The sequence below is a fragment of the Shimia sp. R9_1 genome (assembly GCF_017743775.1).
In the GTDB taxonomy this organism is placed as follows: Bacteria; Pseudomonadota; Alphaproteobacteria; order Rhodobacterales; family Rhodobacteraceae; genus Shimia.
In genome coordinates this window covers 1305138-1349575 of sequence record NZ_JAGHRN010000001.1, presented here as the reverse complement: position 1 = coordinate 1349575, position 44438 = coordinate 1305138, and the positions used below count along the sequence as shown (strand labels likewise).

Below are 44438 nucleotides of genomic sequence, written 5' to 3'. Positions count from 1 at the left end.
TGAAGGGCGACAGATCTCAAAGCCAAAAATGGCCCAAGATCAAAAGCGTCGCGGGATGGAGCAGCCCGGTAGCTCGTCAGGCTCATAACCTGAAGGTCGTAGGTTCAAATCCTACTCCCGCAACCAACAAATATCACAGTAGATCAATATGTTAAATGCGGCCTGCGGGCGGCTTCTTGCGTTGCTGTTCCGCGTGTGGAGGCGCTGTGGAAGCAATTGGGCAAAGCTAAGGGTGTGGCGAAAGAGAAACGAAAGGTTGGCATTGAGTCTGTTTAGATCAATCAGAGTTTTTGTCGTTCTCGTCCGCGTTTAAGCTGCTCGTAAATTTCGCGCTTTCCGGGAATGGAGTAGGCATAAGAATGCGGAACAAAAGAAATGATTGGCTAGTTTTGGTCATTTTTTTGGGGTCAATTGCTCTCATTTGGAGCATTGAAAAGGTACTGTATCAGCAGATTTCCAGATCAAGTTTTGAACGGTTTTATGATGTATTACTCATAGGAAATCGTTTTGAGTATCTCGCCGAATCTTCCAGCGGTGCGGTGTATTCTTTTGCTGCGTTCTTGGCCGCTGCACCCATCACTCTCTCTGTTTACTTCATCTATTTCGTGTTTATCGGTTTCGACGACGCCGCGATTGAAGAGAAATTGGGAGCCGAGAATGGCGGTTTGAAGATGAGTGTTTCCGTCGCTTGTGGGGGGGGCTCTAGTTTGTTGGGGCGCATTTTTTTCTTCGCTCACAGACTATAAGGGCGGCAAATCGAAAGTGGCATTTTTTCTCACAACTGAAGCAGCGCCTGTATTCTATGGAGGCTTAATTTTCGGCATTTGTTTGGTCGGATATGCTTGCGTTGTTTTGATCCGGAGGACGCTGAAGAAACATGTCTAACGATTTTGGGGTAGACGGGAATTCCGTGGCAGATAGCAAACGGTGCACCGACCGAAATGCGCCAAATCTTTTATTCTCGAAGAATACTAGCAGACGCAGGAAATGCCTTTGCTGACGGCGGTTAATGCTCGGATTGGGGAAAGCGACCCGTGATTGTGCCCCGGATCTAGGCTATCGGGCCGAGAGCTTCTGCGTCGGGTTCCCACGAAACGCCGACCAGAGTGACTTTCCGCTCCTATGCCGGTAATGGGGGCGAGAGGCTTCTTTCGAGCTCCATTATCTGACGACGCCTCTCGCGCCTTGGAGTGACATTGCTAAGGGCATAGTACAGAGTGAGCTTGGAAGGAGTTCCCTAACTACCAGTGTTGAGCATCATTCCCACACACGTAAACAGCGACAACCCGAGCGGCACAGTTTCCCTGTTTGAGACTACTGAACTCCGCTCTAACTATCAACAGAGGCGCCAAAAGGCTCTCAACCCCGCGGTTCACTCGCCCTCTTCCAGAAGGTGTTGCAGCCGGCCGCGCCAGTCTTGTCGGGAAGAGCCGGATTTGCCGATTGATTGAAACCCGAAATAAAGATGCAGGATCACATCTGCCAGCTCTTCTCTATAGGCTTCGGTCTGGCCCACACCCTTGGCGTCCAGAACTGACAAGATACCACCGCGCAGTCGGTCTGCCATGTCTTGTGTCTTGCGGGCGACATCGGGGTTTTCGGGGGCGACCTCGACCATGGCGTTGCAAATAAAACAGCCAAAGCTCGATTTGTCAGAGGGTGTAAACATCGGCATAAGGCAGTCTGTAGCGGAGCTCTCTTCGCATCTACGCAGGATGCCAAGAGTGGTGGTCACGACTGTCTGATCATAGCGTTCCAGTGCCGCCTGATAGACGCTCTCCTTATCCTCAAACGCCTTGTAGAAGCTCCCGCGGGTCAGACCCATCGCGGCAAGCAGATCCGGTAGGTTGGTCGCTTTGTAGCCCTGGCGCCAAAATATCTCCATGGCGCCATCCATCGCCTGGTCGATGTCAAATTCCCTAGGTCTCGCCATTTGCCTCTCGTCTTTCCAAATGTGTCTGCGTGCTCACATCGATGTGATTTGTACCATTCGGTTCCCAATGTTACATCATTCCCCATAAGGAACCAAGCAGTTCCTAACGAGATCCAAAACGCTAAGGAGTTTCCAAATGCAAATCTTCAAGACACTGGTTACCGGCGCAGCTCTGTCTGTTGCTCTCGCAACGTCTTCCATCGCCGCAGGCGTTGAACTGAACGCAAGCTCCACCGGTCTGGCGCTGCAGGGCTACGACCCAGTTGCATATTTCACCCAAGGTGAGCCAACCAAAGGCGACTACCGCATCTCTTCCATCTACAACGACGCAACCTATCGCTTCGCTAACGAAGAGCACAAAGCTGCTTTTGAAGCAGATCCAGAAGCTTACCTGCCTCAGTACGGCGGCTACTGCGCCTTTGGTGCGGCCATGGGCTTCAAATTCGACGGTGACCCAGAGTACTGGAAAATCGTTGACGGCGAACTGTTCCTGAACCTGTCCCAAGACATTCAAGTGCGCTGGGAAGAAGACGTCCCTGGCTTCATCGAGCGCGCAGATACCAACTGGACTGACATCGCTGACAAAGCACCGGAAGCCCTTCAATAACCCCTGACGACTTCCGTCTTCCCCCCCGAGCCCCTGCCTTCCCCGGCAGGGGCTTTTTTGCGCCTGAGGAAGTTCGTTGATGTGTGTGTGGCGGGGGAATGTGGCGACCCCGGCAGGATTCGAACCTGCAACCTGCCCCTTAGGAGGGGGCTGCTCTATCCAGTTGAGCCACGGGGCCGTGGTGTATGTGTTCTAGCGGCGATGTTTTGGAATGTCATGGGCGATGTTTGGTACTTGTTACGCGACCTCGGTCGCTTCAGACCTTCTCAGAAAATTCCGCCACCACTTGGGCATAGACTTCACGTTTGAACGGCACGATGTTGTCGACCAAATCCTCGACCGGCAGCCAGCGCCATTCGGAAAACTCCGGATGATCCACCGCGATATTCACATCGCGATCGGTGCCGTGGAAGCGCAGAAGAAACCACTTTTGTTTCTGTCCACGAAAGCGGCCTTTCCAGATGCGCGGCACGATGTCATGCGGCAGATCATAGGCGATCCAGTCTGCGGTTTCCGCTTCGACCGTCACCAGATCTGCAGAGACGCCGGTTTCCTCTTCGAGCTCACGTAGGGCGGCGTCTTTGGCGCTTTCGCCTTTGTCGATCCCGCCTTGTGGCATCTGCCAGGCAGGGACCTCGCTGTCGAGGCGCTGGCCGACGAACACATGGCCGTCCCCATTCACCAGCATCACACCCACGTTTTCACGGTAGGGCAGTTTTGCGATCTCTTCTGGTGTCATAACGGGCTCCCTGACTTGATGGTGCCTCACTGGTATCGCCCCTGAAAGAGGGTCGCAAATGAAAACAGCCCCGCGCGGGCAGGGCTGTTTCGACTTCCAGAGGGCGGGCCTTATTCGCCGTAAGGCACCCAGATGTTTTTGACCTCGGTTGCAGCCTGCAGGAAGGCACGCCCTTCGCCATCAGTACTCTGCCAATCACGGGCGGCGCCGTTGTTGACCCAAGTGCGCTTCAGGTTGCCGGCGCTTGCGGCCTCAATCTCCTGCGCCAAGTCGGTGCCGGAGAACGACCAAACCGCATCAACGTCCAGATGCCCGGCCAGAGAGCCTGCGAGTTCCGCGTGAGAGCCTGTGAGGATGTTCACCACACCGGCTGGCACATCAGAGGTTTCCAGCACCTGATAGAAATCAGTCGCTGCCAACGGGAAAGCCTCGGAGGCCACCAGCACGGCGCGGTTGCCCATTGCGATGGCTGGAGCCATGGCAGAGATCAGGCCAAGAAGCGGAGCTTCGTCAGCACAGAGCGCGCCAATCACACCGACTGGCTCCTTCATGGCGAGGGCGACGCCACGAATGGGCACGCCATGGGCCTGACCGTCGTATTTGTCGGCCCAGGCCGCATAGGTGAAGAGACGGCTGATCGCGACGTCGACTTCGCTTGCGCCATCTTTGCCACCGGTCAGAGCATCGATGCGGCGCGCGAACTCTTCGCGGCGAGCCGAGAGGTTTTCGGCGATGTAGTAAAGGATTTGCGCCCGCAGGTGGCCTGTGGTGCCAGACCAGCCTTTGGCCGCATGTGCAGCCTCGACAGCGTTGCGCACATCTTTGCGGTTGGCGATCGGGGCCTGACCAAGCAGTGCGCCGTTCTTGCCATAGATATTCTGGCTGTAGCCGCCATCCGGGCGTGCTTGTTTGCCACCGACATAGAGTTTGGGTGTGCGGTCCAGCGGATCCACCGGGCCTTTGTCACCGGTGAAGGCTTCAACCGGTTTGAGCGCTTTGGCGGTGCCTTTGGGCTTGGTGTAGGCGGCGAGCCCTTCCCAGCCCCCCTCGCGGCCGTAGCCACTTTCACGCACGCCGCCAAAGCCGGCGGCGGCATCAAAGAGGTTGGTGGCGTTCACCCAAACCACACCGGCGGTGAGTTTGGGCGCGATGTCGAGCGCAAGGTTGACGTTCTCTGTCCACAATGTCGCGGCGAGGCCATAACGTGTGTTGTTGGCCAGTTGCACCGCCTCAGTCGGGGTACGGAAGGTGGTGGACACGAGCACCGGGCCAAAAATTTCTTCCTGCATCAGTTTGGAAGATGGGGCGAGACCGGTGATCAGGGTGGGTGGGTAGAAGCAGCCTTCCACAGGCATGTCGATGGCGGCCTTGTAGGTTTCGCCTTCGGTGTTGCTTGCAACCATCTCGGTGATGGTTTGCAGCTGCACCGGATCCACCACAGCGCCCACATCAATGCATTTGTCGAGCGGGTTGCCAATGCGCAGCCCGTCCATGCGCGCCTTCAGCTTGGCGTGGAAGCGCTCGGCAATGCCTTCTTGCACCAGCAGGCGGGACCCTGCGCAGCAGACTTGACCTTGGTTGAACCAGATCGCATCCACCAGCCCCTCGATGGCGCTGTCGATGTCTGCGTCTTCAAATACGATGTAAGGCGATTTGCCGCCGAGCTCCAGCGTGAGGGATTTGCCCGACCCTGCAGTGGCTTCGCGGATGCGCTTGCCCACCTCGGTGGAGCCGGTGAAGGCCACTTTGTTGACGTCCTCATGCGTGGTGATCATTTCACCGACCGCACCGTCGCCGGTGACGATGTTCACCACGCCCGCAGGCAGGCCTGCCTGTTGGCAAATGTCAGCAAAGAGCAGCGCGGTAAGAGAGGTATATTCCGCCGGTTTCAGCACCACAGTGTTGCCCATGGCAAGCGCAGGGGCCACTTTCCATGCCAGCATCAGCAGCGGGAAGTTCCAAGGAATGATCTGGCCGCAAACACCCAGCGCTTGAGCGTCGGGCAGTTCTGCTTCCATCAGCTGCGCCATGCCCGCGTGATAGTAGAAATGGCGCTGCACCAGCGGGATGTCTATGTCCCGGCTTTCGCGGATCGGCTTGCCATTATCCAGCGTTTCCAGAACAGCAAACAGACGCGCGTGTTTCTGCAGCAGCCGCGCAATGGCATAAAGGTATTTGGCGCGGCCATGGCCGCCAAGGCCTTCCCATTTGCTCTGTGCCTTACGCGCGGCTTTGACAGCGGCGTCCACCTCTTCTTCGGAGGCTTGCGTCAGGTCTGCCAGTGTTTCGCCATTGGCGGGGTTCTTGGATTGGAAATCCTTGCGCGGTGAGGTCCAAGTACCGTCGATGAAGTGACCAAAGGCCGCGCCTTGATCGACGATCCAAGCCAGTGCATCCGCAGCGCTTTCCGGGGCAGGGCCATAATCCATGGTCTCAAAAATCTCTTTTACGGTCATCGTGTCAGCCTTTCTCGGATCAAGCCATCGCGTGGCGGTAGGAGGCCGAGTATTGGCCGGTGACGTGGTGTTCGAGCTGGCGTTCGATGTCGCTGAGCAGGGAAGATGCGCCAAAGCGGAAGAGGTCAGGCTGCAACCAGCGGTCTCCCAACTCGTCCTTGATCAGCGACAGATACACCAGTGCGTCTTTGGCTTTGGAAATGCCGCCCGCAGGTTTGTAGCCCACGCGGAAACCGGTGCGCTCATAATAGTCACGGATCGCGCGGACCATCACGAGGGTGACGGGCAGGGTGGCATTCACGCTTTCCTTGCCGGTGGAGGTCTTGATGAAATCAGCGCCTGCCATCATGCAGACAAGCGAAGCCTTTGCCACATTGCGCAGTGTGCCCAGCTCGCCAGTCGCCAGAATGGCTTTCACATGCGCATCGCCGCAGGCTTCGCGCATGTCTTTCATCTCATCATACAAAGCCTGCCAGTTGCCCTGCAGCACGTGACGGCGGGTGATGACGATGTCAATTTCTTCTGCGCCCGCTTTTACGCTCTCGCCAATTTCGGCAATGCGCAGATGGTATGGGGAGAGGGCCGCAGGAAAACCGGTGGACACCGCAGCCACAGGAATGCCGGTGCCTTTGAGGGCGTTCACAGCGGTCTCGACCATATCGTGATACACGCAGACAGCACCGGTGGTCAGACCTTCCATGCCAAGTGCGGCCAGCAGGTCGGCGCGGACAGGCTGGGCGGCCTTGGCTGCAAGGCGTTCAACGCGGCCTTCGGTGTCATCCCCGGAGAGCGTCGTCAGGTCGATCAGCGAAATTGCCTTGCACAACCAGGCCGCCTGATAGTCTTTTTTGACAGACCGGCGGCCCGGCAGCGTCTTGGCGCGGCGTTCAATAGCTGAGGTGTTGGCCTGCGCACTGCGCACCCAGTCCAGATCCAGCGCCATGCCGGGGTTGCGCGGCTCCAATGCGGTGGGCAGCTGATGCCCTTCGGAGGTCAGTGTTGACGTAGCCATCGGCCTATCCTGTTGCGAAAAACAGGCTTCAAAATGCCCTACAATATGAGTGCTTGGCAAGGCATGGTGGGGCGCATTCGCTCATTTTTTGACCATATGGTCAGGTAAAAGATGCGAATAAGTCGCAATAGCGTTGACATACTTGAGAATGGTTCTCATATTCAATCTGAACTGGTGAATGAGGGCAGAATGCGATTCTCTCGGCGTGACTTTATTTTGACAACCACAGCGGCAAGTTTGGGTGGCGCAATGCCCGCATTCGCTGCGGGTAAGCTGCAGGTTGTGGCCACCACCGGGATGATTGCCGACACGGCACGCCGCATTGGCGGAGATCTGGTCGCGGTGAAAGGGCTGATGGGGCCGGGTGTTGACCCCCATGCTTACCGCCAGACCCGCACCGATATCGTCGCGTTGACGAAAGCGGATCTTGTGTTGTGGCATGGTCTTTATCTCGAAGCGCAGATGGAAGAGTTTTTCCACAAGCTGGAGAAGCGCGGCACCGTTGTTGCGGTGACAGACACATTGCCTAAGGCGCTTCTGCGTGGCCATGATGACTATGAGGACAAATTTGATCCTCATGTCTGGATGGATCCGAAGCTTTGGGTGTTCGTCGCAGAGCGTATCCGCGACGCACTTACAGAGAAGATGCCGGAAGCCGCTGCGCAGTTTGAGGCCAATACCGTAGAGTTTCTGGCGGAGCTTAATGCGCTGAGTGACTATGCGGCCAACGCGTTGACCTCCGTACCGCAAGAGGCGCGCATTTTGCTGACAGCCCATGATGCCTTTGGGTATTTTGGCCAGGCCTATGGGTTTGAGGTTATGGGCATCCAAGGCATTTCAACCGAGTCAGAGGCCGGTTTGAACCGGATTGGTGAGCTGGTTGATATGCTGGTCGCGCGCCAAATCGGTGCCGTGTTTGTCGAAAGCTCCGTCTCAGACCGTTCCATCCGCGCCCTTGTTGAAGGCGCTGCGGTCAAGGGCCATGATGTTGCGATTGGCGGCGAGCTTTACTCGGATGCCATGGGGGCGGAAGGCACCTATGAAGGCACCTATGTCGGTATGATTGACCACAACATCACCGTGATTTCACGGGCGCTCGGCGGACAGGCACCGGTGCGTGGGATGTCTGGTGATCTGACGGTTGGGTCATAAGGAGAAAGAGATGAGCGTTTCCCTGGCAGCAAACGAGGGTGTAGCGCCCTCATCTTCTTCTGTTTCTGACAGCCCGCTGGCGATCCGTGGCATGACCGTATCTTACGGTCAGAAACCCGTTGTGTTTTCCGTCGATATGACCGTGACCGAAGGCTCCATGACCGCGATCATCGGGCCAAATGGCGCGGGTAAATCGACCCTGCTGAAGGCGGCGCTCGGGATTGTGTCGCCTCTCGCGGGGCAGGCGACCGTCTTTGGTAAGTCACTCAAGTCTGCGCGACACCGCATCGCGTATGTGCCACAGCGCGCCAGTGTGGATTGGGATTTCCCAACCCGAGTGATTGATGTGGTGCTTATGGGGCTGTCCCGAGAGCTGGGCCTACTGCGCCGCATTCGCCCGCACCATATGGACAAAGCACGCGCCTGTCTGGAGCGCGTGGGCATGACCGAATTTGCAGAACGCCAGATTGGCCAGCTTTCTGGTGGTCAGCAACAGCGCGTGTTTCTTGCCCGTGCCTTGGCCCAAAATGCCGATCTCTATCTGCTGGATGAGCCTTTCGCGGGCGTAGATGCCGCCACCGAAAAAGCCATCATCGACGTTCTCAAAGCGCTGCGTTCTGAGGGAAAAACCGTGGTGGCTGTGCATCACGACCTGACCACTGTACCCACCTATTTTGACCGTGTGTTCCTGATCAACACCCGCAAAGTTGCCGAAGGCACTGTAGCGGAGGCCTTTACACCAGACACCCTCCACAAGACCTACGGCGGACGTCTGGCAACCGGGCAAATCGATCAGCTGGAACTTGCGGCAGGCTAACCCATGTTGCTTGACGCTCTGACTTTGCAGCTTGGCTACAACGCCACGCTGGTGACTGTGGGTGCCACTTTGCTGGGTTTCGCATCCGGCGTTACCGGAACCTTTCTCTATCTGCGCAAACGTGCCTTGGTCAGCGATGCGATCAGCCACGCGACCCTGCCCGGTGTCGGGCTGGCCTTTATTGTGATGGTGCTGCTTGGCGGCGACGGGCGATCGTTGCCCGGCCTGCTGATGGGAGCCGCCCTTTCGTCGTGGATCGGGTTGCTGTGTGTCAACCTGCTGACCCAGCGCACGCGGCTTTCTGAAGACGCCGCCATTGGCGCAGTGCTTTCGGTGTTTTTCGGGTTTGGCGTTGTCTTGCTGACGGTCATTCAGACCATGGGAAGTGGCCGCGCCGCGGGACTTGAGAGCTTCCTGCTCGGCGCCACAGCGGGCATGTTGTTTAACGATGCGATGGTCATCGCCATAGGCGGCGCGCTGACGCTCCTGGCGGTTGTGATCCTGCGCCGTCCGATGACGCTGCTGGCGTTTGATCCTGAATATGCGGCCGCGCGCGGGTTGAATGTGCAACGCATGGATCTGGCGATCATGGCGCTGGCCATGGCCGTTACGGTAATTGGTTTGAAAATTGTCGGGCTGATCCTGATTGTCGCGATGTTGATTATCCCGCCGGTCACGGCCCGTTTCTGGACTGATCGGACCGACCATATGACGCTGATCGCTGGTCTTGCCGGCGGTGCTGCCGCGTGGATCGGGGCCAGCCTTTCGGCCATTGCGCCTGCGCTGCCGACCGGTCCGATTATCGTTTTGGTCAGTTTTGCGCTCTTTGCCTTGTCGCTTCTGCTCGCGCCCAATCGCGGTCTGCTTGCTGTCGGGGTCCGCCACAATCGGTTCCAGCGTCGGGTCCATTTGCGGCAGGGCCTTCTGGCCTTGGCGCAGGGTCAGCCGATCTATGAGGCCTACACGCTACGTCTTTTGCGTCGCGCGGGATTGGCGCACGCGGATGGTGTCGCCACCGACACAGGTCGGGCGCGTGCCGCCAAGGCGCTTCGGGATGAAAAACGCTGGGAAACCGTGCGTCAGGATCAGGCCTTTGAAAGTGCCGCCGCGCTTTATGACGGGTTGCGCGACATTGAAACCGTGCTGACCGCTGATCAGATCGCCGAGATTGACCACCGGATTGGTGGCCCCAAAGAGGTGCAGTCATGAGCGGTGCAGAATTTGTCCCTCTGTCGCTAACCCCGATGTTGATCGGTGTGCTGTCAGCCATCGCTTGTGCGCTCCCCGGCAACTTTCTTTTGCTGCGCAAACAGGCCCTGATCGGGGATGCCATCTCCCATGTCGTTTTGCCGGGTATTGTCACCGCCTTCCTGCTCACAGGCATCGTCGCGGCCGTGCCGATGATGCTTGGCGCTGCCGGTGCGGCCGTTGTCGCTGTGGTGATGATCGAGGCCATCCGCCGTTTGGGCAACATCGAGCCCGGGGCCGCCATGGGGCTCACTTTCACCACGCTTTTTGCGGCTGGTGTTTTGTTGCTGGAACAAAGCGACACCTCGGGCGTGCACCTGGATGTAGAGCACGCGCTTTATGGCAATCTGGAAAGCCTGATCTGGTTGGATGCGATTGGCTGGGAAAGCCTGTTGGATCCAGCGGCGCTTGCAGGTTTACCACCAGAGCTGGCCCGCGTTGCCATCGCTCTTTTCGGGGTGGTCGTGTTCCTTTGGCTGTTTTGGCGGCCCTTGGTGCTTTCCACATTTGATGAGAGCTTTGCGCAATCCATGGGCGTGCCAACCACCGCGCTTGGCATCGCTGTGGTGATGGTCTCGGCGCTGGCTGCTGTGGCGGCCTTTGATGCGGTGGGGTCGATCATCGTTATCGCGATGTTCATCTGCCCGCCCGCCGCCGCGCGGCTGATGACCAACCGCCTTGAGCATCAAATCGCGTGGAGCGTGGTGTTTGCGGGTCTCTCCGCTGTTCTTGGCTACGTGCTGGCAGGATACGGGCCTTTGTGGATCGGGTTTGAGGACGCCGTGAGCGCGGCGGGCATGATCGCGACTGTGTCCGGTCTCATTCTGGCTGTTGCGGCCCTCTGCGCGCCCCACCGCCATCGAACAGGCGCGCCTGCTCTCTAAAATTTTAAACCTGATTAAAAAACTCTGATTGACCTTTCTTACTGTTTCAGTAAGAAAAAGCACTCACCTTGCGCTGATCCTGTGCGAAAGCCGAATCGAAAGCGGGTGAAGGGACTGTGCCTACATCTGGAAGGCGAAATGCGATGTCACGCGAAGAAAATAAGAGTTCAAATATGACCGACCGCTTTGACGCAAACACTGTGCGATCGACGCCGATCCATGACGCGGAGATCCTGACCGATGGCGGAAATCTGGCGCGCATCCGGCTGAATGAAGCAGAATACACCTTGCGCATCACGCGGCAGGGCAAGTTGATCCTCACCAAGTGATTTGAGCCCGCCATGATCGTTTGTCACTGTATGAATATTTCGGATCACGAGATCCATGCAGCCATCGATTGGATGCGGGCCTCGGACCCCTCTGCGTTGATCAACCCAGGGAAGGTCTACCACGCATTGGGCAAGGCGGCGGATTGCGGCGGCTGCATGCCGCTGTTCCTCGACACAATGCGCAAAAATGATAACCTCTCCGTACCGGCGCATTTGCGCAGTCTGCGCAAGCCACAGGCGGAGGAGACACCCATTGAAAGGCAATCCGGAAGTAATTGAATACCTAAACAAATCTCTAAGACATGAATTGACCGCTGTTAGCCAGTATTGGCTGCACTATCGCCTCCAAGAAGATTGGGGGTTGATCCATATGGCCAAGAAGAGCCGCGAAGAATCCATCGAAGAGATGGAACACGCAGACAAGCTCATCGCCCGCATTATTTTCCTGGGCGGCCATCCCAACCTACAAAAATTAGACCCTTTGCGCATCGGCCAAACGCCGCTGGAAACCCTTGAGTGTGACCTGGCGGCTGAAGAGAGCGCTCGCGCGCTTTATTCCGAGGCGCGTAAGTTCTGTCAGAGCGTGGATGATTTTGTCTCCATGGAGCTGTTTGAAGATCTCCTGCAGGACGAGGAGGGGCATATCGACTTCCTTGAAACGCAGATTGATCTGCATGAACGCATCGGGGCAGAGAAATATGCCCATCTCAATGCCGGAAAGATGGATCAGGACGACTCCTGATCCCGCGCCATCGTGCTCACAAACATCGGCACCTTTCGCCCCGAGAGGTGTCGTTTTGTTTTGACGTTGCGTCCGGCCTTTTGTAAGCATCGCCCAAACCGTTGGGGTGTCCCACTTGTTGGGGCTGAGAGTCGCGCTTGCGTAAACCCATCGAACCTGATCCGGGCAATTCCGGCGGAGGGAACGGTGTCAAAGAAGATGACGTTTTTGCCGTGCGGAATCCCGTTTGTGAACTGGGAGGCGCCATTTTGGCACGTATCGCTTTGACAATTGCCGGCTCTGACAGCGGCGGCGGCGCAGGCATTCAGGCAGATTTGAAGGCGTTTTCCGCGCTGGGTACCTTTGGCACCAGTGTGATCACCGCCGTGACAGCGCAAAACACCCAAGCCGTAACGGCGGTGCATCCGATCCCGCTTGATGTGGTGCGCGCGCAAATTGATGCCGTGCTCTCAGATATGGACGTCAACGCCATCAAAATCGGCATGCTGGCGACACCGGAGATCATTCAAACGGTGGCCGAGGCGATCAAGGACTTCGCGGGCCCTGTGGTGCTCGACACTGTGATGATCGCAAAATCCGGTGACGCGCTTTTGGCCGATGAAGCGGTGGCGACACTTCGTGAGGTTTTGGTGCCACGCGCGACGGTGATCACACCCAATCTGCCGGAAGCCGCGCGGCTTCTAGACCAAGTTTCAGCGGTGGATGACGCGGCAATGGTGGCACAGGGGCAGGCACTTTGTGCACTGGGCGCGCAGGCGGTTCTGATGAAAGGCGGCCATGCGAGCGGGGAGATTTGCCGAGATTTTCTGGTGACGCCCGAAGGCGTTGCCGCCGAATTCACTGCGCCGCGCAAAAACACCCGCAACACCCATGGCACCGGATGCACGCTCTCGTCCTCAGTCGCCGCGGGCTTGGCCAAGGGCTTGAACCTTGAGGAAGCGGTGAGCGAAGCGCACGCCTATTTGCAAGGCGCAATTGCTGCTGCTGATGATCTCAATATCGGCAAGGGCCACGGGCCGCTGCACCATTTCCACCGGGTTTGGTCTGCATGACACTTTATTCCGTCATAGGTGCGGGCGTGGCCGGGTTGGCTGTGGCTACCGAGCTTATGGAGCGCGGGGCCGAGGTGCAGGTGTTTGATCCTGCCGGACCACCGGGCCCTCATGGCTGTAGCTGGTGGGCCGGCGGCATGCTTGCGCCATGGTGTGAATATGAAAACGCCGAAGAGCCAGTCTTGCGGCTAGGACAGGAAGCGATTGATTGGTGGGCTGGGCGGACCCCTGTCACCAAATCCGGCACTTTGGTTGTGGCCAACAAACGGGATCTGCCTGATTTGCGCCGCTTTGCCCGCCGCACGGAACAGTTTGTCGAGGTGGGGCGTGAAAAAGTCACCGAGCTGGAGCCGGATCTGCACGGTTTTGGGCAAGGCCTTTTCTTTGAAGGAGAGGCGCACCTCAACCCACGGCAGGCGCTTCAGGATCTCTACCGGGGCCTGAAAGACAAAGGTGCCATCTTTCACAAACGCCTTGCGCCAACGTCGCTGGAAAACGCCATCGACTGTCGCGGCCTGTCCGCGCGCGAATACCTCTATGATCTGCGCGGCGTGAAAGGCGAAATGCTCATCATCCGCTGCCCGGACGTGGACATCACCCGCCCTGTGCGCCTGCTGCATCCGCGTATCCCGCTCTATATCGTGCCGCGCGGCGACGGCATCTACATGCTTGGCGCCACAATGATTGAAAGCGAAGACAGCAGCCGTATCACCGCGCGCTCCATGCTGGAAATGCTGAGCGCGGCCTATGCGCTGAACCCGGCTTTTGGGGAGGCGGAAGTTCTGGAAATTGGCGTCGATCTGCGCCCTGCGTTCCCAGACAACCTGCCGCGCATCCGCCGCTTGGGACGGACAATCTACGCCAACGGGCTTTATCGCCACGGCTACCTGCTCGCACCAGCCTTGGCGCGCGGCGTGGCAGATCTGGCGCTTCACAACACACATTCGGAGATGGTCGATGAAGATCGAGCTTAATGGAGAGGCGCGCGACGTCGCCGCCACCACCCTTGCCGCGCTTTTGGAAGAATGCGGTTTCTCGGGCCGCGTGGCGACCTCCCTCAATGAAACCTTTGTGCCGGCCACCATGCGCGACGCCAAGGCGTTGAATGATGGCGACCGCATCGAGGTTGTCGCACCGATGCAGGGGGGCTGAGTGATGAGAGCGTTTTATGGCGTTGACCTGCCCAATCCGCTGATGTTGGGCACCGCGCAATATCCAAGCCCGGCCATTCTGGAAGAGGCTTTCCGCACAAGTGGCGCTGGCGTGGCCACGGTGTCTTTGCGCCGCGAAGGGGCTGGCGGCACTGGGCAAACATTCTGGAAAATGATTCAGGATCTGGGCGTGCATGTGCTGCCCAACACCGCGGGCTGTCACACTGTCAAAGAGGCTGTCACCACCGCCCATATGGCGCGTGAGGTTTTTGACACCAAATGGATCAAGCTTGAGCTCATCGGCCACACTGACAGCTTGCAGCCTGATGTGTTTCAGCTCGTGGAAGCCGCGCGCATTCTGTCAGAGGACGGCTTTGAGGTGTTCCCTTACACCACCGAAGATTTGATAGTGGGCGAGCGCCTTCTGGAGGCGGGGTGCGAAGTGCTGATGCCATGGGGTGCCCCTATTGGTTCCGGCCGGGGCCTCAACAATATTTATGCGCTGCGCGCCATGCGGGCCGAATTTCCGGATGTGCCCCTCGTGGTGGATGCGGGCATTGGCCTACCGTCCCATGCGGCGGCTGCGATGGAACTGGGTTTTGACGCGGTGCTGCTTAACACCGCTGTCGCCCGCGCCGGAGCTCCTGTGGCCATGGCGAAAGCCATGATGCTGGCCGTCGAAGCCGGGCAAGCCGCGTTTGAGGCCGACCCGATTGAGGCGCGCGATATGGCCGAAGCCTCCACGCCGGTTATTGGAAAGGCCTTCCTGTCATGACGCTTGATCGTTTCTATCCCATTTTTGACGACGTGAGCTGGCTTAAGCGGATGTTGCCGCTTGGTGTGAAACTCGTGCAGTTGCGCATCAAAGATCAGCCAGAGGCGCATGTGCGTACCCAGATTGCCGAAGGCCAGGCGCTCTGTCGCGAGTACGGCGCGGTGCTGGTGATCAATGATTACTGGCAGGCGGCAATTGACCTAGGTTGCGACTGGATCCACCTCGGGCAGGAAGATCTCGACGAGGCGGATCTGAAAGCGATCCGTCAAGCTGGTCTCAAACTCGGCGTGTCGACCCATGACGATGACGAACTAGAACGGGTTCTGGCGATGGCGCCGGACTATGTCGCGCTCGGCCCGGTCTATCCGACCATTCTGAAAAAGATGAAATGGCACCAACAGGGTCTGCCCCGCGTGACCGAGTGGAAAGCCCGCGTGGGTTCTGTGCCGCTTGTCGGTATCGGCGGCATGTCTGTCGAGCGCGCGCAGGGCGTTTTTGAGGCCGGTGCTGATATCGTTTCCGCAGTGACCGACATCACGCTCAACGCCGACCCGGAAGCGCGGGTGCGTGCATGGCTGGAGGTCTCAAGTTGAGCCGCTATGCGCGCCAGATGATCTTGCCCGAGGTTGGCGAAGCCGGGCAGGAAAAGCTCACCGCCGCTCATGTGCTGGTGGTTGGCGCGGGTGGTTTGGCTGCCAGCGCTCTGCCGCTTCTGGCAGGGGCCGGTGTAGGCCGCATCACCATTGTGGATGGCGACCGCATAGAGCGCTCCAACCTGCACCGCCAAACCCTGTTCACAGAGCGGGACGAAGGTTTGCCCAAGGCTGAGGTGGCCGCTGCGCGGTGCACCGCGATCAACGGCGATATCGCGGTTGAGGCCGTGGTGGCGACACTTACCCCTGCGGTGGCGTCGGTCATGGTCGAAGAGGCCACTCTGGTGCTCGACTGCGCTGACAGCTACGCGGTGAGCTATACCTTGAGCGATGTGTGTTTCGCGCAAAATGTGCCCCTGATCACCGGCTCAGCCCTTGCACTTTCGGGCTATGCTGCCGGTGTGTGCGGCGGGGCGCCCTCGCTGCGCGCGATTTTCCCGGAAGCGCCGCAAAACGCGGCCAGTTGCGCCAGCGCTGGTGTGCTGGGGCCGGTGGTTGCCATGATCGGCACATTGCAGGCGCAAATGGCGCTGTCCTGTCTGATCGGTTTGAGCCCGAGCCCGCTTGGACAGATGGTGCAATATGACGCCACAACCTTGCGCAGCGCGTCGTTCCGGTTTGATGGCGCAGCTGAACCGGCGCAGGCCTTCCCCTTCGTCAGCCCGGATATGCTGGAAAGTGCCGACACCATTGTCGAGCTGCGCGACGCCGATGAGGCCGCCATTCCAGCGCACCCGGATGCGCGCCGGATCGACCCGGCAAAACTCAAAGAGACCTTGCCTGCAAACGGCACCGGCCGCCTCGCGCTGTGCTGTGCCACAGGTCTGCGCGCCTGGCGTGCTGCAGAATCCGCAACCGAATTTTGGCCCGGCGAGATTGTTCTCGTCGCGGCTTCCGCTTCTTAACTCGAGAGGGAGACGCATGAAGCACCTAGTGACTGCCCTGGCCATGTTGGCCGCCACCCCAAGCTTTGCCGCAGACAAGATGACCCTGCTGCTGGACTGGTTTGTAAACCCCGACCACGGCCCGATCATCATCGCCGAAGAGAACGGCTATTTTGCCGAGCAGGGGCTTGAGGTTGAGGTGATCCCACCAGCTGACCCCTCCATGCCGCCGCGCCTTGTAGCTGCTGGCCAGGCTGACCTCGCGGTTTCCTATCAGCCGCAGCTGCACCTGCAGATCCACGAAGGCCTGCCGCTCAAGCGCGTTGGCACCCTCGTGGCAACCCCACTGAACTGCCTGTTGGTTCTGAAAGATGGCCCAATCAAATCCCCTGCCGATCTCAAGGGTAAGAAGGTTGGCTTCTCTGTGGCGGGTGTCGAAGAGGCCGTGCTTGGCGCCGTTCTGGGCAAATATGGCGTCACGACCGATGACATTGAGCTGGTCAATGTGAACTTTTCGCTGTCCCCATCCCTGATGTCCGGTCAGGTGGATGCTGTGATCGGCGCTTACCGCAACTTTGAGCTCAACCAGATGGATATCGAAGGCGCGCCGGGCACCTGCTTCTACATCGAAGAAGAGGGTGTGCCGTCCTATGATGAGCTGATCTATGTGACGAACCCGGACACCATGGATGCTGACAAAGTGGCGCGTTTCATTGCGGCGACCGAAAAGGCGACCCAGTACATCGTAAACAACCCGCAAAAAAGCTGGGAAATCTTCGCATCCACCTCCACTGAGCTTCAGGATGAGTTGAACGCACGCGCATGGGTCGACACCCTGCCACGTTTCGCACTGCGCCCTGCAGGTTATGACGCTGGCCGTTATGCGCGCTTTGAGCAGTTCCTGCATGACAGCGGCATGATCGACAGCATCAACCCTGTGGATGCCATCACCATTGATGTGACCGCAGAATGACCGCGCCCGAGTACGGTCGTGGCTTCGCGCTGATGCGCGAGGCCGCAGGGGAGGCATGGGGGGATTACACCCGCCATGCCTTCGTGGAAGGTCTCAAGGATGGCACCCTGCCGCGCGAAGCGTTTTTGCATTATCTGCGTCAGGATTATGTGTTTCTGATCCATTTCTCTCGTGCTTGGGCGTTGGCGGTGGTCAAATCTGAGACCCATGAGGAAATGCTCGCTGCGGTTGCCACGGTCAACGCATTGGTGGCTGAGGAAATGCAACTGCATGTCGGTATTTGCGAAGCGGCAGGCATCCCGCAGGATGAGCTTTTTGCAACGCCTGAACGTCCTGAAAACCTCGCTTACACGCGCTTTGTTCTGGAGGCTGGCTACTCAGGAGATCTCCTGGACCTTCTGGCGGCATTGGCCCCCTGTGTGATGGGGTATGGCGAGATCGGTGCGCGTTTGGGAAAGGAAAAAACCTCCGAGGCTTACGCAGACTGGATCGGCACTTATGCTGGCGAAGGGTTTCAAGGCGATTGCGCAGCGGTTGGGCAGCTTTTGGATAGCGCTTTGGAACGTCGTCTTGGCAAAGACTATGCAAACAGCCCGCGTTTCGCGACGCTGTGTGACAAGTTCCGCAAGGCAACCGAGCTGGAAGTCAGCTTCTGGCAGATGGGCCTGACCCCATGACCCACGCACCCGGCATCACGCTTAAGGGCACGGCCTCAATTGAGGGGCGGCAGCTCTTTGCACCTCTGTCTCTGACGCTGGATGCCGGGCGCTGGACCTGCCTTTTGGGCGGCTCCGGTGTGGGAAAAACAACGGTGCTGCGCCTATTGGCCGATTTGCCAACGGGGGCAGCTTTTGACGGCACCATTGCGGCCACGGATGGCGCAGGTGTTGCTGATCGTTCCGCCTACATGGCGCAGGATGACTTGCTTTTGCCATGGGCCACGGTTGAGAAAAATATCTCCTTGGGCACACGTTTGCGGGGCCAGAAAGCGGATGACGCGCGGCTTTCCCGACTGCTCGATCGCTGTGGCTTGCGAGACCATCTCGGCAAACGTCCCTCCGAACTCTCCGGAGGCCAACGACAACGGGTCGCGCTTGCGCGCACTTTGATGGAAGACAAACCCATCATCCTGCTTGATGAGCCTTTTTCCGCCCTTGATGCGCAAACCCGCGCAGCCATGCAGGATCTCGCGGTCGAGCTTCTGGCCGATCGCACGGTTTTGGTTGTCACGCATGATCCCGGTGAGGCCGCACGGCTTGGGCATGCCATCCACGTGATGACGCCAGCGGGCCTGACCTCGGTTGCGCCGCCCGAAACCGCTGTGCCGCGCGCAGTCGAAGCGATGGAAACCCTGACCTGCCAGTCAGATCTCTTGCGTTTGCTGATGGGACAGGCCGCATGAAAATTCTTCCGGCCGTAGCTGCCACGCTCTTTGCGCTTGCCGTCTGGCAAACCATTGTCTCACTCACCGAACTGCCGCGGTTCATCCTGCCCGGCCCGATGCTGGTGGCAGAAACATGGTGGACCAACCGCGCTGTGATTGCAGAGCATACGTTGGTCACCGCCCAAGAAGTGCTGCTGGGTCTCGCAATTGGCACAGCGCTGGGCATTTTAACCGCGTTGCAGCTTGCCACATCCAAAACAGCGCGTTTGCTGGTGCAGCCCATTCTGGTGTTTACACAAGCCCTACCGGTCTTTGCACTGGCACCGATCCTGACGCTTTGGCTCGGCTACGGGTTGTGGTCGAAGATCGCGATGGCGGTTCTGATCATCTATTTTCCGGTGACCTCAGCCTTCTTTGACGGGCTCATGCGCACACCGCCGGGCTATCTCGATCTCGCCAAAACCATGCAGGCCAGCCCGTCTCGTGTGCTTTGGCACATTCGCGTTCCCGCTGCGCTGCCTTCTTTGGGTGCCGGGGTGCGGCTGGCGGCGGTCTATGCACCGATTGGCGCTGTGATCGGTGAGTGGGTTGGGGCGTCAAAGGGGCTTGGCTATTTGATGCTTCTGGCCAATGGTCGTGCCAAGACCGACCTGATGTTTGCCGCAATGCTGACGCTCGGGGTTTTGTCCGTCCTGCTGTATGTTGTGATCTCCAAACTCACAAAGCGTTTGGGGGATCGGGAGACCTGATTTTCCCTGCAATCCAACGGGTAATTGATGCACGCCAGCATCGTTCACAAGTTTGAGAAATTGTGGTGGCAGACAACTTCTGCGCTATATGGTTAATCTTTCTTTAAGCACTCGCTGCCACTGACAGGTTAGCTTGCAAACCACGACTACTCCGCTGAGCGATTATGGCCCAACTGCGCACAACCAAAAGATTTCTTCGCCTGCGCAGTGGGACGGCGCTGGCCATCCTGCTGGTGGCTTCGCTTATTGCCCTTGTGGTTGCGCTGTCCGGACGCGACGCTGTGGAGACGCGCACAAATAACACCACCCGGATTGATGCCATCCTCCTGTCTCTTTCAGAGATGTCGGTTGTGTTTCATCAAATTCAGGACGGCGAAAGCCAAAGCCAAAATCTCGTTTTGCGCGGACAGCTGCGTCGTGCGGCCCATAACGCGCAAGAGGCCTTTGATGCTTTGTCAGGCCCCAACGTCGTGGAGAGCTTTTCGCCGGATGCGGAGGCCATCCTGACGCGCCCCAACATGAATCCGTTGATGGAACTCGAAGAGGTGCTCTATCTGGCTGATGTGGTGGTTGCGGCCAGCGCCAGTGACACCTCTATCAATCTTGCGGCCAAATTGGCGTCTGATCTGTCCTTCCGTCTCATGCCGTTCTTTAACCGTGTGCGCCAGTCAGAGGTGGAAGCCGCAGAGGCCGCTGCAGATGATCAAGTGCTCTACGGTCTCGCAGCATTGCTGGTGACCCTTCTGGGCGTGGGTATTGCGATCCAGTTCGCGCACCTTCCCATGGAGCGCTATGTGCTGGGCGCGCAGATGGAGATCGAACGCAACCAGCGCGCAGCCGAAGCTGCCTCAGAAGCAAAATCCATGTTCCTCGCCACGATGAGCCATGAAATCCGCACGCCGCTCAATGGCGTGCTGGGGCTTGCCGATGTGCTTTCTGATACGCAGCTGAACAAAGAACAGCGGCGCATGTTGGGGATGATTTCATCCAGCGGCCGGGATCTGCTTCAAATCATCAACGATGTGCTCGACCTCTCCAAGCTAGAGGCGGGCAAATCGACGCTGGAGTTTGTTGATTTTGATCTTGAAACCCTTTGTCGCGAAACCACCGACCTGTTCTCGGGGCAGGCGATCGGGCGCGATGTAGAGCTTTCGGTATCGGTGTCCCCGTCAGATGCTGGCTGGTATCTGCACGCCGCGCCAAGCGCGGTCCGTCAGGTGCTGAGCAACCTTGTGGGCAATGCCGTCAAATTCACCGAGAATGGCAAGGTCACCGTCCATCTGGAGGACATGCCCGGGCCGGAAGGCGCACCGCGCTTTGTGCGTATCGCGGTCAAAGACGAGGGGATTGGGATTTCGCCTGAAGCGGTGGATCGCATCTTCAATCAGTTCGAACAGGCAGACACCTCCACCACCACCCGTTTTGGCGGCACCGGCCTTGGTCTGTCTATCGTGAAGCGTCTCGCAGAGACTATGAACGGGCGGATCAGTGTGCACAGCGTCCTGCACGAGGGATCTGAGTTTGCGCTAATAATCCCTGTGGCCAAAGCGCTGCATCGCAAGGAGCGCCCCCAGGTCATCAAAGATGCACTGTTTGATAAATTTGTGCTGGTCGCCGACGACAACCGCGTCAATCAGATGGTGGCACAAAAGCTATTGCAGAAATTGGGGTGCGAAGTGCGCTTGGCCGGAAACGGCGAAGAGGCTGTCAAACTTGTTCGCGACTGGATGCCGGATATGGTTTTGATGGATGTGCGTATGCCTGTCATGGATGGGCTGGAAGCCACCCGCCAGATCCGAGCCGATCTCAGCATTCCCAATGCACAAACCCTGCCGATTGTCGGTCTTTCAGCCAATGCGCTGGATGAACATGCAGATGCCAGCGCGATGGCGGGGATGAGTGGCTACCTTGAAAAACCGATCACGCGCGAAGCTTTGGTCGCGGAACTTCTGCGCCATTGGCCTGACACGCCACAGGCGCAAGATCGAGAGGATCTCAGCGCATGACCTTCAAGCACTTTCTTCGTCCGCTTGGATTGGCGGCTACAGTCTGTCTCGGTGCCACGGCTTTGAAAGCGGGTGAAGATCTCGCTTGGCTTTATACGTGGCGCGCAAGCACGCCAGATGCGTTTTCCGAGAGCTTTGTCAAAGAACACCCGGAAGGGTTGGTGATTGATACGTTTATGGTGCCAGACGAAGCCGAAGCCCGGCTGGCGGCCCAGAACACGGGTTATGACGTCTCAGTACTGCCGGCAGAAATTGTGAAACGTCTGGCTGAAATGGACGCTTTGATGCCGATCGATACGCCCGTGGCGATTGACTGGGAGGCAGCACCAGCGTCAGCCTCTGTTGCGCAAACTGATGCGCTGTCGCGGGTGGCAGACTACTATGTGCCCTATGTCTGGGGCACCACCGGACTTGTGATGGATGTGGAAGCGATCCGCGCGCGCCTGCCGGACGCCCCGCTGGACAGCTGGGATTTGCTCTTTGATCCTCAAAACGCGGCAGCGCTCTCTGATTGCGGCATTTCCATAATCGACTCGCCACAAGAGATCTTTTCCCTCGCTTTGCACCATCTGGGGCGTGATCCGCACGGGGTGACAACCGAAGATTTTGATGCGGGCTTTGCCGCGCTGCGAGAGATTATGCCCCATGTGCGCCGCGTGTCCTATAAGCAACTGGAGGAAATGAGCTCCGGCGACACTTGTCTGGGTCTGGTTTGGAGTACGGTTGGCCTGACATTGGCAAAGCACGTGCCCAATTCAAATTACACTTATGTGGTTCCCAAGGAGGGTTCACTGATCTGGTCCAACGTTCTTGTAGCGCCCAAGAGCGAGGAAGCCGACTCCCACCGCGGCGAGTTGCTCACGCATATCCTGTCTGAAGAGAATGCCGAAACCCTTGCCAACTATGTGCAGGCGATCCTTTCGCCCAAGACATTTACGGGGGATATGTCTGCGGAGCAGGTAGCAATTGCACAGGCGTCGCTGCCGGAGGGTCTTGGCGATTTGATGTTCGCACTGAGGCCACTTTCCGGTCCAAAAAAATATGCCTTGGACAAGCGCTGGCGCCGTCTTCTTATCGGTCAGTGATGGAGCTGTGACCGCGAGTTCTCAGCCTGTCTCAGTAAGACAGCGCACCGTCAGCCTTGTTCAACATGACGCCCAGGATGGGCTTCACCTCAGACAGGATCTGCTCAACCTTACGCACATCCTCTGCCGTTGAAACGCCACCACCGGCAACAATCAAAACAGCGTCCACATTTGGCAGAAATCCCAGAACATCGTCAAATTCCAGAGCCGGAGGCATGTCAAACAACATGAGGTCCGGGCAGAGCATTTCCTCAAGCTCCTCCAGAACGGTGCCGGTCATTTCATTTTGAAACAGCTCCGCAGAGTTCTCACTTGGGGTGTCATTCAGTGCCAGCGCCAGGTTGGCGCGCGCTTTGATCAGAAAGTTCTCCGGCGCAATTGTGCCGCTCAGGTAATCCGCCATCGAATCCGGCGCATCAAGGCCCAGGGCCTGGTCCAAACTCGGGGCGCGCAAATCCATGTCCAGCATCACGGTGCGCACAGTTTCAAGGCGCGCCATGGAAAACGCCAGATTGGCGCTGACAAAGCTGCTGCCACAGCCGCGCGTTGGGGCGGTTACGGCCACCCGGCTCCAGCCATGTTCGTTTAAGGCCTGCAACAAGCGGGTGCGCAGCATATCAAAGGCGGCATGCGCCTCATGTGACCGCGTTGCACTGATCATATGGTTCTGCGCCAAAACCGCGTCGTCGAGTGCCGCGACGGTCAAGTTTTCCCAGAACACATCAGGGTCATGCAGCGCTGGCAGGCTCTGCTGCGTTGCGAGGTCCGCATCTTGGGAAGACTGGTTTTGATCGTAGCTCATCGTCGCGCGTTTCCGCATTGTTTGCACCCAAAATCTAGCAGTCAAATGCAGACAAAAGAAAGGCGCCAATGCGGAGATAGGGCGGCTTTGGCTTTGAGGAGGGGCGTGCCGTGCTCTGTCGGATTGGCCCGCGGGCGGCCTTTGAGGCGCTGAGAGCTGCTCTAGGGTAGTGACCTATGCGGGAAGCACAGAGTGATTCTACACCAATAGCGTTGAAATATATCAAGTTAAGTGTATGGAAAGGCAGCGAAAAATGCTCAAATATGGGGCATTAGCTACCCTAACGTCTCAAAAGGCGCAAGGGAAAGTCAGCTTTAAGCTCTTGTAAGCTTATTGGACCACAAAGTGCCTCCACTCAGGAAATAAACGTACCCGGTTAGGACACCGCGATGAAACTCAGATTAGTCATGCTGTTGGTTATCGGCCCGCTTTTTGTCTATGCAGGCTATCTCAAATTCCAAGACATCACAGCCCAGCGTGTCGCTCTCGCAAAGGCCCATGAAATCACAGTGATCACCCATGAAGAGGCGCTGGTCGATGATGTGATTCATGAGTTGCAGAAGGAGCGCGGATATTCTGCGGGCTTCATCGCCTCAAATGGCAAAAACTTCGCCAAAGAGCTGAAGGCGCAACGCCAGGAGGCCTCCCACGTGATCGCGGGAATGCGCGCAGAGGTCGTTGCCTTGCTGACGGAAAAAGCGCAGCTCTTGGCGGAGGTCGAAGACCGGCTAGACGCTTTGGATGATATGCGTGGACGGGTCGATAGGGGCGCCGCCACGGTTCCGGAAATGGCGAAGTTCTATACGGGCACGATCGACCTGCTGATCGATTTGGCGCGCCCGCCAACGACCGGAAGCGCCGGTGGCAGACTTGAAGCCATCTTGCATGCCCGTGCTCTGGTCGGCTCCGCCAAGGAAAGCGCCGGGCTGGAGCGCGCAACAGGCGCCGCTGGCTTGAGCCGGGGCTTCACCTTGGATTTGCACAATCGCTACATTGCGCTTGGGGGCGCACAGATCTCCTTGATGCATGAAACCGCCGGTGTCTTGTCAGAACCCACTTGGGAAACCGACCTTCTGGCGAGCCGGGAATTCAAGGCGCTGCAAGCCGCGCGGAACGAGATCATCCCGTTCTTTGGCTCACATGAGGAACTGTCGATCACCGCTGGGGAATGGTTTCAGATTTCCAGCCGATGGATCGATCTGCTGCGCGCCAAAGAGCTTGAATTTGTAAATGAAGTCGCGGCACTCACCGAAGGTATTGAAGCCGAGGCGCAGGCGAGCCTGAACAGTCTGATTTGGATTGGTGTGGCTATGTCCTTGCTGGTGCTGACCTTTGCTGTGATCGCCTTTGAGCGGGTGATCGGACGGATTAAATACTTGGTTTCCGTGCTCGATGACTTTGCCAAAGGAAATTACGAGGCTGAAATCGATGGCTTGGAAGGCGGCGGTGAGCTTCACAGCTTGGCCCGAGCCTTTGATAAATTCCGCCATGACACGCTGGATATGCAGGCCGCGTCTGATACGCTCAAATCCGAGCAGGAGCGTCTGAAAGCGCAGCAAGACAAAGTGGTCGCAGAGATCAGCGCCGGATTGGAGCGTCTGGCCGAAGGGGATCTGACCTACAAATTCTGTGAGACATTCCCGGAAGAATACGCGTCCCTACGCACCGATTTTGGCGATGCCATGGCAAAACTCAACGACACGCTGGCAAGCGTGGTGCACAACACTTCCAGCATTCGTAATGCCGCAACAGGCATCACAGAAGCCTCGCTGGAGCTCTCACGCCGCAGTGAAAATCAGGCGGCAACACTTGAGGAAACCTCCGCAGCGCTTGAAGAACTGACCGCCAGCGTCCGCGCCGCAGCTGAAGGCGCGCGCGGCGTTCAGAACACAACCGACAGCGCGCGTTCTGAGGCGACCGAAAGTGGTCAGGTGGTGAGACAAGCCGTTCAGGCCATGTCGGAAATCTCAGACTCGTCTGGCCAGATCGCGCAGAACATTGGTGTCATTGACGACATCGCCTTCCAAACGAACCTCTTGGCGCTAAACGCAGGTGTTGAGGCCGCCCGGGCTGGGGACGCAGGCAGTGGTTTTGCGGTTGTCGCGTCTGAAGTGCGGGCGCTGGCGCAAAAATCCTCAGAAGCAGCCACCGAGATCAAATCGTTGATCGGCGAAAGTGCGGATCATGTGAGCAATGGTGTGGAACTTGTGAACAAGACCGGCAAGGCACTGGAAAACATCGTGGACCGTGTGGGCCATATCTCTGAGCTGGTCTCTGAGATGGCGGCAGGCTCCAGCGATCAGGCCACAGGCCTTGGGGAGCTCAACGCCGGTGTGGCTCAGCTTGATCAGGTCACACAGCAAAACGCCGCCATGGCGCAAAACGCCAACACCACTTGCCACACTTTGAAAGAAGAAGCCGACGAGCTCGAGCGCTTGGTGGGGCAGTTCACACTCTTTGAAGGAGGCGTGGCTGCAGGTGATGCCAGCTTTGACAGCGCGGCGGATGACGCTGAGGAGTATGAAGACATCGCATTTTCTGGGGCAAAACAGGCCAAAAACGCAGCCTAAGCTCGCGAATGGTCTTAAGGCCGTCAGCGCAGTTTAAGCGCTGGCGGCGTTATTTATATTCAATGATCCGCATGCTGCGCCCCATGAGGCGGCGCCAGTGAAACATGCCCATGCCAAGAATATTGGGCACCTTTGACAGGGTGATCAGCCGCGCATGACGCCAGGCTTCCCAATAAGGCAGGCCCGCCGTGACAAGACCGTTTTTTGTGCGGATGTAGCTTGCCGTATAGATCATGAGCACGGTCACAAAGGCCCAGCGATTGCTCAGCAGGCCCCAGGCCGCGAGAGCGGGGAAAAGCGCGCCATAGACAACCGCACGAGCTTGTTCTCGCAACGCATAGGGGGGATGCATCCATCCCACCTGCGCATAGGCGTGACCGCCGCGCACGGCGCGCTGCCACCATTGCGAAAATTCCAGCATTGCGGCGTCATGGCGGGTCATCTCTTCGGGCAGGCGGCGGAGCGCCCAACCGGCTTTGCCGACCCGAAGGCAAAACTCTTCATCCTCTCCGGCAATCACCGTCGCATCAAATCCACCGGCCGCCACAAAGGCCGCACTGCGCACCAGCATATCTCCGCCACAAACGGTGATGTCTCCTGCTGGCCGATGCCATTCAAAATCGCATAGCGCGTTGTAGACACTGCGCTCCGGATAGAGCTCCGCGCGCCAGCCGGTCACCAGACCAAGTTTGGGATCTGCTTGCAGCGCTGCTTCTCCTGCCGCGATCCAGCCCTCGGCCACAATGCAGTCTCCGTCGACAAACTGCACGAACTCGGGCAAATCTTCGGTTTCTGCCAAAGCGTCAAACCCGGCCTGCCGTGCCCGCGCGGCTGTGAAAGGCAGGCTGTCATCCAACTCGATGACCAGAGCGCCAGCTGTTCGCGCCGCCTCCACGGAGCTGTCAGAGCTGCCGCTGTCCACATAGACAATCTCGACGTCCTGCGCGACGAGAGAGGCGAGGCAGGCGACCAACCGCTCGCCCTCATTACGCCCAATCACAATGGCCGTGGTGGCTCTCATCGTGCGCGCTCCTGCAGCAGAGCCCGCAACCGTGCAGCTTCTTTATCAATGTCAAAGGCCGCCTCCACCTTGGCGCGCCCCGCGATCCCCATTGCCGTGGCGCGCGCAGGGTTGGCCAGTAGCTTAGCAATGGCCTGTGCCAGCGCATCCGGATCTCCCGGTGGCACCAACAGGCCAGAGACACCTTCGGTCACCAGCTCGGGAATGCCGGCGATCTGGGTGGCCACCACAGGTCTGCGCGCGGCCATTGCCTCCATCAGCACCACGGGCACGCCCTCCGCAAAGCTTGGCAGCACCAGCATATCGGCGGCTAAAAACGCCTCTGCCACCTCTGACTGGGACTTGTACCCCACAAAAGAGACATGATCTGAAAGCCCAGCCGCGTCGGCCTGAGATTGCAGTGCCTTGCGGCCTGGTCCATCTCCAATCACGGTCAGATGCACATCCGGTTCTTTCTGCACCAGCTGTTCCATCGCCCGCAGCAGGATCGGCAGCCCTTTGACGGGGGCAAGCCGTCCCACAAACAGCAGCTTTGTGCACATCGGCGCCTCCGCCCCATCATAGCGCGCAGGCTCCACGCCGCAGTGGATGATGTGCAGTTTGCTCCAGTTTTTTGGATCGCTGAACGCCATCGCTTGTGAGCGGCAAAAATGACTGATGCAGGCCACAAAGTCTGCGCGCGCGATCTTTTCATCGAGCCGCCAATGGCCCGGCGCAAAGAAAATATCGGGCCCATGCAGCGTGAAACTATAGGGGATGCCGGACAGTTCGGAGGTCAGCATCGCCACGGTGCAGGATGATTTTGCAATGTGGTTGTGCAGATGCCGCACGCCCTTGTTGCGAAGATGTGCGGCCAAAACGGCGGCTTCTACAAAATAGAACAGTTGATAGAGCAGATTGTGCAGGCCGGGCGGCGCAGTTTTGACCGCCAATACCAACGCGCGCAGGAACCGAAGCGGGTTGCGCAGCAGGGCCCCAAACACCGCTGAGAGCAGCGGCAGTGGGGATTTGGCCGCCGCCAGAATGTAAAAGGTGGCCTTGGCTTCGGCCTTCTGTTCCTCACCCACCAGATGTTCTGCACCTGTGCGGCGCACCGAACATGTTTCCACCCGCTGACCCTGCGCGCGCAGGGCGGCCACTTCGCGTTGAATAAAAGTGTCGGTCGCGCGCGGATATTCTCCGGTCAGATAGGCGATGGGGGCGTCTTGCTGGGTCACGGTGCTTCGGCCTGCTGCTGGCGTTCTATGTCTGCTTGCATCGCTGCTTCAAAGGGCACCATTTCAACAGGCCCCAAGATTTTATGCATATGTGCATTGTCATACGTCAGCGGACGGTGTCGAGTCTCCAAAATTGGGGTGCGCAGCAGGCCCGGCATCGCGCCAATACCTGGCGTGGCAGAGGCGAACAGCCGCCAAACCTTGAGCGGAATGCGCATGGTGGCTTTGGGCCAGCCACAAGAGCGAAAGGCGGTCACAAAGCGGCGCCGATCCGGCAGATCATCGTCAACCACATTGACGATGCCCACGCCAGTTGGGGTTTGTGCGGCGCGCACCAGCATGGTGGCTGCCAGTTCGACACGACACAATGGCAGTGTTCCGCCGCCGTCGATCATCATCAAAAGGCTGCTCACCGCACGGCCAACATGTGCATTGAACAGATGCTCTGGCCCCCACACCGCCCCGAGCCGCAGTGTGCTCAGCGCAAAACCATAAAGCGCCGCCCCGTCGTCAAACATGGTCTCTTGCGCGTGTTTCGCATTGGCATAATCCGTGCGCCCTTCGACGCCCGTGGGGCAGGCCTCGGTCAGAACGGTGTGATCCGCAAGTTGGCGCACGTCATACACATCAAACGATCCCGCCAGCACCACATGCGGCACGTCTGCGGCCACCACTGCGTCAATCACGCGTCGGCTGACGGTCAGCGTATCGCGGATCTGGTCGCCCGATAGCGTGGCGGCGCAGTGAATGAGGGTTTGAACACCTTTGAGTGCGTCCGCCAGTGCGTCGCTGGATTGTGCCAGATCCAAAGCCACAACCGTGATGCCGCTGTCCGCTTTCCAATCCGGCGGCGCACTTTCAAGTCGGCGAACAAAGGCGCGCACAGGGATGTTCTGTCTGCGCGCTTCCGCCACGCAGTGGCGCCCAATAAAACCGGCTGCACCGGTGATGGCCAAATGTGTCATCGTCAAACCGCCCATGGCATTGCAGGAATAGGGTCGCACCGTGTCGACATTTCTTGAGAGCCGCTGTCCGCTCCGGCGTTCTGAATGGCGAGAGTCACCTCGTTCAGATGCAGTGCGAAGTCTGCGCTTAACCGGCAAGGGCGCTCTTCGCGCAGCGCGTTCAGCATTTCCACCGGCCCCAGTGCAAAATTCATGGCGGCAGCGCCCCACCGCGCAACTTTCGGATGTGTGTCGCCAGACAGGCGCTGGCGTTTGCCAATCGGATGCTCCACCAGCCGCCGCCGCAAGGTGAACCGCTTGTGAAACCGCACCGCCGCTTCATTATCCCAGGCCTGTTTGACCTGCAGCACGCCTTTGTCGCCAAAGACCCGGATGCGATGATCATGGCTGCCGACAATCGAACAGGTCAGCCTTGCGGTGATGCCGTTCTCAAAAAAGAGCGTGGCGGTGGAAAAATCGGGAGTGCGGTGAACCCCTTTGTAAGGCACGCATTCCGCAGATGCCGCCACAACACGGCGCACAGTGCCAAACATCCCAATCAACCACGTGAGGTAGTAGCCTGCGTGCTCAAGCGTGCAACCCACCACAAATTCATCCTTCGCGGGCCAGGGCGCGCCGCTGTCGCTTTGCCAGCCGCCATAAGGCGCTTGCGGTACAAAGCCGTCATCAAGCTCCGCGTAAATCAGCCGCACAGATCCAGCCACATCCTCGCGGATGGCTTTGGCCAGGGTCTGGGCCGTCTCCCCCAGCACCGAGCAAGGAGCAGAGGCCAACATCAGCCCCTTTTCCGATGCCAGATCATGCAGGGCAATCGCCTCGTCCATTTCCATCGCCAACGGTTTTTCAGAATACACATGATGGCCAGCGTTCAGGCAGGTGCGGCTGATATCATAGTGCGCTGATGGGTTGGTCAGGTTGAGAACCAAGGAGCCTTTCGGCAGGTTCGCCAGAAAACGCTCCAAACTGTCAGCTTTGTGCAGGTTCCAATGGGACGCAAAACTCTGGAGCCGCTCGGGATCATGGTCATAAACTTGGGTCACCGCGACATCCGGATGCGCCGCAAAAGAACGCATATAAAGGTCGGCCACAAAGCCGCATCCGATAATGGAAACGCTGCGTGTCTTGCCGGCAGTCATAGAGCGAACCCTTTAGAAAGTAAGTACAATAAACTATAGGCTGCGCGCGGCCCGTTGCCACCATGGCGGGGATGGCTTCGCCGCGAGATGTGACCCAATAGAACCACTTGCCGCAAATTCAGACGCCCGCTTGTGACAGGTAAAAATACTTGGTGATAAGTTCTGCAAAACCCTTAAGGCAGCGGCGGTTTCTTGCAGTTTTCCACGATCACAAAGCCGGTCTCGGTCAATATCGCCACCATGACAGCGCTGCAATCTGCGGTGCAGGCGCGGTTTGCGGCGGGGGATGGGTTTGCTTTGGCGACGGTCAATCTCGATCATCTGGTCAAGCTACGCAAAGATGTGGCCTTTTGTGAGGCCTATCTGGCGCAGGATTTTGTTGTTGCAGATGGCAATCCAGTCGTCTGGCTATCGCGTCTCGCAGCCAAGCCAGTGGCGCTTCTGCCGGGCGCTGATCTGGTGCTTCCTCTGCTGCAATGGGCGGCGCAAGCGCAGGTGCCGGTCGCGCTGATCGGCAGCACGGAGGCCGCCCTTCAGGCCGCGGCAGCCGCGTTGAAAGAACAGGTGCCGGATGTTGAGATTGTCGCCACGCTGGCGCCGCCGATGGGGTTTGATCCTGACAGTGAAGCGGCCGAAGCGCTTCTTCAACAGGCGGCTGATGCGGGCGCGCGTATGACCTTTCTGGCTTTGGGGGCACCAAAACAGGAACGCCTCGCTGCGCGCGGGCGGCAGATTGTGCCACATATGGGGTTTGCCAGTATCGGGGCCGGGTTGGATTTCTGGGCAGGAACACAGCACCGCGCCCCCCTTTGGGTGCGGAAACTGGCTCTGGAATGGCTGTGGCGCGCGCTGGGCAACCCGTCACGTTTGGCTGGTCGCTATCTGCGTTGTTTCGCCATTTTGCCCAACCTGCTGATCGACGCGTTGAACCAGCGGAGGGTCTAAAGTACGATCCGTCGAGGCTGACGGCGTTGCATGCGGATCAAGTCCTTCACACGCCCCTTGAGGCCACGTGGCGGCAAAACCTCTCGGTCCCGATCAAACACCGCGCCGTTCAGGCTGGGATCATTCCACAATGCCAGGGCTGCGCCCCACTCTGCCGCCAACGTTGGGTCAATGCCGTCTTCCAGTCCCATATCGGTGCGCAGAATGCCGGGCATCCAGGTGTTGATCACAATCTTTGGCAACCGATCTCCCAAATCTGCGACCAATGCCCGCGAAAAGCTGCTCACCGCCCCTTTTGAAACACTATAGGCCGCGCTGCAGGGCAGGGGGTGCAAATCGGCAAAGCTGCCGACATTCAGAATGCGGCCATGTCCAAGCGCCGTCATGTCCTTGAGCGCCTCAGACGTGCCATTCACCACGCCCCCCAGATTGACCGCCATTGTGTGCATAAAGCTTTCAGGCGTTTCATCGAGAATATCGCGGTGCGGATAGACCGCTGCGTTGTTGATCAGGATCGAAACCGCCCCATGCTGCCGCACGGTGCCAAAGGCGGTGCGCACCGCGTCAGGATCCGCAACATCCGCAACGATGGGGAGGAACTGTGCACCGGCAAGCACGGCCGTTTCTTCAAGCTTTTCAGCGCGCCGTCCCAAACCGGCAACGGTGATGCCTTTGGCTGTCAGCGCAATAGCCAACGCACGCCCAAGCCCCGATCCGGCCCCCGTCACCACGGCAATCCGCTCAGCTTTCTGTTCAGCCATCCGGTCTGTCCTCCGCTTCAAAACTGTCGGCGATCACATCCCCCACTCTCAAGGCATTGGCGGCGATGGTCAGGCTCGGGTTTACCCCCATCGACGTCGGCATGAAACTCGCATCCACCACCCAGAGATTACGCACCCCATGCACCGCGCAATTGCGATCCAGCACCGAAGTTTGCGGATCGACACCAAATCGTAACGTGCCGCAGGGATGCCCAAAGTTCAGCTCGGGACCAGCGCCGACAAACATCATCGGCAGACCTTTTAGGCTTTGGCGAAGCGCCTTGCGAAAGGCTGCGCGGCGGGCGAGCAGCTCAGGCGCCATTGTGTAAGAAATCGCCAGACGGCGTGGATCTTTTGGGTCAAGCACCACGCGATTTTCCATCTTTGGCGGATCCTCCAGAATCCCGACAAAGAGCTTGGCGCTGCCAAAGAGCTTTGCCGCGAGTGCCGCTGGCAGGCGCAGAAAGGGCTTCACAGCGCGCAGATGCCGCAGAGGGCTGCGTTCAAATGCCATGTTCAGATAATGCAGGATCTCCCCATACCGCGCCTCAACACCCATGGCCTGCACCATGCCAAACCGCTCCCCGTTTTTGTGATAGAGATCGCGAAACGCCACTGCTTTGCTCGCGCCAATGCTCTTTGCGCCGCGCTTGGGCCACAGCAGGAACATCTCATTGAGATGAAACATCAAATTGCGCCCGACCATTCCGCTTTGGTTGCCCAGGTCACCCGAGGCCATGAGCACACGCGGCGAATGCAGCGCCCCCGCCGACAATACGTATCCCCCCGCGCTCAACTCGGCCTCTTCACCCGATTTGCGCAGGCGCAGTGCCGTGACCCCGTCACCCTGATGGAGAATTTCTGTGACCTCACAAAGATCAATCAAGGCGGCCTTGCCGGTTGCCAGAGCCGGTTCCACCCCGGCTGAGCGGCCGTCCATTTTGTAGTCATGAGGGCATTTGCGGCCCAGGTAATCAGCTCCACGGATGCTGTCCTTGAGTGCCAAGTGGCCTTTGTAGGGATGCAGCCCGGCCGATTGCATGGCGTCAAAAAGCGCCTGATCCGCCGCGGACATGGGCGCGCTATCTGGGATTTGAGACGGCTGCCCCAAAGGATCATCCGTGCCACAGACGTGATACATCGCTTCTGCCGCATCAAAATAAGGCGCCATCTCCGCATAGGACACGGGCCAACCGCCAGTGGGGTGTGGCGTCTCAGCGCTGTGATCCAGATCATGCGGCGCCGGGCGTTCCAACGCTGCGGCATAAAACACTGAACTGCCGCCGACGCCTGCGCCAAGAGGCGCGTTGAATGTGGTTGAAAGGCCGTTCACCGTGGCTTCCAGCGGCTCCGGCCAATAGCCGCGCACCAGCCGCGCTTCCCGATCCCAAATGTCGGGGTTGAGGTCATGCTCCTCCGCGCGCACCCCAATTGGCCCGCGTTCCACAAACAAGACCGACAGCCCGCGCTCCGCCAGCCGCCTGCCAATGGTGCCGCCTCCCATGCCCGTGCCAATCACGATCACGTCCCAAGTGCGCGCGATCGCTTCGGTTAGAGAAATCGGGGCGGTGGTGGTCATCCCGGATGCCACGTCATGACAGGGTAAAACACCGCGCGCATCCGGCGCGCCGCCGCGTTGGTGACATGGTTGTTGTCAAAATACTGCCCCACGCCTCCCTGCACTGCGTCACACAGGAACGGATCACAAAACCAATCCCATGTGTCGAGAATTTGCGCGCCACTCCGGCTGAGCGCCTCATTGGCCCCCGCGGCACGGCGCTCTGCATTTGTCACGCTGATCTGTCCGATCCGACGCGCAAGTTGCGCCGTCAGCCGCCCATGCACCAAAGCCCGCGCAATATCGGGTGCCTTGTAGTAGGCGATTTCCGGCGGTTGGCGCAGCACATAGACATCGCGATCGAGCTGCGCGATCTCTTCAGTTGTGGCGGCCAGCGCCTTGGCCAGCAATCTGTCTTGTGTCATCGGGCCCAGGGCCTCGCTGCGCAAACGGATGGTGTTGTGCATGTCGTTTCCGCTGCCTTCCCCCGTGGCGTAATAGGCCCAGCGTCCGATCAGCAACACATCGCGCAGATCAGGCATCTCCTGCAGCGCAGCTCTGATCTGGCGGTTTGCCGCTGCGCAGGCCGCGTCTTGGGCGCGGGTGGCAGCGCTTTCCTGTTTGGTAACGTCAAACAGAGGCGCACAGCCTGCGCGCCAAATCACCAGCCCGCTGCGTTTGGTCTCATGGGCCGCCTGATCCAACCCCTCAAAATAAGCCCGTACGTGGCTGTCACCCCAAACGATCAGGTTGTGATGCGCGCTCTCAGGCCCGATCGGGCACACCTCCAGCCCTTCAAACGGGCCGTCTTTTGGCACGTAGCAGCGGGAGAAATCCTGAAGGAAGTCGCCCGTCGCGGCAATGTGCATCTGGGATTGTGTATCAAAGCGCTGCGGCAATCCATCGGTGCGGTAGATCACCCATGAGAAGCTCACCGCGAGTGCCGAGGCGGCCACCAATGCGCTCAGCAGAGACCAGCTGGCCAGCTGTGTTGCTTTGCGCACGGGCTGTTCCACAAACCGCCATGACAGCGTCGCCAAAACGAAGGAAATCGAAATCCAGAGCGCGGTCTCGGCGGGCCCGGCGTAGCTGCCCTGCAGATAGGTTGTCAGCGTGTAAACAGGCCAGTGCCACAAATAGAGCGAGTACGAGATCAGGCCGATCAATACAGGCACGCGCATTGACAGCACGCGGTTGACCCAATTGTCCTCCTGCCCGTTGGCAATCAACATCACCGTGCCCAGCACCGGCGCGATCACCTGCCATCCGGGAAACCCGCTGCCTGCCTGCACAAACAGAATGGAGACACCCAAAAGCAAAAGGCCAACCCAGCTGATGGCCTGATGTTCGCGCATCAGGTCGGGGCGCTCATGGCGCAAAACAGCAAGGCCCACGCCCGCCAGCAGCTCCCAAGCGCGGAACGGAAACAGATAAAACGCGGCAGGATGGGCGCGCGGGGTCATGATCAGATTGCCCAGCAGCGACAGCACAAAACAGCTTGCCAAGGCGATCCAAAGCCCCCGTGCGCTGCGGGCGAAAATCAGAAACAGCAGCGGCAGAAACACATAGAATTGCTCTTCAACCGAGAGCGACCATGTGTGCAGCATAATCTTTTCTTCTACAGCTCCATCAAAATATCCGGCCTGCCGATAAAACATCACATTGGAGAGATAGACAGTCGCGGCTACCACGCCTTTTGCGGTTTCGCGGAAATCGGAGGGCAAAAGGATCAGCGCACCAATCGTGAGCACTGCAAAAGCCATCACAAAATAGGCTGGTGCCAGCCGCCGGATGCGCCGCATATAAAACTGCCCTAGCGCCAGCCGCCCGGTTTCCTGATGCTCGCGCCACAGAAGGCCGCCGATCAGAAACCCCGAGACGACAAAGAAAATGTCGACCCCGACAAAACCGCCCCCAAAACCGGGCACGCCAAAGTGATAAAACACCACAGCGAGCACTGCGATGGCGCGCAGGCCGTCGATCTCTCTGCGGTGATACGGCCCGCCCAACGCCTCTGCGCGCGGGGTATCGGCCTCGTTTGTTTTCTCTTCCGGCTGATCCGAAATGTCTTTGTTTAGGGCACGTTGCATGCGCGCGGTGTTCCTTGCGTCAGATGGGTCTTGGCGCACAGAGAACACCTCTGTGCAGTGGGGGGCAAGCTTCGCCTGACGCCATAGTAACGTTGCTTTATTAAAGAGGTTTTGCGACAACGCTTTGAAATGCGCATGGATGTGTTTTGCGCCCTTTGGAGAGCCAGATTTGCAAGACCCTACGCAGGTTTCCGCAACCACACCGGATTGGAGCCGGGAGCAGATCTCCCGTTTCTGGGACCCTGCGCCAAAGCTGTTGCGCGCGATCCGCCGCTATCAGGCCGCACGTGCCAAGGGGGGCATCTGGGGCGGATTGGTCTCCAAATACTGGGTTCTTGTGCATCGCTTCTGGTCGCTGATCACCCAATCCGAAATCCATCTCAATATGGCCATCGAAGGTGGCCTGCGCCTGCCGCATCCCACAGGCATTATTGTGCATTCCAGCGCTAGAATTGGCCCGAATTGCCAGCTCATGCATCAGGTCACTCTTGCCGGCACGGTGGTGCTGGAGGGGCATGTGGATGTGGGGGCGGGCGCCAAACTGATCGGCCCTCTGGTCGTGGGGCGTGATGCGGAAATTGGTGCCAATGCGGTGGTCACGACAAATGTCCCCGCTGGTGCGGTGGTCGGCGGTGTGCCCGCGCGGCTGCTTAAAATGAAACCCGGCTATGAGGCGGCTGCGCAAGGCAAGGCACAAACGCGCCACTGATACGGCCCTAAAGAATGGTGCGCGGACGTTCTTTTTGCGCCTGATCCGCGTTTGTGCCTTGTGGCGCATCCGATGTCTGCGCGCCGTGCAAACGCGCGCGTGCCATGCGTTCCGCATGACCAAACAGTGTCCCGGCAATCAGCCAAGTCGTCGGGGTCAGCGTGGCGTTGGGGAGCATATCGATCATGTTAAAGCCCAGCATTACCGCAAGCGGCCCGATATAGGGGGACAACCCGTCCTCCGATGTGTCGCGTGCTGAAGGCGCATCTAGCAGCTTATAAGATCTCTCTGAGCGCAGCCGGTCCTGCTCCTGCACATGGGCGTGGCGTAGCTCTCTGGAAATCAGCCAGATCGGCAGCGCCATCAGGCCAAATTGCGCTAGATAGCCGACCCAGCCCCAGACCCCAATCACGATGATCCAATAGCCGTCAGACACCGTGGTGATCGCGCCCGTGGTGCTGTCGCGCAAATGATTGCGCCCCCAAATGCCCCATCCAAATAGCGGCTTCTCCATGGCGCGCTCAAACAGAATGTCTTCGTTCACAATCCGGAAATTCAGCGAATGGGCCCGCTCCGCACTGACCGCTTCGGCCTGTGCTACAATCGCGTCACTCGGCACCAGATTGGCAAGCTTCAGCGCCGGATAAAACAACATCAACGCTGCCAACAAGGCGGCCACGCGCACCTGCGCACGCCGTCTCATGAATAGGATGACACAGCCCGCCGCCGCAGCATAAACCAGCGTTGCCAGCGTTTTGCACAACACCAGCACAGCTGCCAGGTAGAGCGTCGCAAGCAAGAATTTCGCCCGCATCTGCCCGCTATCCGCTCGCCACAAAGCAAGTGCTGCGAGCAACGCTGTCAGGACAAAATACGCCAGCCAAATCCCATGGTAGAGGAACACCATCGGGCGATATCCACCACCGCGAATGGTTTGCGAAAAGAGGTGCTGATAATAGCCGTAAACCCAATTGTTGAGCTGCGGGCTGAGCCGGACCTCCAGCAAAATGGGCAGCGAATACGCCAACCCGCCAATCATCAGCGCGATCAGTAAATCTCGTTGATCCGCGCGAGTCTGCAAGAGCGCCCGCGCCAGCAGAAAGCCGATCACCAGAATGAAATTGTTGATCGGCTGCGCCACCGCATCCTGCAGGTACAATCCGCGAATGAACATCTCGGTGAAAATCAGCGGCTCGCCATTGCTCAGCACCGTTGCCACCGGACTCAGCACAAAAATCGCCAGAAGCCAGCGCGCGAGCACACTATCGGGCAGCAGCTTTGGCCGCTGCGGTAGCACGAAGACCACCACGATCAGGATTGCCAGATTGGGCAGGCTGGTTTTGTCCAGCGCGGGCATAAGAGGGAAGTCAAACTCGGCCGGTGGTGGGGGCAGCAGCAAATAGGCCCCAAGCAATGACCAGATCAACGCCCGCCCGGGCGGCAGGCTGACAAACAGCCGCCAAATCACCACCGGCCAAAGCATCAGCATCAGGGTGGCAAGAATATTGGGCATCAGGCGGGGGCCTTCCTCGTCAGCTTTGCGGGTTTTGCGGGCAATGCGCGAAGCCGCCGGTCTCTGACGCCACCTTAAGCTGCAGCGTCAGAGCTGTCAGCCGAAGCAGATCAGCGGCCGGTGGCGGCTGTCACCACGGCCACAGTGCGCAGAATGATCTTCAGATCCGTGCGCAGCGACAGCGCGCGGTCATAGTGGCTGTCGTGGATGGCGCGCTCGGCAAAGCTGCATTCGTTGCGCTCAGAAATCTGCCAGAAACCAGTGATCCCGGGGCGCAGGGCGTAATAAGCTGCACCCGGATAAAGTGTGGCTTGCTCTGGCATCATCGGGCGCGGCCCAACCACGGACATGTCGCCCATCAGCACGTTAAAGAACTGCGGCAGCTCATCCATCGAGGTTTTGCGGATGATCCGGCCAAGCCGCGTAATCCGGGGATCATCGGTCAGCTTTTGCTTGTCTTCCCACTCCATGCGGGCTTTGGGGTTGCGCTTCAAAAGCTCTTCCAGCTCGCGCTCCGCATTGGGAACCATCGAACGGAGTTTGAGCATGTAAAACCGCTTGCCGTTTTTCCCGATGCGTTCCTGCCGATAAAACGGCGCGCTGCCATCCAGCGAGATCAACAGCGCCAGCAGTGCGATGACAAGGCTCACCGGCAGCGCCACAATCAGCACAAACATCACGTCACAAAACCGCTTAAACCCGCTTCGGTAGATCCCGTGCCTGTTTGGGGTTAGCACAAACCCCTGCGCAAAATCGTCCCGCGAATAAATCGCCATTTGTTTCATCCCCAAAACACACCGGGGAGGGCATCATCGAACACAAAACATCACTGTGGTCGGTCCCATGCGGTTCCGACAAATCCGTCATTCTGAGCTGTTTTGAAAAAGAGGTCCCTATCAGCAGGGATCAGTCACAGTGTCGTCCTTAGTCTTAGTTCTTCAGATGCTCCTCCAAGGAAGCGCCCACCCAAGGTCAAACTTTAGCCACAATTTTCCAGAAATCCACCTTAACTTAAGTATAGATTTGGCTAAATAGTTGAAAATAAGCACTTCTGTTGGGTGTGGGGTCGCTAGAAACTGACATATTGGTTAAAATTGAAGTCAGCTTCTCTGGCGCCGGTGTCCGCATTGGAAACGATGCTTCTGAGGGTGGTGTTATTGTTTCAGATTGCTCAGGTGAGGGCGCACGGGCGCGATCAAAAAAGCACAGGGTGATTCGGCGAAAATCCGCCCATGACCGCCAAATTTGACCGAATTGTGGCGCTCAGCTGCTGAGGTTCAAGATCGCCGTGGCCAGCACGCCAAAGGTTGCGATCAGTGCTGTAAATCGGGCGACTGAGCTCAAGGTTTTGAGCCGCCTTTGTTTGGGTGTTTGCAGCACCGGAATTGCAGCCACGGCGCGCAGCCGCAGTTGTCGTTCCAGTTGTCCGCGGGTCCAGATCACCGGGCTGCGCATTTCAATCAACAGCACAAAGCTGATGGCGACCATCACGCTCAGCAATCCGCCCATCGCGAGAATGCGTTTGCGCGACGGAGCGACAGGCCAATCCGGCGGCAAGGCTTTTTCCAGAACGGTAAAGCTTTCCGACTGTTGGCTCGCTTCCAGCATCTGCTGCATCTCGGCTTCGGCCTTGCCTGCCGTGATTGCCTGATATTGCTCTTCCAGTTTCGCAAGCTGCCGCTCCAGCTTGCCATATTGCTGTTCCAGTCGCGGCGTATCTGCCAGCGCGGCCTCAATCTCGGCAATTTCCAGTTGATAGAGCGCAGCCTCTTCCTTCAGGCGGCGCACACGCTGTGCGCGCACCGAATTGCCGCCGGAAGCTGCACTTTCATTCTCAAGGATTTGACGCTGCACTTCGAGTTCGATCTGCTGGAGATCCACAAGCCGCGTCCGCAGCGCCTCCACCCCGCCAGACAGCAAAACGGCATTGTCCCGTTTGTAATCAGCGATCTGCGTTTCCATGGCGGCAATACCCGCCCCGACACGGCGCTCCTCACTGTCAAAGAAATTCAGCGTTTCGGTGATACGTGCGATGCGGCGCTGATCTTCCTGTTCCAGCACATTGTTAACCAGCTCGTTGGCTACATTGGCGGCGAGCACCGGGTCTGTCATCCGCACCGTCACCAGAAGGGCGGACGGGCTGATATCCTGACGCCAGCGGAATTCTGGGTTGATGATATGCACCACCCGCGCAGTTTCGCGCAGCAGGGCCACCTTTTGCATCTCACTCAGGTCAGAGTCGCGATAGAGCCCAAACTTCTGGATGATGGTCAACAGGTTGTCCCGCGCCATCACACGCTGCTCCACGATCTGCAGCTTTTGCAGCATGTCCGCGTTCAACGCACCCGGCGTGGTGCTGCCGGTTTGGATGGAGGGCTGCTCGATCTGAATGGTGGCGGAGGTTTCGTATTCTCGCGGCAGGCTCAGCACATAGGCAAGGGAGATCAGCAGCCCAGCGGCAATCACACTGACCCACAGAAACGACCTTCTGCGCAACATTCCCAGCACTTCAGCAATAGACTGGATCTTATCCATGCCCGTCCTCAAACCTTCCAGCGGCGCGACTCAGACTCCGCGCTCTTGATGTCCTTTTATGGCGTGTGAATATGGTTATCCCATGGCGCAAAAGGGGAATTCGGCATTTTCCGTCGCCGCGTGCGCGCCTATGGCGACCAAAGCAAACATATGACCACCGGCTTCCCCCACCTGTCCACACAGCGTGGCATTGGCCGGAACACTTCCGACATCTCTCGTAAAGCGCGCGGTGAAATGAGTGCTGGTTTCAGACCATGTGACCTCAAGAGCCGCAAAGTCAAAAAGACAGCCCGTCAAAGGATACTGCGCCTTGAAAACCGCTTCCTTGGCGCAAAACAGCCGTCTTGCATGCAGCGCGCGCAAGTCGGCAGGGAGCGCAGGCAACCGGTCCAATTCGTGTTGGGTGCAAACCACGTCGATCACATCCGCCGGGAGCGCCTCCGCTGGCTCGACATCCACACCCAAGGCGTGAAAGTCCTCCTGCCGTCCAAGGACCGCGATGCAGCTGGTTCCGTCATGACTGATCGAGCCGGTCAAACCCTCTGGCCAGATGGGCGCGCGGTCTTGTCCTGCCGGTATCGCCTGTTCTGCGACGTCCAGATCACGCATTGCCATGCGCGCGGCATGACGCCCCGCCGCAAATTCACGCCGCCGTGCGGGCACTGCTTTGGCGATCGCTGGCGCCTCTTCGGGCCAGACCACCGCCAGCGACCCTCTCGGATCACTGACCGCTACGGCCACCGCGTTGGGCGCAATCCGTGCAAGCTCCTGTTGCAGCGCGATCAGCGATGGCGCGATCGGATTCATGACACGCGCGCGCGCCTCTGTGCGCGCATCTCCCGCCGCTTGCGCATGATTTCTGCGCGGCTGTTGCTAAGCGTCTCCCGTTCTTCTTGGGGTTCCGCCTCGGGGTCATCCTGAGGGGAAACGATCCCCAAAAGCGCCTGCACCCGCGCCGCCAACCCCGCCAGAGTGGGGAAGCGGAACACATCGGTGATCGACAATTGGGCCGCGCCCGAGCGGTTGCGGATCTCCCGATGCGCTTGCACTGCCAACAGACTGTGCCCGCCAAGGTCAAAGAAGTTGTCACCGCCTTGGATCTCGGCCACGCCCAGAACCTCCTCCCAGACATCTGCCACCAGTTTGAGGATGTCGCCACCCGCCGGATTCTCCGGGGCCGTCGCAGGATCAGCCGCCTTTGGAGGCGTTGGTCTGGTCTGTGTGTGCGGCGCGGGCAGTGCCTTGCGATCCACCTTTTTGTTCGGGGTCAGCGGGAAAGCATCCATCGTGACATAATGCTGAGGTCGCATGAAACTTGGCAGCGTTTCACTCACAGCGGCACGGATATCGGCCTCTTCAGGCACAGCCCCGCGCAGATAAGCCACCAGCCGCACATCGTCGGGCACATCCTCGCGGGCGATCACCACGGCCTGCACAATACCGCCAATTTCCTCAAGCCGCGCTTCGATTTCACCAAGCTCGATGCGATAGCCGCGCAGCTTCACCTGATGATCCACACGGCCGAGGAAATCGAGTTTGCCGTCCTCGCGCCAGCGCACCAGATCGCCGGTCCTGTAAACCCGCCCATCCCCAAAGGGGTTGTCGACAAACCGCTCCGCCGTCAGCGCCGCGCGTTGCCAATAGCCCCGAGTCACCCCTTTGCCGCCAATCCACAGCTCGCCGGGCACACCCACGGGCACCGGAGCGCCTGCCTCGTCCACAACATAGACCTGCGTATTGGCGATGGGTGTCCCCACATTGACCACATCCTCAGCCTCATCAGCTTGGGAGGTCGTGGACCAGATGGTCGTTTCCGTTGGCCCATACATATTCTGGATGTCAGCCTTGGTTGCGGTCTTGAGATCGGCCACCAGATGGCCCGAAAGGGCCTCCCCGCCAATCATCAAATGGCGCAGCCCCGCCAGCGCAAACCGCGCTTCGGCATTGTCGGCCAGCATGCGGGCCATTGATGGGGTGCATTGCAGATGGCTCACCTGATGGCGTATCATCTGTGCGGCGATTGACACATCTTCCGGATCCAGCGCGCCACCTTCATGGCAGTGCTGCACAACCTCCGCCAGCGGTTTGAGACCCTGCAGAACGGTCTCCGGCGCGATGCCATAGTCGATCAGACAGGCGATCTCCGTCACACCGATGCTCTTGACCTGCGCCACCCGCTCCAGCGCATCCTCGATGGTGCCAAACAGCCCGCTTTCCTCAAAGTAGCGCTGGAAAGCAAAGTCCAGAATGCCTTCAAGCTCCTCGCCGGTCAGGCTCCCAAGATCAAGCTGGAACGCATTGTCCACGCCCTCCGGTCGCTTGAACGCCGGAAATGCCCAGGCATATTGCTTGATCAGCCCAGCGGCTGAGCGCAGGTAGTCTTTCATCGGTTCCCGCGCGATCTCGCGCGCGGTGTCCCGGTCTTCGGCCAGAAAACTGTGCAGCATCAGCGTGACTTTGAAATCCGCCGGATCATGGCCCGCCTCACGCAGCGCAGCATGATAAAGCGTGATCTTCTCGCCCACCTCCTCAATGCTTTGGCCCAGCAGATGCGTCAGCACATGGCACCCGTTGCGCCCAGCTTCCTGCCAGGTTTCCGGGTTGCCCGCCGTGGTCACCCAAAGCGGCAGCTCCTTGGAAACGGGGCGCGGCTGCGTCACCACCGGATGCAGGCTGCCGTCCTGCTTGGGAAAGGAGACCTCTTCGCCGCGCCACAATTTGCGCAGCGCGCCCATCTGCTCAAACATCGCGGGTTTGTTCGCGGGCGGTGTGTTCTCCGGACGCAGCACAAAATCATCAGGTTGCCAGCCGCTGGCAATTGCCAGTCCCGCGCGCCCGTTGGTGAGATTGTCGATCACCGCCCATTCTTCGGCAATCCGTGCCGTATGGTGCAGCGGCGCGACGCAGGAGCCTGCCCGCACGCCGATCTGTTTGGTCACAGCGGCCACTGCTGCACCGGTCACAGACGGGTTGGGGTAGGGCCCGCCAAAGGCATGGAAATGTCGCTCCGGCGTCCAGACCGCGCAGAAGCCATTGGCATCTGCAAATTTCGCACCTTCGAGCAAAAGCTCATATTTCTTTTCGCCCGCGCCATCATCATTGCCCCAATAATAGAGCGAGAACTCCATCTCGCCTTTGGGTGTAGGTAAGCGCCCGCTTGAAATCTGGGTGGATGTTTCATCGCCTGACAGCACGAGCTTGAAGCCCCGAGACAGGGTCCAAAACAGCTCCAGAACCGAAATATCAAACGACAGCGAGGTGACCGCCATCCAGGCATCGCCTGCCTGATAAGGGATGCGCGCGTCCATCCCGGCAAAGAAGTTGGCCACGTTGCCATGCTCTACCATCACGCCTTTGGGGATGCCGGTGGAGCCGGAGGTGTAGATCAGATAGGCGAGGTCTTCTCCTTGGGCGACCAGATCAGGATTACCGCTTTCTGCATCCGCCAGACGCGCGTCGGTATCCATCTCAAGCACTTGGGCCTGATGGCTGGGCAACGCGCGGGCCAAGGCAGCCTGCGTGACGATCACGTCACATCCGCTGTCTGAAATATAATGCGCCAAACGCTCTGTGGGGTAGGTCGGGTCCATCGGCACATAGGCCCCGCCTGCCTTCAAGATCCCGAGCACGGCCACCACAAGCTCCGTAGACCGACGCAGGCAAAGCCCGACCAGCGCGCCGCGGTCCACCCCCATGTCACGCAGAACATGTGCGGCCCGGTTGGCGCGCGCGTTGAGTTCGGCGTAGCTCAGGATCTCATGGCCAAACACCAGTGCAGGCGCATCGGGCGTTTTGGCGACCTGCGCCTCAAACTGCGCGACCATAGTCAAATCCGGATCAACCGCGGCTTCTGTGTCGTTCCAGTCGTTTAAGATCTCCGCACGTTCTTCTTCTGAAAGGGCGCCTGCCTGAGCAACCGTTTCAGCGCTCGCAAGTTGCGAGGCGACCTGCTCCAAGCGCGCCGCCATCTTCGCCGCCTGTTCCG

41 protein-coding genes, 2 tRNA genes and 1 riboswitch (1 of these 44 only partly in view) are annotated in these 44438 nt (G+C 58.8%); of the genes, 25 read left to right on the top strand and 18 right to left on the bottom strand.

Translation table 11 applies throughout. The features are described from left to right. Positions 1-49: 49 nt before the first annotated feature. Both J7399_RS06480 and J7399_RS06475 read left to right on the top strand, forming a co-directional pair. Positions 50-126: transfer RNA gene (locus J7399_RS06480), tRNA-Met, on the top strand. A 233-nt stretch (positions 127-359) separates the two neighbouring features. Further along, positions 360-746: a hypothetical protein gene (locus J7399_RS06475; protein ID WP_209084720.1), complete on the top strand. Its 387-nt coding sequence runs from the start codon at positions 360-362 to the stop codon at positions 744-746. A gap of 626 nt (positions 747-1372) precedes the next feature. Here the strand turns inward: J7399_RS06475 and J7399_RS06470 are convergent. Beyond that, positions 1373-1885: a TetR/AcrR family transcriptional regulator gene (locus J7399_RS06470; protein ID WP_209084719.1), complete on the bottom strand. Its 513-nt coding sequence runs from the start codon at positions 1883-1885 to the stop codon at positions 1373-1375. 184 nt (positions 1886-2069) lie between these two features. On the opposite strand from J7399_RS06470, the gene J7399_RS06465 reads away from it, so the two are divergent. Beyond that, complete coding sequence (locus J7399_RS06465) at positions 2070-2540, top strand: YHS domain-containing (seleno)protein (protein ID WP_209064530.1); 471 nt, start codon at positions 2070-2072, stop codon at positions 2538-2540. Between the two features lie 101 nt (positions 2541-2641). On the opposite strand, the gene J7399_RS06460 is transcribed toward J7399_RS06465, so the two are convergent. The 4 genes from J7399_RS06460 to deoC form a co-directional block, all read right to left on the bottom strand. Continuing rightward, positions 2642-2718: transfer RNA gene (locus J7399_RS06460), tRNA-Arg, on the bottom strand. 78 nt (positions 2719-2796) lie between these two features. Then, positions 2797-3279: an RNA pyrophosphohydrolase gene (locus J7399_RS06455; RefSeq protein WP_209084717.1), complete on the bottom strand. Its 483-nt coding sequence runs from the start codon at positions 3277-3279 to the stop codon at positions 2797-2799. A gap of 110 nt (positions 3280-3389) precedes the next feature. After that, positions 3390-5735, bottom strand: a complete 2346-nt coding sequence (locus J7399_RS06450; RefSeq protein WP_209084715.1) for an aldehyde dehydrogenase family protein — start codon at positions 5733-5735, stop codon at positions 3390-3392. Between the two features lie 19 nt (positions 5736-5754). Continuing rightward, positions 5755-6747 (bottom strand): deoxyribose-phosphate aldolase, encoded by a 993-nt coding sequence (gene deoC, locus J7399_RS06445; protein WP_209084713.1) that lies wholly within the window; start codon positions 6745-6747, stop codon positions 5755-5757. 249 nt (positions 6748-6996) lie between these two features. Here deoC and J7399_RS06440 point away from each other — a divergent pair, with 249 nt between their 5' ends. From J7399_RS06440 to J7399_RS06350, 19 genes are all read left to right on the top strand, one after another. Beyond that, on the top strand, positions 6997-7899 hold the full coding sequence (locus J7399_RS06440) for a zinc ABC transporter substrate-binding protein (protein ID WP_247742740.1): 903 nt from the start codon (positions 6997-6999) through the stop codon (positions 7897-7899). A 10-nt stretch (positions 7900-7909) separates the two neighbouring features. Continuing rightward, positions 7910-8716 (top strand): metal ABC transporter ATP-binding protein, encoded by an 807-nt coding sequence (locus J7399_RS06435; protein WP_209084709.1) that lies wholly within the window; start codon positions 7910-7912, stop codon positions 8714-8716. A gap of 3 nt (positions 8717-8719) precedes the next feature. Further along, positions 8720-9925, top strand: coding sequence for a metal ABC transporter permease (locus tag J7399_RS06430; RefSeq protein WP_209084707.1), 1206 nt, complete (start codon positions 8720-8722; stop codon positions 9923-9925). After that, positions 9922-10848, top strand: a complete 927-nt coding sequence (locus tag J7399_RS06425) for a metal ABC transporter permease (RefSeq protein ID WP_209084706.1) — start codon at positions 9922-9924, stop codon at positions 10846-10848. The genes J7399_RS06430 and J7399_RS06425 overlap by 4 nt, the downstream gene beginning before the upstream one ends. A 173-nt stretch (positions 10849-11021) precedes the next feature. After that, positions 11022-11177 (top strand): hemin uptake protein HemP, encoded by a 156-nt coding sequence (hemP, locus tag J7399_RS06420; RefSeq protein ID WP_209084705.1) that lies wholly within the window; start codon positions 11022-11024, stop codon positions 11175-11177. Between the two features lie 12 nt (positions 11178-11189). Beyond that, the gene (locus J7399_RS06415) at positions 11190-11456 is read left to right on the top strand and encodes a (2Fe-2S)-binding protein (protein WP_209084704.1); all 267 of its coding nucleotides are present in this window, start codon (positions 11190-11192) and stop codon (positions 11454-11456) included. After that, positions 11431-11919: a bacterioferritin gene (bfr, locus tag J7399_RS06410; RefSeq protein WP_209084703.1), complete on the top strand. Its 489-nt coding sequence runs from the start codon at positions 11431-11433 to the stop codon at positions 11917-11919. The genes J7399_RS06415 and bfr overlap by 26 nt, the downstream gene beginning before the upstream one ends. Before the next feature lie 92 nt (positions 11920-12011). After that, positions 12012-12119, top strand: a riboswitch (TPP riboswitch). Positions 12120-12167: 48 nt separating this feature from the next. Next, complete coding sequence (gene thiD, locus J7399_RS06405) at positions 12168-12971, top strand: bifunctional hydroxymethylpyrimidine kinase/phosphomethylpyrimidine kinase (RefSeq protein WP_209084702.1); 804 nt, start codon at positions 12168-12170, stop codon at positions 12969-12971. Next, entirely contained in the window at positions 12968-13945 is a 978-nt protein-coding gene (locus J7399_RS06400; RefSeq protein ID WP_209084701.1) for an FAD-dependent oxidoreductase, read from the top strand. The genes thiD and J7399_RS06400 overlap by 4 nt, the downstream gene beginning before the upstream one ends. Further along, positions 13929-14123 carry a sulfur carrier protein ThiS gene (gene thiS / locus J7399_RS06395; RefSeq protein ID WP_209084700.1) on the top strand — a complete coding sequence of 65 codons (195 nt, stop codon included), beginning with the start codon at positions 13929-13931 and terminating at the stop codon, positions 14121-14123. The genes J7399_RS06400 and thiS overlap by 17 nt, the downstream gene beginning before the upstream one ends. A gap of 3 nt (positions 14124-14126) precedes the next feature. After that, on the top strand, positions 14127-14897 hold the full coding sequence (locus J7399_RS06390; protein WP_209084838.1) for a thiazole synthase: 771 nt from the start codon (positions 14127-14129) through the stop codon (positions 14895-14897). Beyond that, complete coding sequence (locus tag J7399_RS06385) at positions 14894-15490, top strand: thiamine phosphate synthase (protein ID WP_209084698.1); 597 nt, start codon at positions 14894-14896, stop codon at positions 15488-15490. Before J7399_RS06390 ends, J7399_RS06385 begins: the two co-directional genes overlap by 4 nt. Beyond that, positions 15487-16455, top strand: a complete 969-nt coding sequence (locus J7399_RS06380; RefSeq protein ID WP_209084837.1) for a HesA/MoeB/ThiF family protein — start codon at positions 15487-15489, stop codon at positions 16453-16455. The genes J7399_RS06385 and J7399_RS06380 overlap by 4 nt, the downstream gene beginning before the upstream one ends. A gap of 16 nt (positions 16456-16471) precedes the next feature. Continuing rightward, positions 16472-17407: an ABC transporter substrate-binding protein gene (locus tag J7399_RS06375; RefSeq protein WP_209084696.1), complete on the top strand. Its 936-nt coding sequence runs from the start codon at positions 16472-16474 to the stop codon at positions 17405-17407. Then, entirely contained in the window at positions 17404-18084 is a 681-nt protein-coding gene (gene tenA, locus J7399_RS06370) for a thiaminase II (protein WP_209084694.1), read from the top strand. Before J7399_RS06375 ends, tenA begins: the two co-directional genes overlap by 4 nt. Then, on the top strand, positions 18081-18809 hold the full coding sequence (locus J7399_RS06365; protein WP_209084692.1) for an ABC transporter ATP-binding protein: 729 nt from the start codon (positions 18081-18083) through the stop codon (positions 18807-18809). Before tenA ends, J7399_RS06365 begins: the two co-directional genes overlap by 4 nt. Beyond that, positions 18806-19540 (top strand): ABC transporter permease, encoded by a 735-nt coding sequence (locus J7399_RS06360; RefSeq protein ID WP_209084690.1) that lies wholly within the window; start codon positions 18806-18808, stop codon positions 19538-19540. The genes J7399_RS06365 and J7399_RS06360 overlap by 4 nt, the downstream gene beginning before the upstream one ends. A 164-nt stretch (positions 19541-19704) precedes the next feature. Beyond that, a complete protein-coding gene (locus J7399_RS06355) occupies positions 19705-21546 on the top strand; it encodes an ATP-binding protein (protein ID WP_209084688.1) in 1842 nt (613 codons plus the stop codon). Then, positions 21543-22631, top strand: a complete 1089-nt coding sequence (locus tag J7399_RS06350) for an extracellular solute-binding protein (RefSeq protein WP_209084686.1) — start codon at positions 21543-21545, stop codon at positions 22629-22631. The genes J7399_RS06355 and J7399_RS06350 overlap by 4 nt, the downstream gene beginning before the upstream one ends. Before the next feature lie 31 nt (positions 22632-22662). On the opposite strand, the gene J7399_RS06345 is transcribed toward J7399_RS06350, so the two are convergent. Next, entirely contained in the window at positions 22663-23433 is a 771-nt protein-coding gene (locus J7399_RS06345; RefSeq protein ID WP_209084684.1) for a CpsD/CapB family tyrosine-protein kinase, read from the bottom strand. A 389-nt stretch (positions 23434-23822) separates the two neighbouring features. On the opposite strand from J7399_RS06345, the gene J7399_RS06340 reads away from it, so the two are divergent. Continuing rightward, on the top strand, positions 23823-26003 hold the full coding sequence (locus J7399_RS06340; protein ID WP_209084683.1) for a methyl-accepting chemotaxis protein: 2181 nt from the start codon (positions 23823-23825) through the stop codon (positions 26001-26003). Between the two features lie 49 nt (positions 26004-26052). Here J7399_RS06340 and J7399_RS06335 read toward each other — a convergent pair whose 3' ends face one another. The 4 genes from J7399_RS06335 to J7399_RS06320 are packed head-to-tail and all read right to left on the bottom strand — an operon-like array spanning position 26053 to position 30342. Then, a complete protein-coding gene (locus J7399_RS06335) occupies positions 26053-27024 on the bottom strand; it encodes a glycosyltransferase (RefSeq protein ID WP_209084681.1) in 972 nt (323 codons plus the stop codon). Beyond that, entirely contained in the window at positions 27021-28241 is a 1221-nt protein-coding gene (locus J7399_RS06330) for a glycosyltransferase family 4 protein (RefSeq protein WP_209084679.1), read from the bottom strand. Before J7399_RS06330 ends, J7399_RS06335 begins: the two co-directional genes overlap by 4 nt. Next, positions 28238-29206 (bottom strand): NAD(P)-dependent oxidoreductase, encoded by a 969-nt coding sequence (locus tag J7399_RS06325; protein WP_209084678.1) that lies wholly within the window; start codon positions 29204-29206, stop codon positions 28238-28240. Before J7399_RS06325 ends, J7399_RS06330 begins: the two co-directional genes overlap by 4 nt. A gap of 2 nt (positions 29207-29208) precedes the next feature. Continuing rightward, entirely contained in the window at positions 29209-30342 is a 1134-nt protein-coding gene (locus tag J7399_RS06320) for a Gfo/Idh/MocA family oxidoreductase (protein ID WP_209084677.1), read from the bottom strand. A 192-nt stretch (positions 30343-30534) separates the two neighbouring features. On the opposite strand from J7399_RS06320, the gene J7399_RS06315 reads away from it, so the two are divergent. Beyond that, entirely contained in the window at positions 30535-31287 is a 753-nt protein-coding gene (locus J7399_RS06315) for a WecB/TagA/CpsF family glycosyltransferase (protein ID WP_247742739.1), read from the top strand. Here J7399_RS06315 and J7399_RS06310 read toward each other — a convergent pair. From J7399_RS06310 to J7399_RS06300, 3 genes are read right to left on the bottom strand one after another with little or no spacing between them, the layout of a single operon-like run. Then, entirely contained in the window at positions 31284-32048 is a 765-nt protein-coding gene (locus J7399_RS06310; RefSeq protein WP_209084676.1) for an SDR family oxidoreductase, read from the bottom strand. The genes J7399_RS06315 and J7399_RS06310 overlap by 4 nt on opposite strands. After that, on the bottom strand, positions 32041-33627 hold the full coding sequence (locus tag J7399_RS06305; RefSeq protein ID WP_209084675.1) for a GMC family oxidoreductase: 1587 nt from the start codon (positions 33625-33627) through the stop codon (positions 32041-32043). The genes J7399_RS06310 and J7399_RS06305 overlap by 8 nt, the downstream gene beginning before the upstream one ends. Next, the gene (locus J7399_RS06300; RefSeq protein ID WP_209084674.1) at positions 33624-35696 is read right to left on the bottom strand and encodes an acyltransferase family protein; all 2073 of its coding nucleotides are present in this window, start codon (positions 35694-35696) and stop codon (positions 33624-33626) included. The genes J7399_RS06305 and J7399_RS06300 overlap by 4 nt, the downstream gene beginning before the upstream one ends. A 169-nt stretch (positions 35697-35865) precedes the next feature. On the opposite strand from J7399_RS06300, the gene J7399_RS06295 reads away from it, so the two are divergent. Continuing rightward, on the top strand, positions 35866-36405 hold the full coding sequence (locus J7399_RS06295) for a serine acetyltransferase (protein ID WP_247742738.1): 540 nt from the start codon (positions 35866-35868) through the stop codon (positions 36403-36405). Positions 36406-36412: 7 nt separating this feature from the next. Here the strand turns inward: J7399_RS06295 and J7399_RS06290 are convergent, their stop codons facing one another. The 5 genes from J7399_RS06290 to J7399_RS06270 form a co-directional block, all read right to left on the bottom strand. Beyond that, on the bottom strand, positions 36413-37918 hold the full coding sequence (locus J7399_RS06290; RefSeq protein WP_209084672.1) for a hypothetical protein: 1506 nt from the start codon (positions 37916-37918) through the stop codon (positions 36413-36415). A gap of 110 nt (positions 37919-38028) precedes the next feature. Beyond that, entirely contained in the window at positions 38029-38694 is a 666-nt protein-coding gene (locus J7399_RS06285) for a sugar transferase (RefSeq protein ID WP_209084671.1), read from the bottom strand. A gap of 487 nt (positions 38695-39181) precedes the next feature. After that, complete coding sequence (locus J7399_RS06280; RefSeq protein WP_209084670.1) at positions 39182-40453, bottom strand: Wzz/FepE/Etk N-terminal domain-containing protein; 1272 nt, start codon at positions 40451-40453, stop codon at positions 39182-39184. A gap of 75 nt (positions 40454-40528) precedes the next feature. Then, positions 40529-41260 (bottom strand): 4'-phosphopantetheinyl transferase superfamily protein, encoded by a 732-nt coding sequence (locus J7399_RS06275; protein ID WP_209084669.1) that lies wholly within the window; start codon positions 41258-41260, stop codon positions 40529-40531. Further along, positions 41257-44438, bottom strand: the 3' portion of a protein-coding gene (locus J7399_RS06270; protein ID WP_247742737.1) for a MupA/Atu3671 family FMN-dependent luciferase-like monooxygenase. Its footprint extends 1474 nt past the window's final position; only the last 3182 of its 4656 coding nucleotides appear in the window; the start codon falls outside the window, past its right edge; its stop codon occupies positions 41257-41259. Before J7399_RS06270 ends, J7399_RS06275 begins: the two co-directional genes overlap by 4 nt.

Excerpts from the sequence above, each read along its gene's own strand:
- J7399_RS06475 (WP_209084720.1), top strand. The coding sequence starts at position 360 with ATGCGGAACAAAAGAAATGATTGGCTAGTTTTGGTCATTTTTTTGGGG.
- J7399_RS06470 (WP_209084719.1), bottom strand. The coding sequence starts at position 1,885 with ATGGAGATATTTTGGCGCCAGGGCTACAAAGCGACCAACCTACCGGAT.
- J7399_RS06465 (WP_209064530.1), top strand. The coding sequence starts at position 2,070 with ATGCAAATCTTCAAGACACTGGTTACCGGCGCAGCTCTGTCTGTTGCT.
- J7399_RS06455 (WP_209084717.1), bottom strand. The coding sequence starts at position 3,279 with ATGACACCAGAAGAGATCGCAAAACTGCCCTACCGTGAAAACGTGGGT.
- J7399_RS06450 (WP_209084715.1), bottom strand. The coding sequence starts at position 5,735 with ATGACCGTAAAAGAGATTTTTGAGACCATGGATTATGGCCCTGCCCCG.
- deoC (WP_209084713.1), bottom strand. The coding sequence starts at position 6,747 with ATGGCTACGTCAACACTGACCTCCGAAGGGCATCAGCTGCCCACCGCA.
- J7399_RS06440 (WP_247742740.1), top strand. The coding sequence starts at position 6,997 with ATGCCCGCATTCGCTGCGGGTAAGCTGCAGGTTGTGGCCACCACCGGG.
- J7399_RS06435 (WP_209084709.1), top strand. The coding sequence starts at position 7,910 with ATGAGCGTTTCCCTGGCAGCAAACGAGGGTGTAGCGCCCTCATCTTCT.
- J7399_RS06430 (WP_209084707.1), top strand. The coding sequence starts at position 8,720 with ATGTTGCTTGACGCTCTGACTTTGCAGCTTGGCTACAACGCCACGCTG.
- J7399_RS06425 (WP_209084706.1), top strand. The coding sequence starts at position 9,922 with ATGAGCGGTGCAGAATTTGTCCCTCTGTCGCTAACCCCGATGTTGATC.
- hemP (WP_209084705.1), top strand. The coding sequence starts at position 11,022 with ATGACCGACCGCTTTGACGCAAACACTGTGCGATCGACGCCGATCCAT.
- J7399_RS06415 (WP_209084704.1), top strand. The coding sequence starts at position 11,190 with ATGATCGTTTGTCACTGTATGAATATTTCGGATCACGAGATCCATGCA.
- J7399_RS06400 (WP_209084701.1), top strand. The coding sequence starts at position 12,968 with ATGACACTTTATTCCGTCATAGGTGCGGGCGTGGCCGGGTTGGCTGTG.
- thiS (WP_209084700.1), top strand. The coding sequence starts at position 13,929 with ATGAAGATCGAGCTTAATGGAGAGGCGCGCGACGTCGCCGCCACCACC.
- J7399_RS06390 (WP_209084838.1), top strand. The coding sequence starts at position 14,127 with ATGAGAGCGTTTTATGGCGTTGACCTGCCCAATCCGCTGATGTTGGGC.
- J7399_RS06385 (WP_209084698.1), top strand. The coding sequence starts at position 14,894 with ATGACGCTTGATCGTTTCTATCCCATTTTTGACGACGTGAGCTGGCTT.
- J7399_RS06375 (WP_209084696.1), top strand. The coding sequence starts at position 16,472 with ATGAAGCACCTAGTGACTGCCCTGGCCATGTTGGCCGCCACCCCAAGC.
- tenA (WP_209084694.1), top strand. The coding sequence starts at position 17,404 with ATGACCGCGCCCGAGTACGGTCGTGGCTTCGCGCTGATGCGCGAGGCC.
- J7399_RS06365 (WP_209084692.1), top strand. The coding sequence starts at position 18,081 with ATGACCCACGCACCCGGCATCACGCTTAAGGGCACGGCCTCAATTGAG.
- J7399_RS06360 (WP_209084690.1), top strand. The coding sequence starts at position 18,806 with ATGAAAATTCTTCCGGCCGTAGCTGCCACGCTCTTTGCGCTTGCCGTC.
- J7399_RS06355 (WP_209084688.1), top strand. The coding sequence starts at position 19,705 with ATGGCCCAACTGCGCACAACCAAAAGATTTCTTCGCCTGCGCAGTGGG.
- J7399_RS06350 (WP_209084686.1), top strand. The coding sequence starts at position 21,543 with ATGACCTTCAAGCACTTTCTTCGTCCGCTTGGATTGGCGGCTACAGTC.
- J7399_RS06345 (WP_209084684.1), bottom strand. The coding sequence starts at position 23,433 with ATGAGCTACGATCAAAACCAGTCTTCCCAAGATGCGGACCTCGCAACG.
- J7399_RS06340 (WP_209084683.1), top strand. The coding sequence starts at position 23,823 with ATGAAACTCAGATTAGTCATGCTGTTGGTTATCGGCCCGCTTTTTGTC.
- J7399_RS06335 (WP_209084681.1), bottom strand. The coding sequence starts at position 27,024 with ATGAGAGCCACCACGGCCATTGTGATTGGGCGTAATGAGGGCGAGCGG.
- J7399_RS06325 (WP_209084678.1), bottom strand. The coding sequence starts at position 29,206 with ATGACACATTTGGCCATCACCGGTGCAGCCGGTTTTATTGGGCGCCAC.
- J7399_RS06320 (WP_209084677.1), bottom strand. The coding sequence starts at position 30,342 with ATGACTGCCGGCAAGACACGCAGCGTTTCCATTATCGGATGCGGCTTT.
- J7399_RS06310 (WP_209084676.1), bottom strand. The coding sequence starts at position 32,048 with ATGGCTGAACAGAAAGCTGAGCGGATTGCCGTGGTGACGGGGGCCGGA.
- J7399_RS06305 (WP_209084675.1), bottom strand. The coding sequence starts at position 33,627 with ATGACCACCACCGCCCCGATTTCTCTAACCGAAGCGATCGCGCGCACT.
- J7399_RS06300 (WP_209084674.1), bottom strand. The coding sequence starts at position 35,696 with ATGCAACGTGCCCTAAACAAAGACATTTCGGATCAGCCGGAAGAGAAA.
- J7399_RS06290 (WP_209084672.1), bottom strand. The coding sequence starts at position 37,918 with ATGCCCAATATTCTTGCCACCCTGATGCTGATGCTTTGGCCGGTGGTG.
- J7399_RS06285 (WP_209084671.1), bottom strand. The coding sequence starts at position 38,694 with ATGGCGATTTATTCGCGGGACGATTTTGCGCAGGGGTTTGTGCTAACC.
- J7399_RS06280 (WP_209084670.1), bottom strand. The coding sequence starts at position 40,453 with ATGGATAAGATCCAGTCTATTGCTGAAGTGCTGGGAATGTTGCGCAGA.
- J7399_RS06275 (WP_209084669.1), bottom strand. The coding sequence starts at position 41,260 with ATGAATCCGATCGCGCCATCGCTGATCGCGCTGCAACAGGAGCTTGCA.